Annotated in this window: 38 protein-coding genes, 1 tRNA gene and 1 pseudogene; 23 read left to right on the top strand and 17 right to left on the bottom strand. The window is 72.8% G+C overall.

Annotated elements, in window-relative coordinates; all coding sequences use genetic code 11:
* The first annotated feature begins 196 nt into the window (after positions 1–196).
* A tRNA-Thr gene (locus tag ABT160_RS34545) sits at positions 197–269 on the top strand.
* A 60-nt stretch (positions 270–329) separates the two neighbouring features.
* On the opposite strand, the gene ABT160_RS34540 is transcribed toward ABT160_RS34545, so the two are convergent.
* Complete coding sequence (locus tag ABT160_RS34540) at positions 330–2981, bottom strand: SpoIIE family protein phosphatase (protein ID WP_351651916.1); 2652 nt, start codon at positions 2979–2981, stop codon at positions 330–332.
* Positions 2982–3249: 268 nt separating this feature from the next.
* Here ABT160_RS34540 and ABT160_RS34535 point away from each other — a divergent pair, with 268 nt between their 5' ends.
* The 10 genes from ABT160_RS34535 to ABT160_RS34490 all read left to right on the top strand — a co-directional run bounded on the left by ABT160_RS34535 (position 3250) and on the right by ABT160_RS34490 (position 18795).
* Complete coding sequence (locus ABT160_RS34535; RefSeq protein ID WP_351651915.1) at positions 3250–8724, top strand: HAMP domain-containing protein; 5475 nt, start codon at positions 3250–3252, stop codon at positions 8722–8724.
* A 288-nt stretch (positions 8725–9012) separates the two neighbouring features.
* A complete protein-coding gene (locus ABT160_RS34530; protein ID WP_351651914.1) occupies positions 9013–9687 on the top strand; it encodes a response regulator in 675 nt (224 codons plus the stop codon).
* Positions 9688–9799: 112 nt separating this feature from the next.
* Positions 9800–12643, top strand: a complete 2844-nt coding sequence (locus ABT160_RS34525; RefSeq protein ID WP_351651913.1) for a DNA translocase FtsK — start codon at positions 9800–9802, stop codon at positions 12641–12643.
* A gap of 205 nt (positions 12644–12848) precedes the next feature.
* On the top strand, positions 12849–13658 hold the full coding sequence (locus ABT160_RS34520) for a RodZ domain-containing protein (protein ID WP_351651912.1): 810 nt from the start codon (positions 12849–12851) through the stop codon (positions 13656–13658).
* Between the two features lie 127 nt (positions 13659–13785).
* Positions 13786–15264: a 30S ribosomal protein S12 methylthiotransferase RimO gene (gene rimO / locus ABT160_RS34515; RefSeq protein ID WP_351651911.1), complete on the top strand. Its 1479-nt coding sequence runs from the start codon at positions 13786–13788 to the stop codon at positions 15262–15264.
* Positions 15261–16271, top strand: a complete 1011-nt coding sequence (pgsA, locus tag ABT160_RS34510) for a CDP-diacylglycerol--glycerol-3-phosphate 3-phosphatidyltransferase (protein WP_351651910.1) — start codon at positions 15261–15263, stop codon at positions 16269–16271. The genes rimO and pgsA overlap by 4 nt, the downstream gene beginning before the upstream one ends.
* Complete coding sequence (locus ABT160_RS34505; RefSeq protein WP_351651909.1) at positions 16268–16867, top strand: CinA family protein; 600 nt, start codon at positions 16268–16270, stop codon at positions 16865–16867. Before pgsA ends, ABT160_RS34505 begins: the two co-directional genes overlap by 4 nt.
* A 109-nt stretch (positions 16868–16976) precedes the next feature.
* Complete coding sequence (locus ABT160_RS34500; protein ID WP_351651908.1) at positions 16977–17369, top strand: helix-turn-helix domain-containing protein; 393 nt, start codon at positions 16977–16979, stop codon at positions 17367–17369.
* A gap of 292 nt (positions 17370–17661) precedes the next feature.
* A complete protein-coding gene (locus ABT160_RS34495) occupies positions 17662–18132 on the top strand; it encodes a Dps family protein (protein WP_351651907.1) in 471 nt (156 codons plus the stop codon).
* A gap of 426 nt (positions 18133–18558) precedes the next feature.
* Positions 18559–18795 carry a hypothetical protein gene (locus ABT160_RS34490; RefSeq protein ID WP_351651906.1) on the top strand — a complete coding sequence of 79 codons (237 nt, stop codon included), beginning with the start codon at positions 18559–18561 and terminating at the stop codon, positions 18793–18795.
* Here ABT160_RS34490 and ABT160_RS34485 read toward each other — a convergent pair.
* From ABT160_RS34485 to ABT160_RS34475, 3 genes are all read right to left on the bottom strand, one after another.
* Entirely contained in the window at positions 18743–19519 is a 777-nt protein-coding gene (locus ABT160_RS34485; protein ID WP_351651905.1) for an SDR family NAD(P)-dependent oxidoreductase, read from the bottom strand. The two genes, ABT160_RS34490 and ABT160_RS34485, sit on opposite strands and share 53 nt — an antisense overlap.
* 227 nt (positions 19520–19746) lie before the next feature.
* Positions 19747–20550 carry an Fpg/Nei family DNA glycosylase gene (locus ABT160_RS34480; protein ID WP_351651904.1) on the bottom strand — a complete coding sequence of 268 codons (804 nt, stop codon included), beginning with the start codon at positions 20548–20550 and terminating at the stop codon, positions 19747–19749.
* Positions 20551–20720: 170 nt separating this feature from the next.
* Entirely contained in the window at positions 20721–25343 is a 4623-nt protein-coding gene (locus ABT160_RS34475; RefSeq protein ID WP_351651903.1) for an ATP-dependent helicase, read from the bottom strand.
* 90 nt (positions 25344–25433) lie between these two features.
* On the opposite strand from ABT160_RS34475, the gene ABT160_RS34470 reads away from it, so the two are divergent.
* The 3 genes from ABT160_RS34470 (at position 25434) to ABT160_RS34460 (ending at position 27531) form a co-directional block, all read left to right on the top strand.
* Positions 25434–26282, top strand: coding sequence for a helix-turn-helix transcriptional regulator (locus ABT160_RS34470; protein WP_351651902.1), 849 nt, complete (start codon positions 25434–25436; stop codon positions 26280–26282).
* Between the two features lie 221 nt (positions 26283–26503).
* Complete coding sequence (locus ABT160_RS34465) at positions 26504–27229, top strand: AzlC family ABC transporter permease (RefSeq protein ID WP_351651919.1); 726 nt, start codon at positions 26504–26506, stop codon at positions 27227–27229.
* Positions 27226–27531 (top strand): AzlD domain-containing protein, encoded by a 306-nt coding sequence (locus ABT160_RS34460; protein WP_351651901.1) that lies wholly within the window; start codon positions 27226–27228, stop codon positions 27529–27531. The genes ABT160_RS34465 and ABT160_RS34460 overlap by 4 nt, the downstream gene beginning before the upstream one ends.
* A 24-nt stretch (positions 27532–27555) precedes the next feature.
* Here ABT160_RS34460 and ABT160_RS34455 read toward each other — a convergent pair whose 3' ends face one another.
* Positions 27556–28479 carry a hypothetical protein gene (locus tag ABT160_RS34455; RefSeq protein WP_351651900.1) on the bottom strand — a complete coding sequence of 308 codons (924 nt, stop codon included), beginning with the start codon at positions 28477–28479 and terminating at the stop codon, positions 27556–27558.
* 90 nt (positions 28480–28569) lie between these two features.
* On the opposite strand from ABT160_RS34455, the gene ABT160_RS34450 reads away from it, so the two are divergent.
* The gene (locus ABT160_RS34450) at positions 28570–28764 is read left to right on the top strand and encodes a DUF3046 domain-containing protein (protein WP_351651899.1); all 195 of its coding nucleotides are present in this window, start codon (positions 28570–28572) and stop codon (positions 28762–28764) included.
* 72 nt (positions 28765–28836) lie between these two features.
* On the top strand, positions 28837–30117 hold the full coding sequence (locus ABT160_RS34445; RefSeq protein WP_351651898.1) for an AI-2E family transporter: 1281 nt from the start codon (positions 28837–28839) through the stop codon (positions 30115–30117).
* Positions 30118–30152: 35 nt separating this feature from the next.
* On the opposite strand, the gene ABT160_RS34440 is transcribed toward ABT160_RS34445, so the two are convergent.
* From ABT160_RS34440 to ABT160_RS34430, 3 genes are all read right to left on the bottom strand, one after another.
* Positions 30153–31451 carry an MFS transporter gene (locus ABT160_RS34440; RefSeq protein WP_351651897.1) on the bottom strand — a complete coding sequence of 433 codons (1299 nt, stop codon included), beginning with the start codon at positions 31449–31451 and terminating at the stop codon, positions 30153–30155.
* The gene (locus tag ABT160_RS34435; RefSeq protein ID WP_351651896.1) at positions 31448–32056 is read right to left on the bottom strand and encodes an ArsR/SmtB family transcription factor; all 609 of its coding nucleotides are present in this window, start codon (positions 32054–32056) and stop codon (positions 31448–31450) included. Before ABT160_RS34435 ends, ABT160_RS34440 begins: the two co-directional genes overlap by 4 nt.
* Before the next feature lie 170 nt (positions 32057–32226).
* Positions 32227–33240: a GlxA family transcriptional regulator gene (locus ABT160_RS34430; protein ID WP_351651895.1), complete on the bottom strand. Its 1014-nt coding sequence runs from the start codon at positions 33238–33240 to the stop codon at positions 32227–32229.
* A 131-nt stretch (positions 33241–33371) separates the two neighbouring features.
* Between ABT160_RS34430 and ABT160_RS34425 the strand changes: the two genes are divergently transcribed.
* From ABT160_RS34425 to recX, 3 genes are all read left to right on the top strand, one after another.
* Positions 33372–34310, top strand: a complete 939-nt coding sequence (locus ABT160_RS34425; protein WP_351651918.1) for an NADP-dependent oxidoreductase — start codon at positions 33372–33374, stop codon at positions 34308–34310.
* Positions 34311–34664: 354 nt separating this feature from the next.
* A complete protein-coding gene (recA, locus tag ABT160_RS34420) occupies positions 34665–35795 on the top strand; it encodes a recombinase RecA (protein ID WP_351651894.1) in 1131 nt (376 codons plus the stop codon).
* Positions 35796–35801: 6 nt separating this feature from the next.
* The gene (gene recX / locus ABT160_RS34415; protein ID WP_351651893.1) at positions 35802–36368 is read left to right on the top strand and encodes a recombination regulator RecX; all 567 of its coding nucleotides are present in this window, start codon (positions 35802–35804) and stop codon (positions 36366–36368) included.
* A gap of 189 nt (positions 36369–36557) precedes the next feature.
* On the opposite strand, the gene ABT160_RS34410 is transcribed toward recX, so the two are convergent.
* The 8 genes from ABT160_RS34410 to ABT160_RS34375 form a co-directional block, all read right to left on the bottom strand.
* Positions 36558–36950: a rhodanese-like domain-containing protein gene (locus ABT160_RS34410; RefSeq protein WP_351651892.1), complete on the bottom strand. Its 393-nt coding sequence runs from the start codon at positions 36948–36950 to the stop codon at positions 36558–36560.
* Positions 36947–37483, bottom strand: coding sequence for a cupin domain-containing protein (locus tag ABT160_RS34405; protein ID WP_351651917.1), 537 nt, complete (start codon positions 37481–37483; stop codon positions 36947–36949). The genes ABT160_RS34410 and ABT160_RS34405 overlap by 4 nt, the downstream gene beginning before the upstream one ends.
* A 184-nt stretch (positions 37484–37667) precedes the next feature.
* Positions 37668–37754: a putative leader peptide gene (locus ABT160_RS34400; RefSeq protein WP_311605579.1), complete on the bottom strand. Its 87-nt coding sequence runs from the start codon at positions 37752–37754 to the stop codon at positions 37668–37670.
* A gap of 32 nt (positions 37755–37786) precedes the next feature.
* On the bottom strand, positions 37787–39394 hold the full coding sequence (locus tag ABT160_RS34395; protein WP_351651891.1) for an FAD-dependent monooxygenase: 1608 nt from the start codon (positions 39392–39394) through the stop codon (positions 37787–37789).
* A gap of 174 nt (positions 39395–39568) precedes the next feature.
* A complete protein-coding gene (locus ABT160_RS34390; protein ID WP_351651890.1) occupies positions 39569–40495 on the bottom strand; it encodes an amino acid ABC transporter permease in 927 nt (308 codons plus the stop codon).
* A complete protein-coding gene (locus tag ABT160_RS34385; RefSeq protein ID WP_351651889.1) occupies positions 40492–41139 on the bottom strand; it encodes an amino acid ABC transporter permease in 648 nt (215 codons plus the stop codon). Before ABT160_RS34385 ends, ABT160_RS34390 begins: the two co-directional genes overlap by 4 nt.
* Before the next feature lie 142 nt (positions 41140–41281).
* Entirely contained in the window at positions 41282–42202 is a 921-nt protein-coding gene (locus ABT160_RS34380; protein WP_351651888.1) for a glutamate ABC transporter substrate-binding protein, read from the bottom strand.
* A gap of 34 nt (positions 42203–42236) precedes the next feature.
* Positions 42237–43022: an amino acid ABC transporter ATP-binding protein gene (locus tag ABT160_RS34375; protein ID WP_351651887.1), complete on the bottom strand. Its 786-nt coding sequence runs from the start codon at positions 43020–43022 to the stop codon at positions 42237–42239.
* Positions 43023–43285: 263 nt separating this feature from the next.
* Between ABT160_RS34375 and ABT160_RS34370 the strand changes: the two genes are divergently transcribed.
* Both ABT160_RS34370 and ABT160_RS34365 read left to right on the top strand, forming a co-directional pair.
* The gene (locus ABT160_RS34370; RefSeq protein WP_351651886.1) at positions 43286–43990 is read left to right on the top strand and encodes a response regulator transcription factor; all 705 of its coding nucleotides are present in this window, start codon (positions 43286–43288) and stop codon (positions 43988–43990) included.
* A 9-nt stretch (positions 43991–43999) separates the two neighbouring features.
* A complete protein-coding gene (locus ABT160_RS34365; protein ID WP_351651885.1) occupies positions 44000–45394 on the top strand; it encodes a sensor histidine kinase in 1395 nt (464 codons plus the stop codon).
* A 19-nt stretch (positions 45395–45413) separates the two neighbouring features.
* Here the strand turns inward: ABT160_RS34365 and ABT160_RS34360 are convergent, their stop codons facing one another.
* On the bottom strand, positions 45414–46415 hold the full coding sequence (locus ABT160_RS34360) for a TAXI family TRAP transporter solute-binding subunit (protein ID WP_351651884.1): 1002 nt from the start codon (positions 46413–46415) through the stop codon (positions 45414–45416).
* Between the two features lie 109 nt (positions 46416–46524).
* Here ABT160_RS34360 and miaB point away from each other — a divergent pair, with 109 nt between their 5' ends.
* Both miaB and ABT160_RS34350 read left to right on the top strand, forming a co-directional pair.
* The gene (miaB, locus tag ABT160_RS34355; RefSeq protein ID WP_351651883.1) at positions 46525–48015 is read left to right on the top strand and encodes a tRNA (N6-isopentenyl adenosine(37)-C2)-methylthiotransferase MiaB; all 1491 of its coding nucleotides are present in this window, start codon (positions 46525–46527) and stop codon (positions 48013–48015) included.
* A gap of 212 nt (positions 48016–48227) precedes the next feature.
* Positions 48228–48911: pseudogene (locus ABT160_RS34350) on the top strand (class III extradiol dioxygenase subunit B-like domain-containing protein); the annotation flags it as partial.
* Positions 48912–49008 lie beyond the last annotated feature (97 nt).

The following is a 49008-nucleotide window of genomic DNA, read 5'->3' as shown; positions in this document are numbered from 1 at the left end:
CCCTGTGGGAGAGTAGGACGCCGCCGAACTTTTTTTAGCCTCAACCCCCGGACTATGTCCGGGGGTTGAGGCATTTTTGCGTTCACGACCCTTTTCAGGGACCGTCTCGCGTTGGCCTCGCGTGGATTCGGTGAATCGGCCCCTCGTGGGGTAGAGTTTCTCTTGTCGCCGAGGGGGAAACCCCGAGAACGACAAGGCCCCTATAGCTCAGTCGGTAGAGCGTCTCCATGGTAAGGAGAAGGTCTGCGGTTCGATTCCGCATGGGGGCTCGGTAACGAGAAGGCCCCCCGCCCAACGGCGGGGGGCCTTCTGCATGTCCGGGGGGTGGGTCAGGACTTCGGGAGCTGCGGGACGCGCATCGCCAGGATCGCCATGTCGTCCGAGGCCGGCTCCGCGGCGAAGCGCTCGACCGCCCGCAGGACGCGTGCGGCGACCGCCCCGGCCGTCAGGCCCGTACAGGTCGAGAGGACCTCCGTGAGGCCGTCGTCGCCCAGCATGCGGGTTCCCTCGCGGCGTTCGGTGACGCCGTCCGTGACGCACAGCAGGACGTCGCCCGGGTCCAGGGTGATGCTCTGCTCGTACAGCTCCAGGTCGTCCATCACGCCGAGCAGCGGCTGCGGTTCGGCGGCCGGCTCGACCGTGCCGTCCTGGCGCAGGCGCAGCGGCAGCGGGTGGCCCGCGCAGACGACCTTCAGGACGGCGCTGCCGTCCTCCTGCGGCCACAGCTCGCCGTACAGCAGCGTCAGGAAGCGGCTGCGGGCGCCCTCGTCGAGGATCGCGGCGTTGAGGCGCTCCAGGACGGCCGGGCCGCCGAAGCCCTCCCTGGCGAGCAGGCGCAGGGCGTGGCGGGCCAGGCCGGTGACCGCGGCGGCCTCCGGGCCCGTACCGCAGACGTCGCCGATGGCGAACCCGTACGCGCCGTCGCGGATGGGGAAGAGGTCGTAGAAGTCGCCGCCCACCTCGTTGCCCTCGCCGGCGGCGCGGTAGATGACCTCGACCTCGACGTTGGGCACCTGGGGCAGGCCGGGGGGCAGCAGGCTGCGCTGGAGGGACTGGCTGATGGCCATGCGCTCGGAGTACAGGCGGGCGTTGTCCAGGGCCAGGGCGGCCCGGCGGCTGAGGTCCTCGGCCAGTTCCAGGATCTCCTGGCGGAAGTGGTCGTCGGAGGGCTTGCCGAGCGTCAGCATGCCGATCACGCGGTTGCGGGCGACCAGCGGCAGGACGACGGTCTCGCCGCCCACGGCGGCCGCCGTGGCGAGCGTGGAGCCGATGCCGGAGGACAAGGGCGTGGAGCCGAGGCCCAGTTCGCGCATCGAGGTGCGCAGCGCGGCGTGGTGGGCGGCGTCGCCCGGCGCGGTCCAGACGCGCGCTCCGGGGGTGGGCACCGGGTCCGGCGGGTCGATCTTGGAGAGGAGGGCCTTGAGGCCGTCGATGCGCTCCTCGTCCTCGTGCAGGACGTAGGAGAGGTACGGCTCCGATGCCTGGTCGGCGATCGTGTAGACCGCGCACCAGGTGGCCAGGGTGGGGACCGTCATCTGAGCCATCAGGGCCAGCGTCTGGTCGCGGTCGAGGGTGCCTGCCAGCAGGTCGGAGGCCTCGACGAGGAAGGACAGGGAGCCGCGGCGCAGGCGCTCCAGCTCGCCGAGGCGGGCGGACTCGACGGCGAGCGCGATCCGGTCGGCGGCGAACTGCAGGCGCAGGGCCTCCTCGTTGGAGTAGCGGCCCGCGGCTTCGGCGGCGACGCCGAGGGAGCCGGTGAGGCGGCCCTCGACCTTGAGGGGGACGGTGACGACGGAGCGCATGCCGGTGCCGTTGAGGAGCGGTACGGCTCCGGGGACGGCGGCCAGGTCCTCGTGGACGGCGGGCATGCGGGCGGAGCCGTAGCGGCCGGTGCCGGCCTCGACGGGGACGCGGGCGAAGCGCTGGCGGGCGGAGGGCAGGCCCGTGGTGGCCCGTACCTCCAGTTCGGTCTCGTCGTCGGTGGCGAGCAGCAGGAAGGCGGAGTCGCCGTCGAGCATGTCGCGGGCGCGCTCCACGGTGCGCTGGAGCAGGCCGTCGAGGTCGTCGGGGGCGGGGGAGCCGATGAAGACCTCGAAGGGGTCGGTGGTGCGGCTCTCGATGCCGGCCTCGGGCGCCGGGGCACGCAGCGGGGTCTGCAGGACGGCGCGCTCGTAGTCCCGTACGAGCAGGCAGACGGTGGAGGGCTCGCCCTGGGTGTCGCGGATGCGCAGGTGGGAGGCGTAGACGGGGATCACGCGGCCGTCGGTGCCGCGGATCCCGTAACTGCCCTCCCAGCGGGAGAGCTGGAGGGCCTCGGCGAAGCCGGTGCCGATGCCGGGGGTGTGCGGCCAGGCGGCGAGGTCGCCGAGCGGCTTGCCGAGGACCTGTTCGGCCGGGTAGCCGAAGAGGTGTTCCGCGTCCTCGTTCCAGGCGGTGATCGCGCCGCCGCGGTCGATCTGGGCGACGGCGACGCGGACGCGCTCGTCGGTGACGGGCAGCAGTCCGGGCGGCAGGACCGGGCCGGCGGAGCGGGTGCCGACGGGGCGCTCGGGCAGGTCGAGCCGGAACCAGACCTGCTTCTGCGTGGAGGAGTACTCCACGCCCCAGCGGGTGGCGAGGGCGGCGCACAGGAGCAGGCCGCGGCCGTTCTCCCGGTCGGGGCTGCCGGGGGAGCGCCCGGTGCCCTGGACGGGGATCTCCCGCTCGGGGTAGCGGTCGGCGACCTCCACGCGTACGCCGTCGTCCATGCGCAGGCAGAGCACGTCGGCAGCGGTGCCGGCGTGGATGACCGCGTTGGTGACGAGTTCGCTGGTCAGGACGACGGCGTCGTCCACGACGTCGGTGTACCCCCAGCCCTGGAGGGTGTCCCTGACGAAGGCTCGGGCGGCCGCGACCGACCTGCCCAAGGGGTCGAAGCTGGCGGCCGCCCGCGCGGTGATCACAGAACTCCTCGTACGCGTCTCGACGCCCGGCTCTGCCATGGTCGGCCCTGCCCCTCCCGGTGCCTGGTGGTCCGGCGCGCCACTCCGCCCCCGCCGGGCGGACCGGGGCGGTTGGACAGCCGGATGCCAGGTTACTTACCTTCGCTGTCCGAGCGGATGCCGGTCGGCGCTGTTTCCGTCCCCCGAGGGCGGGGACGTTATGCGAAGCTGCCGAACTGTTATGGCCTGGTTCGGTCGCGGTGAAACACTGGGAAAGCTTGTTGGAGACAGCCCGAGCTGTTCGGTCGACCCCTGCGGGAGGGACACGGTGGAGTCTGGCGTCACGGCGCGGGGCACGAGCACGCGCGCGAAGGGCGGAGGACAGTCCCGGAGCGGTCGCGGCCGGGGCACCGTCGAGGTGGACGCGGCGGCGCTGGAGCGGTTGCTCGGCGCCCTCGTGTCGATGCGGGACGGGAACTTCCGCAGGCGGCTGACCGTCACCGGGGACGGGGTGATGGCCGAGATCTCCGCGGTGTTCAACGAGGTCGCGGACCGCAAGCTGCACCTGACGGGCGAGCTGGCGCGGGTGCGCCGGATGGTCGGCCGCGAGGGCAGGCTGTCGGAGCGCCTGGAGGTCGGCGCCAGCGAGGGCGACTGGGCGGAGGCGGTCCAGGCCGCGAACCAGCTGGTCGACGACATGACGCGGCCGGTCTCCGAGGTGGGCCGGGTGCTGTCGGCGGTGGCCGAGGGTGACCTGGAGCAGCGGATGGAGCTGCGCTCGGAGGGGCTGGACGGTACGGTCCGGCCGCTGCGCGGGGAGTTCCTCAAGGTCGCCCGTACGGTCAACAACCTGGTTGACCAGCTGTCCGCGTTCACGGACGAGGTCACGCGCGTGGCCCTCGAGGTGGGTACGGAGGGCAAGCTCGGCGGACAGGCGCAGGTGCGCGGGATGTCGGGTTCCTGGAAGGACCTCCAGGACTCCGTGAACACCATGGCGTACCGGCTGACCGCTCAGGTGCGGGACATCGCGCTGGTGACGACGGCGGTCGCCAAGGGCGATCTGTCGCGCAAGGTCACGGTGCACGTGGCCGGCGAGATGCTGCAGCTGAAGAACACCGTGAACACGATGGTGGACCAGCTGTCGTCGTTCTCCTCCGAGGTGACCCGCGTCGCGCGCGAGGTGGGTACGGAGGGCGAGCTGGGCGGCCAGGCGGAGGTGCCGGGCGTCGCGGGCGTGTGGAAGGACCTGACGGACTCCGTCAACACGATGGCGGGCAACCTGACCTCGCAGGTGCGCGGCATCGCCGAGGTGACCACGGCGGTGGCCAACGGTGACCTGTCGCAGAAGGTGACGGTCAGCGCGCGCGGTGAGGTGGCCCAGCTCGCGGACACCATCAACCAGATGACCGAGACGCTGCGCACGTTCGCGGACGAGGTCACGCGCGTGGCCAGCGAGGTGGGCGCGGAGGGCCTGCTGGGCGGTCAGGCACAGGTGCCGGGTGCGGCGGGCACCTGGAAGGACCTGACGGACTCGGTCAACACCGTCTTCCGCAACCTGACCACGCAGGTGCGCGACATCGCGACGGTCACGACGGCCGTCGCCAACGGTGACCTGTCGCAGAAGGTCACGGTCGACGTGGCCGGGGAGATGCTGGAGCTGAAGAACACCGTCAACACGATGGTGGACCAGCTGCAGTCGTTCGGTTCCGAGGTGACCCGGGTGGCGCGCGAGGTCGGCGTGGAGGGCCGGCTGGGCGGCCAGGCGGAGGTGCCGGGGGCCGCGGGGACGTGGAAGGACCTGACGGACTCGGTCAACACGGCCTTCCGCAACCTGACGGGCCAGGTCCGTGACATCGCGCAGGTGACGACGGCGGTGGCCAACGGCGATCTGTCGCAGAAGGTCACGGTGGACGTGGCCGGGGAGATGCTGGAGCTGAAGAACACCGTCAACACGATGGTGGCGCAGCTGTCGTCGTTCGCGGACCAGGTGACGCGGATGGCGCGGGACGTGGGTACGGAGGGCCGGCTGGGCGGCCAGGCGCGCGTGGACGGCGTCTCGGGCACCTGGAAGGAGCTGACGGACTCCGTCAACTTCATGGCGGGCAACCTGACGTCGCAGGTGCGTCAGATCGCCCAGGTGACGACGGCGGTGGCGCGGGGCGACCTGTCGCAGAAGATCGACGTGGACGCGCGCGGGGAGATCCTGGAGCTGAAGAACACCATCAACACGATGGTGGACCAGCTGTCGGCGTTCGCCGAGCAGGTGACCCGGGTGGCCCGCGAGGTGGGTACGGACGGGCGCCTGGGCGGCCAGGCGCAGGTGCCGGGCGTGGCCGGTGTGTGGCGTGACCTGACGGACTCGGTGAACGGCATGGCCGAGAACCTCACCGGACAGGTGCGCAACATCGCGCAGGTGGCCACGGCGGTGGCGCGCGGTGACCTGTCGCAGAAGATCACCGTGGACGCGCGCGGGGAGATCCTGGAGCTGAAGAACACCCTCAACACGATGGTGGACCAGCTGTCCTCGTTCGCCGAGCAGGTCACGCGGGTGGCCCGTGAGGTGGGTACGGAGGGCATCCTGGGCGGTCAGGCCGAGGTGCAGGGCGTGTCGGGCACCTGGAAGGACCTGACGCAGTCCGTGAACTTCATGGCGAACAACCTGACCTGGCAGGTGCGCAACATCGCCGAGGTGACCACGGCGGTGGCCAAGGGCGACCTGTCGAAGAAGATCACCGTCGACGCCAAGGGCGAGATCCTGGAGCTGGTGACGACCGTCAACACGATGGTCGACCAGCTGTCGAACTTCGCGGACGAGGTCACGCGCGTGGCGCGCGAGGTGGGTACCGAGGGCATCCTGGGCGGTCAGGCACGCGTGCGTGGCGTGACGGGCATCTGGAAGGACCTGAGCGACAACGTCAACGTGATGGCGTCCAACCTGACCGGACAGGTGCGCAACATCTCCCGGGTGTCGGCGGCGGTGGCCAACGGCGACCTGACGAAGAAGGTGACGGTGGAGGCGCGCGGCGAGGTGGCCGAGCTCGCCGACACGGTCAACACGATGGTGACGACTCTGTCGTCGTTCGCCGACCAGGTGACCCGGGTGGCCCGCGAGGTGGGTACGGACGGGCGCCTGGGCGGCCAGGCGCAGGTGCCGGGCGTGGCGGGCACCTGGAAGGACCTGACCGAGTCGGTGAACTCGATGGCGTCCAACCTGACGGGTCAGGTGCGCCAGATCGCCACGGTCACCACCGCCATCGCCAAGGGCGACCTGACCAAGAAGATCGACATCGACGCGCAGGGCGAGATCCTGGAGCTGAAGGACACCATCAACACGATGGTCGACCAGCTGTCCTCGTTCGCCGAGGAGGTAACGCGCGTGGCCCGCGAGGTGGGCACGGACGGCATGCTGGGCGGCCAGGCGCGGGTGCGCGACGTGGACGGCACCTGGCGGGACCTGACGGAGTCGGTGAACGAGATGGCCGGGAACCTGACCCGGCAGGTGCGCGCGATCGCGGCGGTGGCGACCGCGGTGACCCGCGGCGACCTGAACCTGAAGATCGACGTGGACGCCGCCGGCGAGATCCAGGTCCTGCAGGACAACATCAACACGATGATCGCGAACCTCCGGGACACCACCCTCGCCAACGAGGAGCAGGACTGGCTCAAGGGCAACCTGGCCCGCATCTCGGGCCTGATGCAGGGCCGGCGCGACCTGGACGACGTGGCCTCGCTGATCATGAGCGAGCTGACCCCGGTGGTCTCGGCCCAGCACGGCGCCTTCTACCTGGCGATGGCCACGGGCGGGGCGGGCGAGCCGGGGGCGGAGCCCGGGAGCGCGTACGAGCTGTGCATGCGGGGGAGTTACGGCTACTCGGCGGGGTCGATGCCCACGTCGTTCCGGCCGGGCGAGACGCTGATCGGCACGGCCGCCGAGGAGAAGCGCACGATCCAGCTGAACGTGCCGCCGGGCTACCTGAAGATCTCCTCCGGGCTCGGCGAGGCGTCGCCGGCCCATGTGATCGTGCTGCCGGTGCTGTTCGAGGCGCAGGTCCTGGGCGTGATCGAGCTGGCGTCGTTCCAGCCGTTCACGCAGATCCAGCGGGACTTCCTCAACCAGATCGCCGAGATGATCGCGACCAGCGTCAACACCATCAGCGTGAACACCAAGACCGAGGTCCTGCTCAAGCAGTCGCAGGAGCTGACCGAGCAGCTCCAGGAGCGCTCGGGGGAGCTGGAGAACCGGCAGAAGGCGCTGCAGGCCTCCAACGCCGAACTGGAGGAGAAGGCGGAGCTGCTGGCGCGCCAGAACCGCGACATCGAGGTGAAGAACACCGAGATCGAGGAGGCGCGGCAGGTCCTGGAGGAGCGGGCCGAGCAGCTGGCCGTCTCCATGCGCTACAAGTCCGAGTTCCTGGCGAACATGTCGCACGAGCTGCGTACGCCGCTCAACTCCCTGCTGATCCTGGCCAAGTTGCTGGCCGACAACGCGGACAGCAACCTCACGCCCAAGCAGGTGGAGTTCGCCGAGACGATCCACGGCGCGGGTTCGGACCTGCTCCAGCTGATCAACGACATCCTGGACCTGTCCAAGGTCGAAGCGGGCAAGATGGACGTCAGCCCGACCCGGATCGCGCTGGTGCAGCTGGTGGACTACGTGGAGGCCACGTTCCGCCCGCTGACGGCGGAGAAGGGCCTGGACTTCTCCGTACGGGTCTCGCCGGAGCTGCCCGCGACGTTGCACACCGACGAGCAGCGGCTGCTGCAGGTGCTGCGCAACCTGCTGTCCAACGCGGTGAAGTTCACCGACTCGGGCGCGGTGGAGCTGGTGATCCGGCCCGCGAACGCGGACGTGCCGCAGTCGATCCGGGAGCAGTTGCTGGAGGCGGGTTCGCTGCGCGACCCGGACGCGGACCTGATCGCGTTCTCGGTGACCGACACCGGCATCGGCATCGCGGCGAGCAAGATGCGGGTGATCTTCGAGGCGTTCAAGCAGGCGGACGGCACGACGAGCCGCAAGTACGGCGGCACGGGCCTGGGCCTGTCGATCAGCCGGGAGATCGCGCGGCTGCTCGGCGGCGAGATCCACGCGGCCAGCGAGCCGGGCCGCGGCTCCACCTTCACGCTGTACCTGCCGCTGCACCCGAGCGAACTGACGCCCCAGGGCTACCCGCAGCTCGAGCCGGGGGCGGACGGCGAGCCGCTGGCGGGCGGGGCCGGGGACGGCCTGGAGTCGGCGCGGGGGGTCGCGCAGCCGGCCGAGGTGCGCGCGGGCAAGGGCGCCCTGTTCCGCCACCGCCGCAAGGCGCCGGTGGCGCCGGAGGCCCCGAGGCCCGCGCTGCCCGGCCAGCCGGCCGGTGCGGCCGCGCCGCAGGAGCGGTGGCCCGCGGTGGCGCAGGAGGAGCCGGAGCCGCGCCGGGTCTTCGAGTTCGGCGGCGAGAAGGTGCTGATCGTCGACGACGACATCCGCAACGTCTTCGCGCTCACCAGCGTGCTGGAGCAGCACGGCCTCTCGGTGCTGTACGCGGAGAACGGGCGCGAGGGCATCGAGGTGCTGGAGCAGCACGACGACGTCACGGTCGTCCTGATGGACATCATGATGCCCGAGATGGACGGGTACGCGACGACGACGGCGATCCGCAGGATGCCCCAGTTCGCGGGTCTGCCGATCATCGCGCTGACCGCGAAGGCGATGAAGGGCGACCGGGAGAAGGCGATCGAGTCGGGCGCCTCCGACTACGTCACCAAGCCCGTCGACCCGGACCACCTGCTGTCGGTGATGGAGCAGTGGATGCGCGGCGAGTGAGCGGTGTCGGGCCCGTGGAGGCGGTGCGCACGGGCCCGCGTTGCTGACTGACTGTGCCCGGCGGCGTGTGAGACAACGGTATTCGGGGAACCTTCTGGTCTCCCACCGCGTTTCTGCTACGTGCACAGTGACATCGCGGTGACAGGGTGTGGCGACAGGCGGGGTGCGGCTACCATGACCGGCACAAGGACGGACGGCGCAAGGGAGTCGTCCCCTGGGGCGGCGCCCGGTGCTTCCCCGAGCTCTCAGAGCAGGGGAGGCCCCGTGCCCGGGCGAGGAGGGCGGGCCATGGTGCAGAAGGCCAAGATCCTCCTGGTCGATGACCGGCCGGAGAATCTGCTGGCGCTGGAGGCGATCCTCTCCGCGCTCGATCAGACGCTGGTGCGGGCATCGTCAGGGGAGGAAGCGCTCAAGGCGCTGCTGACGGACGATTTCGCGGTCATTCTGCTGGACGTCCAGATGCCGGGAATGGACGGCTTCGAGACGGCGGCGCACATCAAGCGGCGCGAGCGGACGCGGGACATCCCGATCATCTTCCTCACGGCCATCAACCACGGCCCGCACCACACCTTCCGCGGTTACGCGGCGGGCGCGGTGGACTACATCTCCAAGCCGTTCGACCCGTGGGTGCTGCGCGCCAAGGTGTCGGTCTTCGTCGAGCTGTACATGAAGAACTGTCAGCTGCGCGAGCAGGCGGCCCTGCTGCGGCTCCAGCTGGAGGGCGGCCAGGGCGGCCCGGCCAAGGAGTCCGTCGGGCTGCTCGCCGAGCTGTCGGCGCGCCTGGCGGCGGTCGAGGAGCAGGCCGAGGCGCTGTCCAAGCAGCTGGACGACGAGTCGGCGGACGCGGCGGCCGTGGCCACCGCCGCCCACCTGGAGCGCAAGCTCACCGGGCTGCGGCGGGCGCTGGACGCCCTGGAGCCCGGGACCGGCGGCGGCCCGGCGGCGGTGCCGTCCCAGGGCTGACCGTTCGTCACACTGATCCGTCGTCAGTTTCCGGCCGCCGCAAGGGCGACACGAACGGGTGAAGCCCCGGGCAGGCGTGTCCACCGGCGTGCACACCGGTAACCTCACCATCATGGCCTCACGTACGTCCGGCAAGGGTTCCCAGGGCACGGCGGGCACTGCGAAGCCGCGCGCCGGCCGTACGACGGGCGCGGCGAAGAAAGCGGCACCCGGCAAGCCCCCCGCCAAGAAGACAGCCGCGAAGAAGGCGCCCGCCAAGAAGGCGGCCGCCCCCCGCAGGGCACCCGCGAAGAAGGCGCCGCCGCGGCCCGCACCGTCCCCCACCGGGGGCGTCTACCGGCTCGCCCGCGGTGCCTGGCTCGGTGCCGCGCACGGCGTCGGCGCGATGTTCCGCGGGATAGGGCGTGGCGCCAAGGGGCTGGACCCCGCGCACCGCAAGGACGGCCTCGCCCTGCTGCTGCTCGGCCTGGCGCTGATCGTCGCGGCCGGTACCTGGTCCAACCTGCGCGGCCCGGTCGGCGACCTGGTCGAGATGCTCGTCACCGGTGCCTTCGGGCGCCTGGACCTGCTCGTGCCGATACTGCTGGGCGCCATCGCGATCCGGCTGATCCTCTATCCGGAGAAGCCCGAGGCGAACGGGCGGATCGTCATCGGCCTGTCCGCGCTCGTCGTGGGCGTGCTCGGCCAGGTCCACATCGCCTGCGGCTCTCCCGGCCGCGGCGACGGCACCGCCGCCATGCAGGACGCGGGCGGCCTGATCGGCTGGGCCGCGTCCAAGCCGCTGGTCTTCATGATGGGCGAGGTCCTCGCCGTACCGCTGCTCGTGCTGCTGACCGTCTTCGGCCTGCTCGTGGTGACGGCCACCCCGGTCAACGCCATCCCGCAGCGGCTGCGGCTGCTCGGCGCGAAGCTCGGCATCGTCGAGCTCGACCCCGAGGAGTACGAGGAACCGCAGGCGGCGCAGGCGTACGAGGACGACTGGCGCGAGGAGCAGCGGCCCGCGCCGCGGCCCCGCCGCCGGGGCCCGGCCTCCGGCGGTCCCGCCGAGCCCTACGACCACGACCAGGCCGAGGAGGAGGCGCTCGGCCGCCGCCGGCCGCGCCGTGCCGCGGTGCGGCCGGACTTCGACCGGCCGATGGACGCCGTGGACGTGGCCGCCGCCGCGGCCGCCGCGCTGGACGGCGCCGTGCTCAACGGCATGCCGCCCTCGCCGGTCGTCGCCGACCTCACCCGCGACGTCACCGCCGACCGCGAGCGGGCCAGGGCCATGGCCGCCGAGGCCGCGGCGGCGAAGCAGGACCAGGACGAGGAGCGGGAGGCGCCCGAGGAGGGCGGGGCCGCCGCGCCCGTACCCCCGTCGCGGGCGGCGGACCGGCCGCCGGCCGGGGTGCGGGACCTGACCAAGAGCGCGGTGCCCGACCTGACCAAGTCCGCGCCCGAGGGCGGCGAGGGTCTTCCGGCGCGCGCCGAGCAGCTGCAGCTGTCCGGCGACATCACCTACGCGCTGCCCTCGCTGGACCTGCTGGAGCGGGGCGGCCCGGGCAAGACCCGCAGCGCCGCCAACGACGCGGTCGTGGACTCCCTCAACAACGTCTTCGGCGAGTTCAAGGTCGACGCGGCCGTCACCGGCTTCACCCGCGGCCCGACGGTCACCCGCTACGAGGTCGAGCTGGGCCCGGCGGTGAAGGTCGAGAAGATCACCGCGCTGACCAAGAACATCGCGTACGCCGTGGCCTCGCCCGACGTGCGGATCATCTCGCCGATCCCGGGGAAGTCGGCCGTCGGCATCGAGATCCCGAACTCCGACCGCGAGATGGTCAACCTCGGAGACGTGCTGCGCCTCGCCGAGGACGACGACCCGATGATGGTCGCCTTCGGCAAGGACGTCGAGGGCGGGTACGTGATGCACAGCCTGGCGAAGATGCCGCACATGCTGGTCGCGGGCGCCACCGGCTCCGGCAAGTCGTCCTGCATCAACTGCCTGATCACCTCGGTGATGGTGCGGGCCACCCCGGAGGACGTCCGGATGGTCCTGGTCGACCCCAAGCGGGTGGAGCTCACCGCCTACGAGGGCATCCCGCACCTGATCACGCCGATCATCACCAACCCCAAGCGGGCCGCCGAGGCACTGCAGTGGGTCGTGCGCGAGATGGACCTGCGCTACGACGACCTGGCCGCCTTCGGCTACCGCCACATCGACGACTTCAACAAGGCGATCCGCGAGGGCAAGGTCAAGCTGCCCGAGGGCAGCGAGCGCGACCTGCAGCCCTACCCGTACCTCCTGGTCATCGTCGACGAGCTGGCCGACCTGATGATGGTCGCGCCGCGCGACGTCGAGGACGCGATCGTCCGCATCACCCAGTTGGCCCGCGCCGCCGGCATCCACCTGGTGCTCGCCACCCAGCGGCCCTCGGTCGACGTCGTCACCGGCCTGATCAAGGCGAACGTGCCGTCCCGGCTCGCCTTCGCCACCTCCTCGCTCGCCGACAGCCGGGTCATCCTGGACCAGCCCGGCGCCGAGAAGCTCATCGGAAAGGGTGACGGACTGTTCCTCCCGATGGGTGCGAACAAGCCCACCCGCATGCAGGGCGCCTTCGTCACCGAGGAGGAGGTCGCGGCCGTCGTCCAGCACTGCAAGGACCAGATGGCCCCGGTCTTCCGCGAGGACGTCACCGTCGGCACCAAGCAGAAGAAGGAGATCGACGAGGACATCGGCGACGACCTGGACCTGCTGTGCCAGGCGGCCGAGCTGGTCGTCTCCACCCAGTTCGGCTCCACGTCGATGCTCCAGCGCAAGCTGCGCGTCGGGTTCGCCAAGGCGGGGCGCCTGATGGACCTGATGGAGTCGCGCAACATCGTCGGCCCGAGCGAGGGCTCCAAGGCGCGCGACGTGCTCGTGAAGCCCGACGAACTGGATGGAGTGCTCGCCATCATCCGGGGGGAGGCTCACTCGTAAGGGGTCCTCGGACAACCGTTTCCCCGGGCCGTGCGTCAAGTTGGAGGGAGGGAGAGCGAGATGCGTCGCTCCCGCCTTGATCCACTCAGACGCCCTCCGGCCATTCCGATGGCGTACAAACAGCATCCGCCCGGTTGCCCCACCCTTTCGTACCACCCATAGACTGAGCATCCAGCAGGTGGCTACACGCTCGAAAGGCGCCCCCGTGTCCATCGGCAACTCCCCCGAAGACGACCGGCCTTCGATCGGTCGAGCCCTCCAGCAGGCACGCATCGCCGCGGGCCTGACCGTGGACGAGGTCAGCACCTCCACCCGCGTGCGCATCCCGATCGTGCACGCGATCGAGCAGGACGACTTCTCCCGCTGCGGCGGGGACGTCTACGCCCGGGGCCACATCCGCACGCTCGCGCGTGCCGTCGGCCTCGACCCCGCCCCGCTGGTCAGCCAGTACGACGGGGAGCACGGCGGACGTCCCTCACCCACTCCCGCCGCGCCGCTCTTCGAGGCGGAACGCATCCGCCCCGAGCCCCGGCGCCCCAACTGGACCGCCGCCATGGTCGCGGCCATCGTCGCCGTCATCGGCTTCGTCGGCTTCACCGTCTTCAGCGGCAACGACAGCGGCGACCAGGCCAAGGGCCACGTCGCCGAGGGCCCCGCCCCCGAGCAGAAGCCCACGCCGAAGGCGACCCCGTCCAAGGCCGCCCCCAAGCCCAAGCCGCTGCCCTCGGACAGCGCCATCGCGGCCGTCCCCAAGGACAAGGTGACGGTGCGCATGACCGCCGTCTCCGACAAGAGCTGGATCTCCGCCAAGTCGCACAACGGCAAGCTGCTCTTCGACGGGCTGCTCCTCAAGGGCGAGTCCAAGACCTTCCAGGACGACGAGCGCCTCGACCTGATCCTCGGCAACGCCGGGGCGACCGAGCTGTTCGTCAACGGCAAGAAGGTCTCCGACGAATTCGAGGACGGCCAGGTCGAGCGCCTCAGCTACACCCAGGGCGACCCCGAGGTCGGCTGAGCCACCGGCGTCCCACCGCTCCCGGGCGGGCGGGGCGCCGCGGCACGAAGGCGGTACGGCAGGCGGGTGAACGCCCGATCAACCCTCGGGGCGGGGGTGCGGGCCGGAACGAAGTAGTCTTGAGTCCATGCCCGAACGCCGTACCGTCGCCCTTGTCACTCTTGGCTGCGCCCGTAACGAGGTGGACTCGGAGGAGCTCGCAGGCCGCTTGGCAGCGGACGGCTGGGAGCTCGTCGAGGACGCCGCGGACGCGGACGTCGCAGTCGTCAACACCTGTGGATTCGTCGAGGCCGCCAAGAAGGACTCCGTCGACGCCCTCCTCGAAGCCAACGACCTGAAGGACCACGGCCGCACCCAGGCCGTCGTCGCCGTCGGCTGCATGGCCGAGCGGTACGGCAAGGAGCTGGCCGACGCCCTGCCCGAGGCCGACGGCGTGCTCGGCTTCGACGACTACACCGACATCTCCAGCCGGCTCCAGACCATCCTCAACGGCGGCAGCGTCGAGGCGCACGCCCCCCGCGACCGCCGCGCCCTGCTGCCGCTCTCCCCGGTCGAGCGCCAGGACGCCGCCTCCGCCGTGGCCCTGCCCGGCCACGCCCAGGCCGTCGAGAGCGCCCCCGAGGACCTGCCCGAGGGCCTGGCGCCCGCCTCAGGCCCGCGCGCCCCGCTCCGCCGCCGCCTGGACACCAGTCCCGTCGCCTCCGTGAAGCTGGCCTCCGGCTGCGACCGGCGCTGCTCCTTCTGCGCCATCCCCTCCTTCCGCGGCTCCTTCGTCTCGCGCCGCCCCAGCGACGTGCTCGGCGAGACCCGCTGGCTGGCCGAGCAGGGCGTCAAGGAGGTCATGCTCGTCTCCGAGAACAACACCTCGTACGGCAAGGACCTCGGCGACATCCGCCTGCTGGAGACCCTGCTGCCCGAGCTCGCGGCGGTCGACGGGATCGAGCGGGTGCGCGTCAGCTACCTGCAGCCCGCCGAGATGCGGCCCGGCCTGATCGACGTCCTGACCTCGACCGAGAAGGTCGCGCCCTACTTCGACCTCTCCTTCCAGCACAGCGCGCCCGGCGTGCTGCGCTCGATGCGGCGCTTCGGTGACACCGAGCGCTTCCTGGAGCTGCTGGACACCATCCGTTCCAAGGCCCCCACGGCCGGCGTCCGGTCCAACTTCATCGTCGGCTTCCCCGGTGAGTCGGAGGCGGACTTCGCCGAACTCGAGCGCTTCCTGACGCACGCGCGCCTGGATGCCATCGGCGTCTTCGGGTACTCCGACGAGGACGGCACGGAAGCGGCGACGTACGAGGGCAAGCTCGACCAGGAGACCGTCGACCAGCGCCTGGCGCACCTGTCCCGGCTCGCCGAGGAGCTGACCGCCCAGCGCGCCGAGGAGCGCCTGGGCGAGACGCTGCACGTCCTGGTGGAGTCCGTGGACGACGAGGACGGCGCGGTGGGCCGCGCGGCCCACCAGGCGCCGGAGACGGACGGCCAGGTGGTCTTCACCGCACGCGAGGGCCTGGTGCCCGGTCGTATGGTCATGGCCAAGGTGGTCGGCACGGAAGGCGTCGACCTGGTGGCGGAGTGTCTCGACGACCCTGAGGAGGCGGCCAGATGACCGGAGTCCCGGCATCCGCGGCGGGCGGTACCGGAAGGCCGGCGCCCGGCGGAAAGCTGGGCGCTGCGGCCGTCAACCAGGCCAGCCTCTGGAACATCGCCAACATCCTCACGATGATCCGGCTCGTGCTCGTGCCGGGCTTCGTGCTGCTGCTCCTCCAGGACGGCGGCTACGACCCGGCCTGGCGCGCCTGGGCGTGGGCGGCCTTCGCGGTCGCCATGATCACGGACGTCTTCGACGGGCACCTGGCCCGGACGTACAACCTGGTCACGGACTTCGGGAAGATCGCCGACCCGATCGCCGACAAGGCGATCATGGCGGCCGGGCTGATCTGCCTGTCCTGGCTCGGCGACCTGCCCTGGTGGGTCACGGGCGTGATCCTCTTCCGCGAGCTGGGCATCACCCTGATGCGCTTCTGGGTGATCCGGCACGGGGTGATCCCGGCCAGCCGCGGCGGCAAGCTCAAGACACTGGCCCAGGGCACGGCGGTGGGGATGTACGTCCTCGCGCTGACCGGGCCGCTGGCCACGCTGCGGTGGTGGGTGATGGCCCTCGCCGTGGTCCTCACCGTGGTGACCGGGCTGGACTACGTGCGCGAGGCCGTGGTGCTGCGACGGCGCGGGCTCGCGGCGGAGAAGGCGGCGCTGCTCGCCGTGGCCGGTGAGGTCGCGGGCGGTGCCGGTGCGGCCGGCGGTGTCGGGTCCGGCGGCGCGACGGAGGTCGTGGTTCCGGTGGCCGGCGGCGTGGAGGCCGCGGTTCCCGTGGCCGAGGTGGCGGAGCCCGTGGTTCCGGCCCCCGGTGCCCTGGAGGCTGCCGCTTCGGCCGAGTCTCCCGTGAGCGCGACTGGTGGGACGCTCGAGCCCGGTGCGGCCCCGGTGGGCGGTACCGCTGGTGCCCCGGTGGCCGGAGGGGCTCCCTCCGTCGCGGACGGGCCCGCCGCGGAGGACGCCGGTGCCGACTCCGCGACCGGTTCGGCGACCGGCTCCGCCTCCGGTTCGACGCGATGAACCCCGCCGCCCGGGTGCTCTCGGTGCTCGCGGAGCGTGGTCAGACGCTCTCGGTCGCGGAGTCCCTCACGGGCGGTCTGGTGGCCGCGGAGCTCACCTCGGTGCCGGGGGCCTCCCGCGTCTTCCGGGGGAGCGTCACGGCGTACGCGACGCCCCTGAAGGCGGAACTGCTCGACGTCGACGCCACCCTCCTGGCGGAGCGCGGCGCGGTCGATCCCGAGGTCGCGCTGCAGATGGCACGGGGTGTGCGGGACCGGCTCGGGGCCGACTGGGGCATCGCCACCACGGGGGTGGCCGGCCCCGACCCGCAGGACGGGCAGCCCGTCGGGACGGTGTACGTGGCCGTCGCGGGACCCGCCGGAAGCGGCGCCGGCACGGGGAAATCCGGGAAAGTCGTCTCCCTGCGGTTGAACGGCGCCCGGGCGGAAATTCGTACAGAGAGTGTACGGAGCGTGCTGGACCTGCTCGCCGAGACGCTCTCCGGAACCCCGGGGGCGGACCCGGCCGAGGCCTCCGTCCGGCCTGCTCGGAGCCCTGCGGAGGAACGCCCGGCGAATGCGCGGGCACAGGATACGGAACAGAACGGGGGGAATTGATGTTTGCAGCCCTGAGTGAACACGACATCGCTCCCCGCACGGCCGCGGCGCGAGGCGGTACGGTGGGGCGTGAAGGATGCGGCTACGCGGTCCGAGGAGGGAGCCACCGATGATTCTGCTCCGTCGCCTGCTGGGTGACGTGCTGCGTCGGCAGCGCCAGCGCCAGGGCCGTACTCTGCGCGAAGTCTCCTCGTCCGCCCGAGTATCGCTCGGCTATCTCTCCGAGGTGGAGCGGGGGCAAAAGGAGGCTTCCTCCGAGCTGCTCTCCGCGATCTGCGACGCGCTTGACGTACGGATGTCCGAGCTCATGCGTGAAGTGAGCGACGAGCTGTCGCTGGCCGAGCTGGCCGAGTCGGCAGCGGCCAGCGAGCCGGTGCCTGCGCCAGTACGCCCGATGCTCAATTCCATCTCCGTGACGTCGGTCTCCGGTGTGACCGGTGTGCCGACCGAACGGGTGACGATCAAGGCGCCCGCGGAGGCGGTGGACGTCGTCGCCGCGTGAGGCGGATGACGCGGTCGGCCGCCGGGTGATCGTCCGGTGATTTTTTCGGGGTGAAGCCCCGGTGTGGTGCCCCTGTGGGGCCCGTGCCGGGGCTTCGTCGCGTGTGGGGTGGGTGATTTGTATGTGGCTGGGGATGGCTGGGATGACTGGGGACAGCTGGGTGGTTCTGGGTGATTCTGAGTACTTCATGAGGGGTTGGGTCCGGTAACCCTTTTATGTGGCGTATGTCATGGTGGAGGCGGAGGGGATCCGGGGTAGGCGGGGGAGTGAAGCACTGTGAATGGAGGACTGGATGTCTGTCGTGAAGAGCCCCCTGTCCGATGCCGACATGAAGACCGTCGGTGAGGCCCTGCAGGGCGCGCTCGTCGACCTCGTGGACCTGTCGCTGGTGGCCAAGCAGGTGCACTGGAACGTCGTCGGTCCGCGCTTCCGGTCCGTCCACCTCCAGCTCGACGAGGTCGTCGACACGGCCCGTCTGCACTCCGACACCGTGGCCGAGCGCGCCTCGGCCATCGGCGTCTCGCCCGACGGCCGTGCGTCGACCGTCGCGTCCGGGAGCGCCGTGGGCGTGGTGCCGGACGGCTGGATCAAGGACGTGGACGCGGTACGGATCCTGGTGGACGCCCTCGGCGCGGTCGTCTCGCGCATGCGTGAGCGGATCGAGGCGACCGGGGACGCGGACCCGATCAGCCAGGACATCCTGATCGGCCTGACGGGCGACCTGGAGAAGCACGCGTGGATGTTCCAGGCGGAGACGGCTTGAGGTCCTGAGGCCTGGGGCTTGAGTCTGGGGCCTTGAGGTCCTGGGGTCCGGGGCTTGAGGTCCGGGGCTTGAGGTTTTCTGGGTCCTGGAGTGGGCTGAGGTCCCAGGAGGTCCCAGGAGTGGCCTCTGGAGGCCGTGTGAAGGGTTTGCGGGCGGGGTGCCCGGGGTTTTTCCCCGGGCACCCCGCTTTCGCTCGTCCAGGGGGTGCGGGGGCTCCTGCCCGGGGGTCCGTGCGGGTCGGGGAGCCCGTGGGGTCCGGGTGGGTGGCGAGCCGGGTGCGGGGGCCGGGTCGCGCTGGGGTGCGGGGTGCGCGGGGGCGGGGGAGACTGACGGCGCGGCGGGGATGCGGCGCGCGCCGGGTTTGCTTCCGGTGCGCCCTCCCGCCGGGTGATCGGCCCGGTCTAGCGTCGACCGGAGGAGGCGGCCATGGTACGGCGATGGGGCCCGTGGCCCGCGCTGGCGCTCACCGTGCTCGCGCTGGTGCTCGGTGGGCTGTGGTGGTGGGCCGTGTTGCGCCTCGCCCTGGTGCCGGAGCGGGCCGGGGTCGTCGAGGGCGCGGTGGCGGCCGGCGGATGGGGGCTGAGCCTGCTGCCGGTGCACGCGGTGGCGTTCACCAAGGCATCGCGACGCCGCCGTTCGGGCGGAGGATCTGACCGGTCGTGAAGGCCGAGGCGTCCGAGAGCAGGTGCAGGACCGCGTGCGCGATGTCATCGGGCTCGCCGACGCGCCCCAGCGGGGAGAGGCGCACCATCATGGCCTCCACCCGGTCCTGCTGCGCCGACTCGTGGCGCGCGGTCATCGGGGTGCGGATCCAGCCCGGGGCGACCGCGTTGACGCGGATGCCGTGCCGCCCGACCTCGGTGGCCAGGGTCTTGGTGAGCTGGACGACCGCCGCCTTGGCGACGCTGTAGCAGAGCAGGCCCGCCTGGGCGGAGTCCATGGCCCCGGACGCCATGGTGACGAGCGATCCCCGGGTGCCCGACTCGATCATGGAGCGGGCGGCGGCCTGGCAGGCGTACAGGACGCCCTTGAAGTTCACGTCCAGGATCCGGTCGAGGTCCTCGTCGGCGGTCTCCAGGACGCTGCTGGTGTGCATGATCCCGGCGATCGCGGCCATGGCGTGCAGCGGGCCGGTGGCCGACGTGGCCGCGTCCACGGCCGCCGTCACGGCGGCCCGGTCGGAGACGTCGAGCGGGTGGGTGTGGGCCGTGGCCCCGCTGTCGGCGATCAGCCGCCGGGTCTCGTCCAGGCCCTTCTCGTCGCGGTCCGCGCAGTGCACGACCGCGCCCGCCTCGGCGAGCAGCAGGGCGCTGGAGCGGCCTATGCCGCTCGCGGCGCCGGTGACGAACGCGGTGCGGCCGGTGAGGTCGTACGCCTTGATGGGCATGCCGGGACGGTACGACCGGATCTGACGGGGCGTCAACTGTGTGGGGCGGGGCGGTTGGTGGGGGTGCTTGGGGTTTGGGTTGGCGTACGTGGGTGGGGGCTCGGGGTCGTTGGGCGGTGTACGTGGGTGGGGGCTCGGGGTTGTTGGGTGGCGTACGGGGGTGGGGTGGACGTGTCCGGGGTGCCGGCGGGCGTACGGGGGTTACGGGGGCGGGTGCCCCGTGGCGTTTACGGTGTCGGGCCCTTCTGGCAGCCCGGGCACCAGTACGTGACGCGGTCCCGGTCGCCCTCGGGGGCCGTCCTGCGCACCGCCGTGCCACACCGCAGACAGGGGCGGCCCTCGCGTCCGTACACGTGCAGGCGCAGGCCCGGGCCGCGGCCCGTGGTGGTCGTGCGCCGGTCGGGACGGTCCTTGTTCGCCTCCAGCAGGCGGTGCGCGGTGGCGACCAGGCGGGCCGGGACGCCGGACGGCAGGTCGCCGAACGGCAGCCAGGGGCTCGTACCCGCCAGGAAGCACAGTTCGGCCTTGTACACGTTGCCGATGCCGGCCAGGTTGCGCTGGTCCAGGAGCGCCTCGCCGAGCGGGCGCGCGGGCTCGGCCGAGAGGCGGCGCACGGCCTCCTCCGGGTCCCAGTCCGGGCCGAGCAGATCGGGGCCGAGGTGGCCGACGACGGAGGGTTCGTCGGCGGTGCGGATGAGTTCGAGGACGGGGAGCCGGTAGCCGACGGCGCTCCACTCGTCCGTGGCCAGCACCGCGCGGATCTGGTGTGGGGGGCCGCCGCTCCACCGCCGGCCCGGCGCGAACACCCGCCAGGCGCCCTCCATGCGCAGGTGCGAGTGGAGGGTGAGGCCGCCCTCGAAGCGGGTCAGCAGGTGCTTGCCGCGAGGGGTGACGTCCAGGACCGTGCTGCCGGTGAGGTCGGCGGTGGCGAAGCGGGGGACGCGCAGGTCGAAGGTGGTGAGCGGGCGGTCCGTGGCCAGGGCCGCGTGGAGGCGACGGGCGGCTTGCCAGACGGTGTCTCCTTCGGGCATGGGTCCATGATGCCTCCGGGAGGCGCCCTTGGGGCCGGTGGCGGGGTGGGTGCCGTGTCCGTGTGTGTCCTGGGTGCCCTGGGCGCTGTGGCTCGGGTGGGTGCCGTGTCCGTGTGTCCTGGGCGCTGTGGCTCGGGAGGGTGGGCGCCGCGGTCCGCGGGAGGGGGTCCCTACGGGCGCAGGCGCAGCCCCCTCGGGGTGGCGTGGAAGCCCGCCGACTCCAGGGTGGGCGACAGGGGTGAGGTCAGCGACGCCGTACCGTTCAGCCGCTCCACCGTGACCGTGCCGAGGGCTCCCTCCTTCGCCGCGCCCGCCAGCGCCTCCACCGCCGCCCGCAGGGCCGGGGCGTCCGGCTCGGTCTGCCAGGACAGCAACGACTTGCCGCCCCGCTCCACGTACAGCGTCAGCTCGCCATCCACCAGGACCACCAGGGCGCCCGCCTTGCGGCCCGGCTTGTGCCCCGCGCCGGCCGGTGGTTCGGGCCAGGACAGCGCGGCACCGTAGGCGTTGGCCGGGTCGGCCGCCGCGAGGACCACCGCGAGCGGTGCGGCCGACCCGGCGTCGGCGCGCTCGCGCGCGGTGGCGGCCGCGCGGAGCCGGTCCACCGCGCCGTCCATCGCGAACTGCGCCGCCCCCAGGCCCTCCACCACGTAACCCCTGCGGGCCTGACCGCTGTCCTCGAAGGCGGACAGGACGCGGTACGTCGCCGAGAAGCCGCCCTCCACGCCCTCGGCCGCCACCGCGCCCCGGGTCACCACGCCGTGCCGGTCGAGCAGCGTGCGGGCCAGCGCGTGGGCGCGGTGCGTCGGGTCGGGCTCGGCGGCCGGGAGCAGGGACCAGCGGCCGCTGACGGTCGGCGGGCCGGAGCGGGAGGCCGGGCGGGCGGCGGCGCCCAGTGAGCCGTACCGCCCGCGCGGGACGGTGCGGCGGGCCCGGTGCGCGGTGGCTCCGGCGGTGCGGCCGGAGCCGAGGAGGGCGCGCAGGGGCGCCAGCGTGTCGTTGGTCAGCCGGCCCGACCAGGCCAGGTCCCAGAGGGCGTCGGCCAGTTGGGGATCGGTGGCGTCGGGGTGGGTGGTGGCGCGCACCTGGTCGGCGATCTGGCGGAAGAACAGCCCGTACCCGCCGGACAGCGCGGTGAGGACCGACTCGTGCAGCGCGGTGAGCTCCAGGGGGTGCGGCGGGGGCAGCAGCAGGGGCGCCGCGTCGGCCAGGTAGAGCGACACCCAGCCGTCCTTGCCGGGCAGCGAGCCCGCGCCGGCCCAGACGACCTCGCCCATGGTGGTCAGTTCGTCCAGGAGCGCGGGGGAGTAGTCCCTGACCCGGGACGGCAGGACCAGCTTCTCCAGGGCGGAGGCGGGCACCGGGGCGCCCTGCAACTGCTCGACCGCGCGCGCCAGTCCGTCGATGCCCCGCAGGCTGTTGCCGCCCAGGTGCTGCCACTGCGGCAGGAAGGTCGCCAGCGCCGCCGGGGGCACCGGCTCCAGCTCGTGGCGCAGGGCCGCGAGGGAGCGCCGGCGCAGCCGCCGCAGCACGGCCGCGTCGCACCACTCCTGGCCCACGCCGGAGGGGTGGAACTCGCCCTGGACGACCCGGCCCGCACCGGCCAGGCGCTGCAGCGCGCCGTCCGTGACGGCCGTGCCCAGGCCGAAGCGGGCCGCCGCGCGCGCGGACGTGAACGGCCCGTGCGTACGGGCGTAACGGGCGAGGAGATCGCCGAGCGGGTCCTTCACCGGCTCCGTGAACGCCTCGGGGACGCCCACCGGCAGCGCCGTGCCGAGCGCGTCGCGCAGGCGCCCCGCGTCCTCGATCGCCGCCCAGTGCTCGGCGCCCGCGACACGCACCCGGATGGCTCGGCGCGCGGCGGCCAGGTCCGCCGCCCAGCCCGGCTCGGCGCCCCGCTCGGCCAGTTCGGCGTCGGTCAGCGGGCCCAGCACCCGCAGCAGGTCGGCCACGCCCTCCGCGTCCTTGACGCGCCGGTCCTCGGCCAGCCACTGCAGCTCGCCCTCCAGCTCGGCCAGCACGTCCGCGTCGAGCAGTTCGCGCAGTTCGGCCTGGCCCAGCAACTCGGCCAGCAGGCGCGAGTCCAGGGACAGGGCGGCGGCGCGCCGCTCGGCGAGCGGCGAGTCGCCCTCGTACAGGAACTGCGCCACGTAACCGAACAGCAGCGAGCGGGCGAAGGGTGACGGCTCCGGGGTGGTCACCTCCACCAGCCGGACCCGGCGGGCCTCGATGTCGCCCATCAGCTCGGTCAGGCCCGGCACGTCGAAGACGTCCTGGAGGCACTCCCGCACGGCCTCCAGGACGATCGGGAAGGAGCCGAACTCGCTCGCCACCTGGAGCAGCTGGGCCGCGCGCTGGCGCTGCTGCCACAGCGGGGTGCGCTTGCCGGGGCTGCGCCGGGGCAGCAGCAACGCGCGCGCCGCGCACTCGCGGAAGCGGGAGGCGAACAGCGCCGAACCGCCCACCTGGTCGGTGACGATCTGGCCGACCTCGCCCTTGTCGAAGACGGCGTCGGCCGCGCCGACCGGCGCCTGCTCCCCGTCGAACTCCGCGCCCGGCGCGACCGGGTCCTGGTCCAGCAGGTCCAGGCCCATCAGATCGGCGTCGGGCAGCCGCAGCACGATGCCGTCGTCCGCGTGCATCACCTGCGCGTCCATGCCGTACCGCTCGGACAGCCGGGCGCCCAGCGCCAGCGCCCAGGGAGCGTGCACCTGTGCGCCGAACGGCGAGTGGATCACCACCCGCCAGTCGCCCAGCTCGTCGCGGAACCGCTCCACGAGGACCGTCCGGTCGTCCGGCACGTGCCCGCAGGCGCGGCGCTGCTCGTCCAGGTACCCCAGGACGTTGTCCGCGGCCCACGCGTCCAGCCCCGCCGCCAGCAGCCGCAGCCGGGCGTCCTGCGGGGACAGCGCGCCGACCTCCCGCAGGAACGCGCCCACCGCGCGGCCCAGTTCGAGCGGGCGGCCCAGCTGGTCGCCCTTCCAGAACGGCAGCCGGCCCGGCACCCCCGGCGCGGGCGAGACCAGCACGCGGTCGCGGGTGATGTCCTCGATCCGCCAGGAGCTGGTGCCCAGGGTGAACACGTCGCCCACCCGCGACTCGTACACCATCTCCTCGTCCAGCTCGCCGACCCGGCCGCCGCCCTTCTTGGGGTCGGCGCCCGCCAGGAACACCCCGAACAGGCCCCGGTCCGGGATCGTGCCGCCGGAGGTCACCGCGAGGCGCTGGGCCCCCGGCCGCCCGGTGACCGTGCCCGCCACCCGGTCCCACACCACGCGCGGGCGCAGCTCGGCGAAGGCGTCGGAGGGATAGCGCCCGGCCAGCATGTCGAGGACGGCCGTGAACGCGGAGTCCGGCAGCGAGGCGAAGGGCGCGGCGCGCCGGACCACCGCCAGCAGGTCGTCGGCCTGCCAGCTGTCCAGCGCCACCATCGCCACCAGCTGCTGGGCCAGCACGTCCAGCGGGTTGGCCGGGACGCGCAGCGACTCGATGGAGCCGGTCCGCATCCGCTCGGTGACCACGGCCGCCTGCACCAGGTCACCGCGGTACTTGGGGAAGACGACGCCCGTGGACACCGCGCCGACCTGGTGGCCCGCGCGCCCCACCCGCTGCAGGCCCGAGGCGACCGAGGGCGGCGACTCCACCTGCACCACCAGGTCGACCGCGCCCATGTCGATGCCCAGCTCCAGGCTGGAGGTGGCCACCACCGCGGGCAGCCGACCCGCCTTGAGGTCCTCCTCGACCTGGGCGCGCTGCTCCTTGGAGACCGAACCGTGGTGCGCGCGGGCGAGCAGCGGGGGCGCGCCCTGGGCGGCCCCGGACTGGGCCATGACCTCGGCGGGCGGCGCGCCCTCGGGCAGCGGCTCGCCCGTCGCGCGCTCGTAGGCGATCTCGTTGAGCCGGTTGCACAGGCGCTCGGCCAGGCGGCGGGAGTTGGCGAACACGATCGTCGAGCGGTGCGCCTGCACCAGGTCGGCGATCCGCTCCTCCACGTGCGGCCAGATCGAGGGCCGCTCCGCCTCGTCCGAGTCGCTCGCCGGGGAGCCGCCCAGCTCGCCCAGGTCCTCCACCGGTACGACCACCGACAGGTCGAACTCCTTGCCGGAGGGCGGCTGCACGATCTCCACCCGGCGCCGGGGCGAGAGGTAGCGCGCGACCTCGTCCACCGGCCGCACGGTCGCGGACAGGCCGATCCGGCGGGCGGGGCGCGGCAGCAGCTCGTCCAGGCGCTCCAGCGAGACGGCCAGGTGGGCGCCGCGCTTGGTGCCCGCCACCGCGTGCACCTCGTCCAGGATGACCGTCTCGACGCCCGCGAGCGCGTCGCGGGTGGCGGAGGTGAGCATCAGGAACAGCGACTCGGGGGTGGTGATCAGGATGTCCGGCGGCTTGGTGCCCAGGGCGCGCCGCTCGGCGGCCGGGGTGTCCCCGGAGCGGATCCCGACCCGCACGTCCGGCTCGGCCAGGCCCAGGCGCACCGACTCCTGGCGGATGCCGGTCAGCGGGCTGCGCAGATTGCGCTCGACGTCGACCGCGAGGGCCTTCAGGGGCGACACGTACAGCACCCGGCAGCGCTTCCTGGCCTCCGCGGGCGGCGGAGCCGAGGCCAGGTCGTCCAGCGCGGCCAGGAACGCGGCGAGGGTCTTGCCGGAGCCGGTGGGTGCCACGACCAGGACGTCCGAGCCCTCCTGGATGGCACGCCAGGCGCCCTCCTGGGCTGCGGTGGGCGCGCTGAACGCCCCCGTGAACCAGCCCCTGGTCGCGGGGGAGAAGGAGTCGAGCGCGGTCCTGGCCATGTGCTCCATCGTGCACCCCGCCACTGACAACGACCGTCCAGGAGCTGGACGCCCAGGTCAGGGGCGTGGCCGCGGGCGCAGAATGGGGCCATGGCAGCAGCGGCGGAGACGGACCGCGAGGGGGAGTGGGCCCGGCACTGGCAGTACCCCGGGGTGCCCGGCCTCGACCTGCTGCGCGCCCGGTACGTCAGCCACTCCTTCACCCGCCACGCCCACGAGGGCTTCGTGCTGGGCGCCGTGCGCTTCGGGATCGAGGACGTCGTCCTGCCGGAGGGCACCGTCCGGGCCCACCGCGGCACCGTCGTCATGATCAACCCGGAGGTGCCGCACTCCGCGCACGCCGGGGTGCCCGAGGGCTGGTCGTACGCCACGCTCTACCCGTCGCTCGGCCTGGTCTCCGCGATAGCGGCCGAGCACACCAGCCTGCGTGGCACGGTCTCCTTCGGCGAGACCATCGTCGAGGACGAGGAGACCGCCCGGCTGGTGCGCGCGGTGCACCGGGCGGCCGAGGAGGGCAACGCCTTGGCCGCCGACAGCCTGCTGCGCCTCGGGGTGGCCCGGCTCCTGGACCGGCACGGCCGGGCCCTGCCCGTGCGCCCGCCGGTCACCGCGGGCGCGCGCACCGCCGCCCGGGCGCGGGAGGTCCTGCTGGCGAGGATGCCCGACCCGCCGTCCCTGGAGGAGCTGGCCCGGGAGCTGGGCACCCGCCCCTTCTCGCTGCTGCGCGCCTTCAAGGCGGCGTACGGGATGCCGCCGCACACCTGGCTCACCAACGCGCGCGTGCGGGCGGCCCGGCGCCTGCTGGACGCGGGCACGGCGCCCGCGCGGGTGGCGGCCGAGGTCGGCTTCACCGACCAGCCGCACCTCAACCGGCACTTCGCCCGCATCGTCGGCGTCCCTCCGGGCGCCTACCAGCGCGAGCGCGCCGCGGGACGCTGAGAACGGCCGCGGACCGCCGCACGGCCGGACGCGGGAGCGCGTGACGGCGTGGGCGTGCGTGCAGGCGAGGCGCGCGGGCGCGTGGGTGGGCGCCGGCGGGACGGTGCGCGGGAGTGCAAGAACGTACAAGACCCGCCGTCGCCCGCGCCCGTACCGTCCACCGCGTGGCAGATACGACAGCACAGCGGGCCGCGGCCGCCGACGGCCCGGCACCGACAGAGATACCCGGGGCAGCCGGGACCCCAGGACCGTCCCCGGTGAAGTCCGACGGGGCGGTCGTCCGCGACGCGCTCGGCGTCGGCGTGGCCGTGGGACTCTCCGGCTTCGCCTTCGGCGTGACCTCGGCCGGGGCGGGACTGACCCTGCTCCAGAGCTGCGCCCTCAGCCTCCTGGTCTTCACCGGCGCCTCCCAGTTCGCGCTGGTCGGGGCGCTCGCGGCGGGCGGCAACCCGTTCACCGCGGCCGCGGGCGCGTTCTTCCTCGGCACCCGCAACGCCTTCTACGGCCTGCGCCTGTCCCAGCTCCTGGCCCTCCCGCGCGCGGTGCGCCCGCTCGCCGCGCACTGGGTCATCGACGAGACCACCGCCGTGGCCCTGGCCCAGCCGCACCGGCGCGGCGTACGGCTCGGCTTCACCGTCACCGGGCTCACCCTGTACGTCCTGTGGAACCTGACCACGCTCCTGGGGGCCCTGGGTGCCGAGGCGATCGGCGACACCGACGCCTGGGGCCTGGACGCGGCCGGGCCCGCGGTCTTCCTCGCCCTGCTCGCCCCCATGCTGCGCTCGGCGACCGAGCGGGCCGTCGCGGGCCTCGCCGTCGTCCTGGGCCTCGGGCTGCTGCCGGTGCTGCCCGCGGGCGTACCCGTCCTGGTCGCGGCCCTCGCCGCGCCCGCCGTGCTGTACGTGAGAGGGCGCCGCGCGGGCGCCCGTGAGGAGAGTGCCCGGTGAACGTCTGGATCGCGATCGCGCTGACGGCGGCCGGCTGCTACCTGGTCAAGCTCGTCGGGCTGCTCGTCCCCGCCGGAGCCCTGGAGCGCCCGCTGGTGCAGCGGCTCGCCGCCCTGCTGCCGGTGGCCCTGCTCGCGGCGCTCACCGCGCAGCAGACCTTCGCCTCGGGCGCCACCCTGGTCCTGGACGCGCGCGTGGCGGGCGTCGGCGCCGCCGCCGTGGCGCTGGTGCTGCGCGCCCCGTTCCTGGTCGTGGTCGCCGCCGCGGTGCTCGTGACGGCGGGGGTACGGGCCCTGGCGTGACGGCGCCGTCCGGGGCCCGCGCGCTCACCCGACGGCGCGGCCGTGGGCCCGCAGGGTGCGCAGGGCCTCGATCGTGACGACCGGGCGCGACTCCAGGGCGGTACCCGGCGCCCACGCGCGCCAGTTGATCGGCCAGCCGCCGTCCTCCTGCTGCGCGGCGGCCAGGTGGTCCAGGGCGCTTTCCATCTCCTCCTCCGTGAACCACCGCCGGGCCAGCGAGTCGGGCACGCGCGCGTAGTCGTACGCGAAGTGGTGCTCGGTCGGCGCGTAGCCGTCCGCCACGGGGTACTGGTCCAGGCGGTCCGGCTCCAGCGCCACCAGCCGTTGGTCGCGCACCATCCGGCCCAGCCGGTCCGCCGCCGCCTCCGCGCGCGGGCGGTCGGGCACGCCGTCGAGGAAGGCGACCGCCGCCTCGATCTCGTACGGGTGCGACGCGTCCAGCGCGTCGATGGCGGCCCAGCAGAAGTCGGTGGCCCGGAACAGCCATGCGTGCCACACCTGGTTGCGGTGGAGCAGGCCCACCACCGGGCCGGTCGCCAGCAACTCCCCGGGCGGGTCGTCGGACAGTGGCATGAACGGCGCGTACGGATAGCCGCGCAGCGAGGGGTGCAGGGCGGGCAGCGCGCCCTCGCGGGTGGAGACCCCGGTCAGGTAGCGGCAGGCGCGCTCCACGCGCGGTCCGCCGCAGCGGCCGATGGAGTCCAGCACGCGCAGCGCCTGTGCGGTGTGCAGCGGCTGGCTGACCGGGCCGCGCATATCGGGTTCCAGGGCGTGGCCGTAGCCGCCGTCCGCGTTGAGGTAGGAGGCGAGCGCCGTCTCGACGGCCTCGGCGTCGCCGCCCAGGAAGTGGTAGGCGAACCGGTGCTGTTCCAGCACGCGGGCCGTCAGCCAGACGAAGTGCTCGGCGCGCGCGAGGGGCGTTCCGGACGACAGGGGTTTTCCAGCCATGTTCCGACGGTAGGGCGGAAAGGGCTTGCGGCAATGGTTCCGGGCCGGGCTGCACTCTCAGGAGCGTTCTACGGGCGGGATACTGGACACATGCGGTTGACGATTTTCTGGGAGCGCATGGCGGACCACTTCGGTGCGTCCTATGCCGAGTCCTTCGCGCGGGACCACGTGATGTCGGAGCTGGGCGGCCGGACGGTGCACGAGGCACTGGACGCCGGCTGGGAGACGAAGGACGTGTGGCGGGCGGTGTGCGCGGCCGTGGACGTGCCGTCCGACAAGCGCTGAGGACGATCTCCGACAAGAGGTGACATGCGGGGGTGGGGCCCGTTGTCCTACGGGTACGCCAGACTTGATCCCGTGGCAGCCACCGAGAACGAACCAGCGACCCAGACCGCGGCGACGGACGGGGGCGCGGCCGCGCGGACAACCGGCGCACCGTCCGGCGGCGCGGGGGGCGGGACCGGCGACGCGCCGCCCTCGCCCGGCCCCGCGCGGATGCCCCGCTGGCTGCCCCGCGCGATGGTGCTCGCCCTCGCGCTGTACGCGGTCTTCCAGCTGGGCTCGTGGGCGTTCCTCCAGCTCATGGGCCTGCTGATCAACATCCTGATCGCGTTCTTCATCGCGCTCGCCATCGAACCCGCCGTCGGGCGGATGGCCGCGCGCGGGATGCGGCGCGGACTCGCCACGTTCCTGGTGTTCTTCGGGCTGCTGGTGGTCGGCGTCGGCTTCACGGTGCTGCTGGGCTCGATGCTCGCGGGCCAGATCGCCGACATGGTCGACGACTTCCCCGACTACCTCGACAAGGTCATCAACTGGATCAACCACACGTTCCACACGGAACTGTCGCGGGTGGAACTGCAGGACAACATCCTGCGCTCGGACTGGCTGCGCAAGTACGTGCAGAACAGTGCCACGGGGGTGCTCGACGTCTCCGCCACCGTCATGGGCGGACTGTTCCGGCTGCTGACGATCTTCCTGTTCGCGTTCTACTTCGCCGCCGACGGACCCCGGCTGCGCCGCGCCCTGTGCTCCGTACTGCCGCCCGCGCGCCAGGCCGAGGTACTGCGCGCCTGGGAGATCGCGGTCGACAAGACCGGCGGCTACCTCTACTCGCGCGGCCTGATGGCCCTGATCTCCGGCATCGCCCACTACATCCTGCTCGAAGCCCTCGGCGTGTCCTACGCGCCCGCGCTCGCCGTGTGGGTCGGCCTGGTCTCACAGTTCATCCCCACCATCGGCACCTATCTGGCGGGTGCCCTGCCGATGCTCATCGCCTTCACCGAGGACCCCTGGTACGCGGTGTGGGTGCTGGTCTTCGTCGTGGTGTACCAGCAGTTCGAGAACTACGTGCTCCAGCCCAAGCTGACCGCCAAGACCGTCGACATCCACCCCGCGGTGGCCTTCGGCTCGGTCATCGCGGGCACCGCCCTGCTCGGCGCGGTGGGCGCCCTGATCGCGATCCCCGCGGTGGCCACCCTCCAGGCGTTCCTCGGCGCCTACGTCAAGCGGTACGACGTGACGGAGGACCCGCGCGTGCACGGGCACCGCAGGCAGGGCGAGGCGGTCCTCGCGCGCGTGCAGCGCGCCCTGCGCCACCGGTCCGACGACACGCCGCCGCCGGACCGCGACGACGCCTGAGCGGCCCGCCGCGCGAGGAGGCGGCGCCCCGCCGGTCAGGCCGGGCGCGCGGGCTCCCGGCGGGCTCCCGGAGAGCCGCCCCCGGGCGTCGCGGACCCCAGGGCGGCCGGGGGCTCCGTCGGCAGGTCGCGGCAGCGTCCGATCGGGGACAAGGCCAGCACCAGGCCGGCCAGCGGCACCCCCGCCGTGGTGATCCACATCGCCGTACGGACGCCGAGCGCGTCCCCCAGCGCCCCGCCGAGCAGCGCCCCGAGCGGGATGGTCCCGTACGACACGAACGCCGCGCTCGCGGTCAGCCGGCCGAGCAGCTCCGGCGGGCAGTAGCGCTGGGTGAAGCCGGACTTGAGGACGTTGCCCGCCACCACCCCGGCCGTCACGCAGACGCTCCCGGCCACGAAGAGCAGCGCGGACGCCCCGCCGCCCGCCAGCGGCATCAGCAGCGCACCGGTCACCAGGCCCAGCTCGAAGACGAGCGTCGCGCGGGCCGTGCCGATCCGGCCGGCCACCCGCCGTACGACCAGTGCCCCCGCGACCCCTCCGGCCGCCCCGGCGGCGACCAGCGCACCCACCGTGCCGGGGGCCAGGCCCGCGCGGACCAGGAAGACCACCTGGATCGACTGGTACCCCATCAGGGCGAGGTTCGAGACGCCGCCGAACAGCGTGAACGCGCGCAGCCAGGGGTCGTGCGCGATCAGCCGCAGTCCTTCGCCGACCTCCCGGAGCAGTCCCGTGCGGTGCTCGGGGCGGGCCGGGCGCGGCTCGCGGTGGCGGACGCCCGCCAGGCACACCAGGGAGACCAGGAAGGTGGCCGCGTTGACGAGCATCCCGTTGACCGCCCCGGCGAGCTGGGCGATCAGGCCCCCGGAGCCGAGTCCGGCGATCTGCGCGGCCGACGCGCTGCCGTGCAGCTTGGCATTGCCCTCCGGCTGGTCGGCGGCGGAGAGCAGGGACGGCAGGTAGGCGGTGTAGGCGGTCTGGAAGAAGACGGCGGCCGTGCCCGCGAGGAGTGCGACGGCGAGCAGCAGACCCGTCGTCAGGTGGCCCGTCGCGGACGCCACGGGCACCGCGGCGAACAGCACGAGCGAGACGGCCGCCGCCACGAGCATCACGGGGCGGCGCCGCACCCGGTCCACCCAGGCGCCCGCGGGCAGCCCCACGGCCAGCCAGGGCAGCCAGGACGCGGCTGTCAGGACCCCGACCTGGAACGGGCCCGCCCCCAGCGTGGACACCGCCACCAGCGGCATGGCCACGCTCGTCACCGACGCCCCGAACTTCCCCGCCGTCTCCCCGCACCACAGCAGCCGGAAGTCGCGGTGGCGGCGCAGCAGGCTCACGCGTCGTCCCCGGTCGCGGTGGGGTCCCGGCGCGGGAACGACTGGAGCTGCACGACGACCGGCAGCGCGTCGGGGGCGGGCGCGTCGTCCGCCACGCGCGCGTACCGGGCCACGACGGCCGTCAGTTCCTCGTTGAGGGCCATGAGCTGGGCCGGTGTCAGGCGCAGGTCGCGCCAGTCGGCGATGGTGCCCGCCGCGCGCCAGGTGGCGTCCCAGTCCTCGCCCACGTACGTCATGACGCGGCTGAACAACTGCCGCACCAGCTCGCTCAGGTAGACCGACAGGGCGCCGTGTGCGTCGGGGTCGTCGCGGAAATCGGATATGCGCAGTTCATGGCGCTCGGCCGTGCGGCGCCACCAGCGCTCGCGCTTGGTGCCGCGGCCCGTCTCCTCCTCGATGAAGCCGTGCTCTGCCAGGTGGCGCAGGTGCCAGCTGACGGTGCCGGTGTTCTCGCCGAGCCGTGCGGAGAGCCGGGACGCGGTGGCAGGACCGTCCAGGCTGAGCAGTTCCAGGATGCGCATCCGCAGCGGGTGCGCGAGCCCGCGCAGGCTGCGGGCGTCCATGCGCCGGGTGGGCGCGGGGTGCGGGGCGGGTGCGTCGGACATGCCGGGGAGCGTAGGGGTGCAGAGGGTTCTCTGCATAGGGATTTTCCCGGAATCGGCGCCGTGTGCGCAGCGACCCGGCCGGTCAACTCGTGAACCGTGCGGACGAGTTGGCCAACCGTACCGGTGGGCACGCGGGCCGGACCCGGAGAGGGCAGGGGAGGGTCCGGGGACTACGCGCGCGCGAGCGCGCGGAAGGTGTGGCGGTACGCCGTCGGGGACACCCCGACCACCGACGCCAGGTGCTGCCGCATCGACACGGCGGTGCCGAACCCCGACTCGGCCGCCACCCGGTCCACCGACAGGTCCGTCGTCTCCAGCAGCCGCAGCGCGTGCTTGACCCGCTGCTGCACCAGCCACTGGCCCGGCGGCACCCCCACCTCGTCGCGGAAGCGGCGGCAGAAGGTGCGCACGCTCATGCGCGCGTGCGCGGCCAGTTCGGCGAGCGGCAGCGGCCGGTCGAGGCGCTCCAGCGCCCACGCGCGCGTGGCCGCCGTCGTGGTGTCCGTCGGCTCCGGCACCGGACGCTCGATGTACTGCGCCTGTCCGCCCTCGCGCCACGGCGGTACGACGCAGAGCCGGGCCACCCGGTTGGCGACCTCGCTGCCGTGGTCCCGCCGCAGCAGGTGCAGGCACAGGTCCACGCCGGCGGCGACGCCCGCGGCGGTCAGCACCCGGCCGTCGTCGATGAACAGCACGTTCGCGTCGACCTTCACCCGGGGGAAGGTCCGCTGGAAGTCGTCCGCCTCGTTCCAGTGCGTGGTCGCCGGGCGGCCGTCCAGCAGGCCCGCGGCCGCGAGGACGTACGACGCCGAGCAGATGGAGACGATCCTGGCGTCCGGCGGCAGCAGGGCGAGCGCGTCCGCCAGTTCGTCGGACAGCCACTCCTCCCGGCCGTCCGGGCCGCAGGTGAACGGCGGGACCACCAGGGTGCCGGCCGTGGCCACCGCCTCCCTGCCGTGCTCCAGGGAGATCGAGAAGTCCGAGCTCGTACGGACCGGACCGCTGTCGAGCCCGCAGGTCACCACCTCGTACAACGGCCGTCCCTCCCGGTCCTCGGCCGTGCCGAAGATCCGGAACGGGATGCTCATCTCGAAGGGGTAGACGCCGTCGAGGGCGAGCACGACGACGCGGTGCGGTGCGGCGGCGGGAGGCTCCGAGGGGGACGAGGGGGTGCTGTCCGGCATTGGCACGATCCTTTCCGGTCATGGCAATCCTGCCACTCGTCGCGTGGGATCCGGCGCGGGAGTCTTGGTCCCGCCGGGGGCCCGCCAGGGGAGCCGCCCGGAGAGCGAACGGGAGAACCCAGGACATGAAGATGCGCGCGGTCGGACAGGACGCCCTCGGCGGACCCGAGACCCTCCGGATCGTCGAGGTGGAGCGCCCCGAGCCGGGACCGGCCGAGGTGCTCGTCCGGGTCCGCGCCGCCGGGGTCAACCCGACCGACTCCTGGCACCGGGCCACCGGGGGCCTCGCGGGCGGCGACGCGCCCGTCCCGCTCGGCTGGGACGTGTCCGGCGTGGTCGAGGCGGTCGGCACCGGCGTCACGCTGTTCGCCCCGGGCGACGAGGTGTTCGGCATGCCGCGCCACCCGGTCCCCGCCGGTACGTACGCCGAGTACGTCACCTCCCCGGCCCGCCACCTGGCGCGCAAGCCCGAGGGGCTGTCCCACGTGGAGGCGGCCGCGCTGCCGCTGGCCGGACTGACCGCCCGGCAGGCGCTCGTGGACGTCGCGGACGTGCGGCCCGGGCAGCGGGTGCTGGTCCACGCGGCGGCCGGCGGCGTCGGGCACCTCGCCGTGCAGATCGCCAAGGCGTCCGGCGCGCACGTGATCGGCACCGCCCGCGCGGCCAACCACGCCTTCCTGCGCGAACTCGGCGCGGACGAGGTGGTCGACCACACGGCGACCGACTTCGAGGCGGTGGTACGGGACGTGGACGCGGTGGTCGACGCCGTCGGGGGCGCCTACGGCCCGCGCTCCCTGAAGACCCTGCGCCCCGGTGGCATCGTGGTGTCGCTGGCCTCCCCGGCGGAGGCCCGGCTCGCGCGGGAGGCCGCGCCGCTCGGGCTGCGGGCCGCCTTCATGGTCGTGGAGGCCGACCACGCCGGGATGCGGGCGCTCGCCGACCTCGCCGGGCGGGGGCTGCTGCGGCCGCGCGTCGCCGCGGTGTTCCCGCTGGAGCGGGTCGCCGAGGCGCACGAGCGGGGCGACGGCCGCCGGACGGCAGGGAAGATCGTGCTGACCGTGGGGGAGTGAGGGGCGCGGGGAATGGGGGCGGAGCCGCCGCGGGCCGCTTTCCCGGGACGCCGGGAACACTCGTTCGGGTGGTGCGGGACGCGCCGTCGCCCGGGCCGGGACCGGCCGGGGCTACCGTGACGGAGTCCGGTGTGGTGCGCTTGACACCAAAATCGAACATCCATTCTGATGGGACTTCCGGCTCGTGGAAGGAGCCTTGGAATCCCGGGGTTTCCGGGGGGTCGGCCACGAGCCGGCCACCGGGTCGGGAGCCGGGTTATCCACAGGTCGGAGGGACGTCGGGGCCCATTGTCAGTGGCAGGGGTTAGCGTCTTTGACGTGAAGCGATCGACTCAAGCAAATCGGGTGGAACCCATGGCAGGAACCGACCGCGAGAAGGCGCTCGACGCCGCGCTCGCACAAATTGAACGGCAATTCGGCAAGGGCGCGGTCATGCGCATGGGCGACCGGTCCCGGGAGCCCATCGAGGTCATCCCGACCGGCTCGACCGCGCTCGACGTCGCGCTCGGCGTCGGCGGCCTGCCGCGCGGCCGTGTGGTCGAGGTCTACGGCCCGGAGTCCTCCGGCAAGACGACCCTGACCCTGCACGCCGTGGCCAACGCGCAGAAGGCGGGCGGCCAGGTCGCCTTCGTCGACGCGGAGCACGCCCTCGACCCCGAGTACGCGAAGAAGCTCGGCGTCGACATCGACAACCTGATCCTGTCCCAGCCGGACAACGGCGAGCAGGCGCTGGAGATCGTGGACATGCTGGTCCGCTCCGGCGCGCTCGACCTGATCGTCATCGACTCCGTGGCGGCGCTCGTGCCGCGTGCGGAGATCGAGGGCGAGATGGGCGACTCGCACGTCGGCCTCCAGGCCCGTCTGATGAGCCAGGCCCTCCGCAAGATCACCAGTGCGCTCAACCAGTCCAAGACCACCGCGATCTTCATCAACCAGCTCCGCGAGAAGATCGGCGTGATGTTCGGCTCGCCGGAGACCACGACCGGTGGCCGCGCGCTCAAGTTCTACGCCTCGGTGCGCCTGGACATCCGCCGCATCGAGACCCTCAAGGACGGCACCGACGCGGTCGGCAACCGCACCCGCGTCAAGGTCGTCAAGAACAAGGTTGCGCCGCCCTTCAAGCAGGCCGAGTTCGACATCCTCTACGGCCAGGGCATCAGCCGCGAGGGCGGCCTGATCGACATGGGCGTGGAGCACGGCTTCGTCCGCAAGGCCGGTGCCTGGTACACGTACGAGGGCGACCAGCTCGGCCAGGGCAAGGAGAACGCCCGCAACTTCCTGAAGGACAACCCCGACCTCGCCAACGAGATCGAGAGGAAGATCAAGGAGAAGCTGGGCGTCGGCGTCCGTCCGGCGGAGCCGGAGGAGGCGGCCGCGGACGGTGCCGCCCCGGCGGCCGCGACCGACGGCGAGACGGCGACGTCCGTCCCGGCCCCGGCGGCCAAGGCCACCAAGGCGACCAAGGCCGCGGCGGCCAAGAGCTGATCCGCCGTGACCCGCCGCACCGAATGGCCGGGTGACAGCGCCGACTCGTCGAGGGCCGAGAAGGAGCTGTCACCCCAGGATCCGGCTGAGCGGGCGCGGGCGATCTGCCTGCGCCTGCTCACCGGGACCCCGCGTACGCGCAAGCAGCTCGCGGACGCGCTGCGCAAGCGCGAGATCCCGGACGACGTCGCCGAGGAGGTCCTGTCCCGCTTCGAGGACGTGGGCCTCATCGACGACGCGGCCTTCGCCGGGGCGTGGGTGGAGTCCCGGCACCACGGCCGGGGGCTGGCGCGGCGCGCCCTGGCCCGCGAACTGCGGACCAAGGGCGTGGAGTCCTCCTTGATCGACGACGCCGTCGGGCGGCTCGACTCCGAGCAGGAGGAGGAGACCGCGCGCGAGCTCGTGGCCCGCAAGCTCAGGGCCACCCGCGGTCTGGAGCGCGACCGCCGGCTGCGCCGCCTCGCGGGCATGCTCGCCCGCAAGGGCTATCCGGAGGGAATGGCCCTGCGGGTGGTGCGCCAGGCCCTGGAGCAAGAGGGCGACGAGCTGGAGGACTGGCCGGAGCCGGAGTAGCCGGACCGGCCGACGCGGAGGAGGGCGCCCACGGGGGTGGCGCCCACCACCGCGCCCCGGACCAGCTCCTCCGCCCACACCGACACCGACAGCCCCGTCAGCGCAGCTCCTCCGCCGACGGCTCTTCCGCCCGCGCCTCCTCCACCGACAGCTCCGTCACCCCGACTCCTCCGCCTACGCCCCCTCCGCCTACGCCCCCTCCACCGACAGGCCCTCCGCCTTCCAGGCCTGGAAGCCGCCGATCAGGTCCGTCGCGCGGTGCAGGCCCAGTTGCCGCAGGGAGGCGGCCGCGAGGGACGAGGCGTAGCCCTCGTTGCAGATCACCACCACCCGCAGGTCGTGGTCCACCGCCTCCGGAAGCCGGTGGCTGCCCTGGGGGTCGAGGCGCCACTCCAGCTCGTTGCGCTCCACCACCACGGCGCCCGGGATCAGCCCGTCCCGGTCCCGCAGCGCGGCGTAGCGGATGTCGACGAGCAGGGCGTCCCCGTTCTCGTACGCGGTGAGCGCCTCGCGCGGTCCGATGCGGTCCAGGTCCTCGCGGACGCGTTCCAGAAGCGTGTCGATCGACGTGTGCTCGCTCAATTCCAGTCCTCCGGACGCTCGACGTGTTCCAGGCGCAGCACCGACCCGTTGCGGCTGAAACGCCGCAGCAGGGGAAGCGGCGGGTAGTACGCGTGCACGGACACCGCGTGCTCGGTGGGCGACTCGTTGCGCACGTCGTGCACGTGGTAGCGGCCGAAGGCGCGCCCCTCGCCCGCGCCCAGCTCCCGTTCCCTGTCGATGTCGCCGTCCAGCTCCAGGGTCCGCCAGCCGCCCGAGGGGAGGCGCGCGGCCAGCGAGTCCTCGCGCAGCGAGCCGGCCGCGGTGGCGAAGGCGCCGACCGACTCGGCGTGGTCGTGCCAGCCGGTGCCCGTGCCGGGCGGCCAGCCGATCAGCCAGGCCTCGCTGCCGCCGGGCCCTTCCAGCCGTACCCAGGTGCGCCCCTCGGGGTCGAGCGGGAGCGAGGCGATCAGCGCGGTGTCGGTGGCGGTGCGGCGGACGAAGTCGAGCAGTTCCGCGCTCGTCGGGCCGGAGGCGCGGGCCGGGGAGCCGTCGGCGGGCGCGTGGTCCGGCACGGGGGCGGCGAGGGAGGAGGGTGCGGCGGAAGAAGGTGACACGGAGGACCGTCCTGGAGTTCGCGAAAGGTCGCGTGCCGCCACGGGGCCGCCGGAGGACGGGCCGCACGGGGAGCGGAGCCGTACGCGGGCCACGGGAGCAGGGCTCACCGGGGCGGGACGGCACGCGGAAGGAAGGGCGAATTCAGCAGGACGGGCGACACACGCAGCCCGCGTAGCGGACGAGGTCCATATGGACCCTCCGCCACAGGCGCACATCGGTGTCGGTCATGAATCGGAGTACACCACGGCGCCGCGCGGCGGTCAATTGACGTCCGCGGTGGGAGCGTTCTCCTTCCGCTCGTCCGTCGGGGCGGGTGCGCCCCCGCGCGCCGCGTCGGCCGCCTCGTGCAGTTCGTCGGGGAGCACCCCGTTGAACGCGGCGACCAGGTGCCCGTCGGGCCGTACCAGCAGCACGGTGTGCGCCGCCGCGTCCGGGTACGCCTCGGTCACCAGCAGCTCCGCGCGGACCGGCAGCGCTTCCACGGCCGCCGCGAGGCGCGGCATCACTCCGGCGGACATCCAGTGCCGCCGGTCCCAGACTCCGGTGCCGGGAGCGACCAGTACCACCAGGAGCCGCCCGCCGCCCAGCCGGTCCCTGAGCATGACCGTGGTCCCGTCGGGCGCGGTCACCCGTACGTCCTCGACCGGGGCGCCGGTGGCCGTACCGACCGTGGTGTGGCCCCGCGCCGGGGCCGGGGCGAGCGGTGAGTGCGGGTAGGCGGGCGGCGCGCCCAGCGGGCCGAGCCCCAGGTGCCCGTCGGTCAGCAGGGCGTCGTGGCCGCGCGTGCTGCCCGGCAGGTAGGCGCGCAGGCCCCCGCCGCCGCGCAGCGCGGGCAGCGACTGGTCGGCGGCGCGCAGCCGCGCGGCGACGGCGGAGCGCCGCTCGGTCTGGTAGCTGTCGAGCAGGGTCTCGGCGGGGCCGTGGTGCCAGGCGTGCGCCAGCTTCCAGGCCAGGTTGTCGGCGTCGCGCAGCCCCTCGTCGAGCCCCTGGGTGCCCAGGGCGCCCAGCAGGTGGGCGGCGTCGCCCGCCAGGAACGCCCGGCCGACCCGCCAGCGCCGGGCCAGCCGGTGGTGGAGGGTGTAGACGCCGGTGTCGAGCAGTTCGTACGGCGGGGTCTCGCCGCACCAGCCGCCGAGGGTCTCGCGCACCCGGGTCACCAGCGCGTCGGGCGTCACCAGGTCGCCGCGCGGCGGCAGCAGCCAGTCCAGCCGCCAGACGCCGTCGGGCAGCGGACGGGCGGTGACCTCCTCGGATCCCCGCCACGGAGGCTGACGGTGCAACAGGGCCTCGTCGGGCCAGGGGAGTTCGACGCGCAGGGCGGCGACGGCGTGCCGCTCCACGGCGGTGCGGCCGGGGAAGCGCACGCCGAGCAGTTTGCGTACGGTCGAGCGGGCGCCGTCGCAGCCGACCAGGTAACTGCCGCGCCACCACGTGGAGTCGGGCCCCCGGGTGTGCGCGGTGATGCCGGAGGCGTCCTGCTCGATCGAGTCCAGGCGACCGTGCGTGACGACCTGGATCAGCTCCTGGCCCGCGACGGCGTCGCGCAGCCCGCGGGTCAGGGCGTGCTGGGGGAGGTGCAGCGGGGGCGTGACGCCCTCGTCGCCGCCGAGCGGGAGGTGGCGCACTTCCTGCTTGCGCCGGCGGGAGCGCCAGCCGACCCAGCGGCATCCTTCGTCACGCACCGTGGCGCAGCCGAGCCGTTCCACCAGGCCTGCGGTGTCGGACCGGAGCACGACGGTGCGGGCGGGGCGCGGTTCGTCCTTGCCGGGGCCCTCGTCGAGGACGACCGAGGGGACCTTCTGGGCGGCGAGGGCGAGGGCGAGCGCGAGGCCGACGGGCCCCCCGCCCACGATGATCACCGGGTCCACGGGGTGGCTCCGGGCACCAGGACGGACAGGCGGACATCACGAAGTGGAGCGGCTGGAGCCGGGTGCGCGATCACAGAACGTATGCAACCTACTGCGGGTGCTTGCGTCAAGTGACGGGGGCAGTGGCGCGACCGCCACTGCCCCCCTGAGCCACTCGGATGATGTCACGACCCGTCAGTTCTGGCCGCTCGCACCGCCGTCGGGGACCTTGGCGATCAGTGCGCCGGAGTTGAGGGCCTCGCCGCTGCCGACCGCCTGCATCGTCGAGGGCTCGGCCGCCTTCGCGATGCCGACGCTGGTCTTGGAGCGGCGTCCGCGCTTCTCGATCCAGGTGGCCAGCGCGGACAGCGCCAGGCACAGGGCGACGTAGATGGTGCCGAAGACCACGATCGTGGAGACGTACGGGTACTGCCCGTTGACCAGCGTGTTGGAGGCGATGAGCCGGGCCGAGTACAGCAGCTCGGGGTACAGGATGATGTAGCCGAGCGAGGTGTCCTTCAGGGTGACCACGAGCTGGCTGATGATGGTCGGCAGCATCGCGCGGACCGCCTGCGGCATCAGGACGCTGATCATCACCTGCGTCTTGCTCATGCCGAGCGCGTACGCCGCCTCGCGCTGGCCGCGCGGTACGGAGTTGACGCCGGCGCGCAGCACCTCGGCCTGGACGCAGCCGTTGTAGACCGACAGGCCGATCGCCAGTGCCCACATGGAGGCGTCGGGCAGGAAGCCGATCCAGATCGCGAAGATCGTGATCAGCAGCGGGATCGAGCGGAAGATCTCGATGAAGGCGGTGGCCACCCAGCGCACGACCCGGTGCTCGGAGAGCCGGCCGACGGCCAGCAGCACACCGATGACCAGCGAGCCGACGGCCGCGAGGGCGAAGACCTTGAGGGTGGCGACGAGAGCGTCCGCGACGTTCTGCCGGATGCCCGAGTAGTTGAAGATGTCCCACATCTCGGGGGCGAGGTGGCCCTTGTCGGCGAGGCGCTTGACGCTGATCGCGATCAGGGCGGCGATCGCGAGGGTGCCGACGACCGCGTAGATCCGGTTGCGCAGACGGGCCTTGGGGCCGGGGGCGTCGTAGAGAACGCTGGCACTCATCGGGCGACCTCCAGTCGGCGCTCAAGGAGACGGAAGACGGCGCTGTAGGCGAAGGTGATGATCAGATAGCCGACGGCGACCCAGAAGAAGACGGGCAGGATCGCGTAACCCTGCTCGCTGACCGCCTTCTGCCAGCCGAACAGCTCGGTGACGCTGAAGGCGCCGGCGATCGCGGTGTTCTTGGTGAGCGCGATCAGGATGCTGCTCAGCGGGGGCAGTACGGTCCTGGTGGCCTGCGGCAGCACGATCAGCCGCAGCGTCTGGGAGAAGGTCATGCCCAGCGAGCGGGCGGCCTCGGCCTGGCCCAGCGGCACGGTGTTGATGCCGGAGCGCACGGCCTCGCAGACGAAGGCCGAGGTGTAGAAGCCCACGGCGAGCGAGCCGAGCACGAAGGAGCTCATGCCGGGGAAGAGGATCTCGGGGATGACGAAGGCCGACACCAGGAACAGCAGGGTCAGCGGGGTGTTGCGCAGCAGGGTCACCCAGGCCGTGCCGAAGTAGCGCAGCGGCGGGACGGGCGACACCCGGAATCCGGCGATGACGATTCCGAGGACCAGGGCGATCGCCGTACTGACGAGCGTGATCGACAGGGTTCCTATGAAGCCGTCGCGGAAGTCGTGGAAGTTGTCGAACAGTACGTTCATGAGGTCTCCGCGTCGGCGGTCAGCGGCTGGCGGGGCTGCGTACGGACAAGGGACTGCGTACGGACAAGGGGAGCCGCGCCCCGTACGGTCGTACGGGGCGCGTCGGATGACGGAACGTCAGTCGTGCGCGACCGGCGGAGCGTCAGTAGCGGACGATGGCCGGGGGCTCGGTGTACGTCGAGCCGGACAGGCCGAGGGTGGCGTCGTAGATCTTCTTGTACGTGCCGTCCTTCTCGTGCTTCTCCAGCGCGTCGTTGATGAAGTCGCGCAGGGCCTTGTCGTCCTTGTTCATGCCGATGCCGTAGGGCTCCTCGGTGAACGGCTTGCCGACCACCTTCAGCTTGCCCGAGTTGGCGGCGGCGTAGCCCTTGAGGATCGCGTCGTCGGTGGTGACGGCGTCGACCTGCGAGGTCAGCAGCTGCTGGACGCAGTCCGAGTACTTGGCGAGCTCGGTGGTCTGCGCGCCGTACTGCGGCTTCTTGATCTCCGCGAGCGGGGTGGAGCCCTTGATCGAGCAGACCTTCTTGCCCTTGACCGACTCCGGGCCGGTGATGCCGCTCTCGTCCTTGCGGACCAGGAGGTCGGCGCCCGCCTTGTAGTACGGACCGGCGAAGCCGACCTGCAGCTTGCGCTTGTCGTTGATCGTGTACGTACCGACGTAGTAGTCGACCTGGCCGGTGGAGATCGCGGACTCGCGGGAGGCGGAGTCGACCGTCTTCCACTCGATCTGGTCCTTGGAGAAGCCCAGGTCGGCGGCGATCATCCGGGCGATCTCGATGTCGAAGCCCGAGCGCTCCTTGGTCGACTGGTCCTCGAAGCCCAGGAACGGCTGGTCGGCCTTGGAGCCGATGACCAGCTTGCCGCGCTCCTTGGCCTTCTTGAAGGTGGCGGAGGCGTCGAGCTTCACGTCCTTGGCGACCGCGTACTCGGGAGCCTTGGGGGCGTTGGAGCCGGCCGGGTTGCTCGGCTTGTCACCGGCGGAGCCCTCCTTGCCGCCGCAGGCGGTGGCGGTCAGCGCGAGCACGGCGAGAGCCGCGACGGCGGCGGACTTGCGGAGCTTCATGGTGAACATCCCTTGTGTCGTGGGTCGTTGGTCGTCAGTGGTGAAGGATCTTCGACAGGAAGTCCTTGGCCCGGTCGCTGCGCGGGTTGCTGAAGAACTGATCGGGCGTGGCCTCTTCGACGATCTTCCCGTCGGCCATGAAGACGACACGGTTGGCCGCCGAGCGGGCGAAGCCCATCTCGTGCGTGACGACGACCATCGTCATGCCGTCCCTGGCCAGCTGCTGCATGACGTCCAGGACCTCGTTGATCATCTCCGGGTCGAGCGCCGAGGTGGGCTCGTCGAAGAGCATGACCTTGGGGTTCATCGCCAACGCCCTCGCGATCGCGACGCGTTGCTGCTGGCCGCCGGAGAGCTGGGCGGGGTACTTGTCGGCCTGGGTGCCCACGCCGACGCGGTCGAGGAGGGCGCGAGCCTTCTCCTCCGCCGCCTTCTTGTCCGTCCTGCGGACCTTGACCTGGCCCAGCATCACGTTCTCGAGGACGGTCTTGTGGGCGAAGAGGTTGAACGACTGGAACACCATGCCGACGTCGGCGCGCAGCCGGGCCAGCTCCTTGCCCTCCTGGGGGAGCGGCCTGCCGTCGATGGCGATCGCGCCGGAGTCGATGGTCTCCAGCCGGTTGATCGTGCGGCACAGCGTGGACTTGCCGGACCCGGAGGGTCCGATGACGACGACGACCTCGCCCCGGCCGATCGTCAGATCGATGTCCTGGAGCACGTGCAGTGCGCCGAAGTGCTTGTTGACGTTGCTCAGCACCACCAGGTCGTCCGCGGCCGGTACGGCGCCCTCCGCGTCCTTGGTCACTGACACTCCGCTCATCGGCAACTTGCTCCGTCCTCCTCGGTTGGGAGGACCCTAATCACGCAGTGCGACGAGCGTCATTACATCTGAGCGGAAATTGAGCATAACGATCCGGCTGCAACCGGACACTATGCGTGAACAGGGCGGGGCGCGGAGTACCGGGTGCATAACAGAAACCCCCACGTAACGGGAAGGCGCTTGACTACCGTGGGGGACATCGGCGTTCATGCCCTGGTAACGCAGTACGACCAGGGCGCCACGACCAGGGAGAGGAGGGGCCGGTGAGACTGCTGCTCGTCGAGGACGACGACCACGTCGCCGCGGCCCTGTCCGCGATCCTGGCCAAGCACGGGTTCGACGTCACGCACGCCCGCAGCGGCGAGGAGGCCCTCCAGGCCGTGCTGCCCGCGGCCAACGAGGGCAAGGCGCCGTTCGGCGTCGTCCTGCTCGACCTCGGCCTGCCCGACCAGGACGGCTACCAGGTCTGCGGGAAGCTGCGCAAGCTCACCAGCACGCCGGTGATCATGGTGACCGCGCGCGCCGACGTGCGCTCGCGCATCCACGGCCTCAACCTGGGCGCCGACGACTACGTCGTCAAGCCGTACGACACCGGGGAGTTGCTGGCCCGCATCCACGCGGTCAGCCGGCGCCACGGCCACGGCGACGACCCCGCCACCGGCGCCGACGACGACGCGCTGCGCCTCGGGCCGGTCCTCATCGAGCTGCCCAACCGCCGGGTGAGCGTGGACGGCGACGCCGTGGCGCTGACCCGCAAGGAGTTCGACCTGCTCGCGCTGCTCGCCCAGCGGCCCGGCGTGGTCTTCCGCCGCGAGCAGATCATCAGCGAGGTGTGGCGCACCAGTTGGGAGGGGACCGGGCGCACCCTGGAGGTGCACGTCGCGTCCCTGCGCTCCAAGCTGCGCATGCCCGCCCTGATCGAGACGGTCCGCGGGGTCGGTTACCGCCTGGTCGCCCCCGCCGCGTAACACTCTTCCGTGCGCACTCGTCTCCTTCCCCTGCTCATCGTCCTCATGGCGGGCGTCCTGCTGGCGCTCGGCTTCCCGCTCGCCATCAGCCTGGCCGCGTCCCAGCAGCAGGCCGTCGTCATCGACCGCATCGACGACATGGCGCGCTTCTCGGCGCTCGCCCAGTTCGTCACCGAGAGCGACCCGGGCGGCGACGAACGCCAGGAGACCCTCGCCGAGGAGCTGGGCCGCTACCACGACACGTACGACATCAACGCGGGCGTCTTCCTGCGCAACGACGCGGCCATGGCCCGCGCCCCGCAGGACTGGGACATCCCCGAGGAGGGCGAGGGACGGCGCGCCTACCAGGAGGCACTGTCCGCGCGCCGCAGCCACGACCCTCCGCAGGTGTGGCCGTGGGACGCCGACGCCCGCCTGGTGGTCGCCTCGCCGGTGGTGCGCGACGGGGACGTCGTCGCCGTGGTGCTCACCGACTCGCCCACCGGACAGCTGCGCGGGCGCATCCTGCAGGGCTGGCTGCTGATCGCGGCGGGCGAGGCCGCCGCCATGCTGCTCGCCGTCGGCGCCGCCTTCCGGCTCACCGGCTGGGTGCTGCGCCCGGTACGGGTCCTGGACACCGCCACCCACGACATCGCGACCGGGCGCCTGAACTCGCGGGTGGCGCCCGCCGGAGGGCCGCCCGAACTGCGGCGCCTTGCCGAGTCGTTCAACGAGATGGCCGACAACGTCGAGGCCGTGCTCGAACAGCAGCGGGCCTTCGTGGCCGACGCCTCCCACCAGCTGCGCAACCCGTTGGCCGCGCTGCTGCTGCGCATCGAGCTGCTGGCGCTGGAACTGCCCGAGGGCAACGAGGAGATCGCGTCCGTACGCACCGAGGGCAAGCGGCTCGCCCAGGTGCTCGACGACCTCCTCGACCTGGCGCTGGCCGAGCACGCGGCGGCCGACCTGCAGCTGACCGACATCGGGGCGCTGGCCGCCGAGCGGGTCGCCTCCTGGCGCCCGGTCGCCGACGACAAGGGCGTACGGCTGGTGGACGCCACCTCGCCCGTCACGGCGTGGGCTGACCCGGTGGCCCTCTCCAGCGCGCTGGACGCGGTGATCGACAACGCGCTGAAGTTCACGCCCGAGGGCGAGGAGGTCACCGTGCGGGTCGCCTCCAACGGCACCACCTCCACGGTGGTCGTCACCGACTGCGGGCCGGGCCTGACCGAGGAGGAGCTGACCCGGGTGGGCGACCGCTTCTGGCGCAGCAACCGCCACCAGAACGTCAAGGGCTCCGGCCTCGGCCTGTCGATCACGCGCGCGCTGCTGGCGGCGGGCGGCGGCTCCATCTCCTACGACCGCCACGAGCCGCGCGGCCTGCGGGTCACGGTGACCCTGCCGCGTACGGCCCCGACGCCCTGAAGCCGTCCGGCGACGGGCCCTACGGCTTGACCGACCGGTAATAGCGGCGCGCGCCCTCGTGCAGGGGGAGCGGGTCCGTGTAGATCGCCGTGCGCAGGTCCACCAGCTGGGCCGGGTGCACCCGGTGGCCCACCGCGTCCCGGCTGTCGATCACCGTGCGCGTGAAGCCCTCGGTGAGGTCGGGGTCGGCGCGGTCCGTGGTCACCAGCAGGTTGGCCACCGCGACCGTCTTCACCGGCAGCCGGTCCTGCGCCAGCTCGTAGGCGTCCGCGGGCACCACCGCCGAGCGGTAGTAGCGGGTGGCCTCCTCGCCCTCCTGGTGCAGCCGGTCCACCAGCTCGTCCTCCAGCGGCACCAGGCGTATCGGGAACCGCTCGGACAGCCGTTGCACCGCGTTGGTGGGCAGGCCGCCGGACCAGAAGAAGGCGTCCAGCTCGCCGCGCTGCAGCAGGCCCGGCATGGTGTCGATCCCGGCCGACACGGGTTTCACGTCGTCCTGCGGGTCGAGCCCGGCGGCCGACAGCACCCGCTCGGCTATCAGGCGCACGCCCGAGCCCTGCTGGCCCACGCCCACCCGCATCCCGCGCAGGTCGCTCGCGGAGCGCACCCGGGAGCCCTTGGGGACCACCAGCTGTACGTAGTCGTCGTAGAGCCGGGCGCAGCCGCGCAGCCGGTCCGCGCCGGGCTTGCCGTCCCGCCGGTACTTGGCGACGGCGTCGGCGGTCGCCACGGTGAAGTCCGCCTCCCCCGAGACCACGCGGTCCAGGTTCTGCTGCGACCCCTCGCTGTTGCGCAGGGTGATGGAGACGTCCGGGAGGTCCCGGGCGAGGGCCTTCTCCAGCATCTCCCCGTACAGCTGGTAGACGCCCGAGGGCACCCCCGTACTGAACGTGATCCTGCCCCGGGGCGAGGACTCCCCGGCCGACAGCAGCCACCACACGAGCAGCGCGAACGCCACCAGGGCCGCGGCGGCCCCCTGGAAGGCGCGGCGTCGGCTGAGGCGCGGCGGGAGCAGGAGCATGCCGAGATCCTGCCAGCTCACTCCCTGTAATGGCCAGGCCCTGGCTGCCACCCGCCAGCCTCCCGGCGGCGACACGCCACTGGGACGACCCCGTACCCTGGGGGACGCGATGACTGCGAAAACTTACGAGGTGCGCACCTACGGGTGCCAGATGAACGTCCACGACTCCGAGCGCCTGTCGGGCCTGCTGGAGGATGCCGGCTACGTGCGCGCGCCCGAGGGCGCGGCTGAGGGCGAGGCCGACGTCATCGTCTTCAACACCTGCGCGGTGCGCGAGAACGCCGACAACCGCCTGTACGGCAACCTCGGCCGGCTCGCCCCGATGAAGGCCGAGCGTCCGGGCCTGCAGATCGCCGTCGGCGGCTGTCTGGCCCAGAAGGACCGCGACACCATCGTCAAGAAGGCCCCGTGGGTCGACGTCGTCTTCGGCACGCACAACATCGGCAAGCTCCCGGTCCTCCTGGAGCGCGCCCGCGTGCAGGAGGAGGCCCAGGTCGAGATCGCGGAGTCGCTGGAGGCGTTCCCCTCCACGCTGCCGACCCGGCGCGAGTCCGCCTACGCGGCCTGGGTGTCGATCTCCGTGGGCTGCAACAACACCTGCACGTTCTGCATCGTCCCGGCGCTGCGCGGCAAGGAGAAGGACCGCCGCCCCGGCGACATCCTCGCCGAGATCGAGGCCCTGGTGGACGAGGGCGTCTCGGAGATCACGCTGCTCGGCCAGAACGTCAACGCGTACGGCTCCGACATCGGTGACCGCGAGGCGTTCTCCAAGCTCCTGCGCGCCTGCGGCCGCATCGAGGGCCTGGAGCGGGTCCGCTTCACCTCGCCGCACCCGCGCGACTTCACCGACGACGTGATCGCCGCCATGGCCGAGACGCCGAACGTGATGCCGCAGCTGCACATGCCGCTGCAGTCCGGCTCGGACACCGTCCTGAAGGCGATGCGCCGCTCGTACCGCCAGGAGCGCTTCCTCGGGATCATCGAGAAGGTCCGCGCGGCCATCCCGCACGCGGCCATCTCCACCGACATCATCGTGGGCTTCCCCGGCGAGACCGAGGAGGACTTCGAGCAGACCATGCACGCGGTCCGCGAGGCCCGCTTCGCCAATGCCTTCACCTTCCAGTACTCCAAGCGCCCGGGCACCCCGGCCGCCGAGATGGACGGGCAGATCCCCAAGGAGGTCGTCCAGGAGCGCTACATGCGCCTGGTCGCCCTCCAGGAGGAGATCTCCTGGGAGGAGAACAAGAAGCAGGTCGGCCGCACCCTCGACGTGATGGTCGCCGAGGGCGAGGGCCGCAAGGACGGTGCCACGCACCGCCTCTCCGGCCGCGCCCCCGACAACCGCCTGGTCCACTTCACCAAGCCCGACGAGGAGGTGCGCCCGGGCGACGTGGTGACCGTCGAGATCACCTACGCGGCCCCGCACCACCTGCTCGCGGAGGGCGCCACGCTGGGCGTGCGCCGCACGCGCGCGGGCGACGCCTGGGAGAAGCGCACCACCGGGGCGCTGGCCAAGCCCGCGGGCGTGCTGCTGGGCCTGCCCAAGATCGGCGTTCCCGAGCCGCTCCCGGCCGCCACCGGCGGCTGCGCGGTGAACTGACGCGCACCGGCCGGCCGGAGTGCCGGTCGCAGTCCTCCGTGTGAGCCCCGTCCGGGATCCGGGCGGGGCTCACGCGCGCGTGGGCGGATCGTCGCGTACGGGCTCGCCGCGCCGGTTCCTCCGCGCGTGGGTGAGTCCGGGCCGCTCCTGAGGGCGTGGGCGGGTCCGGGCCGGTCATCCGCGCGCGTGGGCGGCGAAGTAGGCTCCTGATCATGCTTGTCGCCGCCGCCGCAGCCCCCTGCCCGCCACTGATCGTCCCCGAGGTCGCGTCCGGGGCCGCCCCCGAGCTCGACGCCCTGCGGGACGCCTGCGACGCGGCCGTGCGGACCGTGCTGGCCGCCGGTCCCGACCTGGTCGCCGTGGTCGGTGCGGGGCCCGGCGACGCGGTGCACGAGCCGGGCGCGGCGGGATCCTTCCGGCCGTACGGAGTGCCCGTGGACGTGACGCTCGGCGGCGGCCCCGCGGACGCCTCCCTGGCGCCGCTGCCGCCCTCGCTGACCGTGGGCGCCTGGCTGCTGGCTCGCGCGGGCTGGCAGGGGCCGGTACGCGGCCTGGAGGTGCGCGAGGACGGCGACGCCGCGCGCAACGGCGAGCTCGGCGCGCGGGTGGCCGACTGGGCCGGGCGCGTGGGGCTGCTGGTCCTGGGCGACGGCAGCGCGCGGCGCACCCTGAAGGCCCCGGGCTACCTGGACGAGCGCGCCGAGGGGCTGGACGCCCGGATCGGTGCGGCGCTGCGCGAGGGCGGCGCGGACGGCTTCCTGGCGGAGCTCGACGCGGACCTGGCGCGGGACCTGATGGTCTCCGGGCGCTCGCCCTGGCAGGTGATGGCGGGCGCCGCGCATGGGCCGATGAAGGGCGCCGTGCTGTACGAGGACGCCCCGTACGGAGTGGGCTACTACGACACACGGCGTGCGGCGATGTCCAGTGGGCGGCGGTCTGCGGTGGGACGAGGGCGTAGTACCAATGGTCATAGGTTCGGATCACCGGGCCGAG

This window comes from Streptomyces sp. NPDC001941, assembly GCF_040296945.1.
In the GTDB taxonomy this organism is placed as follows: Bacteria; Actinomycetota; Actinomycetes; order Streptomycetales; family Streptomycetaceae; genus Streptomyces.
This window is presented reverse-complemented; position numbering and strand designations above follow the sequence as displayed.

Bases quoted from the DNA above. Each gene is read 5' to 3' on its own strand.
- ABT160_RS34540 (WP_351651916.1), bottom strand. From the start codon at position 2,981: ATGGCAGAGCCGGGCGTCGAGACGCGTACGAGGAGTTCTGTGATCACC.
- ABT160_RS34530 (WP_351651914.1), top strand. From the start codon at position 9,013: ATGGTGCAGAAGGCCAAGATCCTCCTGGTCGATGACCGGCCGGAGAAT.
- ABT160_RS34525 (WP_351651913.1), top strand. From the start codon at position 9,800: ATGGCCTCACGTACGTCCGGCAAGGGTTCCCAGGGCACGGCGGGCACT.
- rimO (WP_351651911.1), top strand. From the start codon at position 13,786: ATGCCCGAACGCCGTACCGTCGCCCTTGTCACTCTTGGCTGCGCCCGT.
- pgsA (WP_351651910.1), top strand. From the start codon at position 15,261: ATGACCGGAGTCCCGGCATCCGCGGCGGGCGGTACCGGAAGGCCGGCG.
- ABT160_RS34505 (WP_351651909.1), top strand. From the start codon at position 16,268: ATGAACCCCGCCGCCCGGGTGCTCTCGGTGCTCGCGGAGCGTGGTCAG.
- ABT160_RS34500 (WP_351651908.1), top strand. From the start codon at position 16,977: ATGATTCTGCTCCGTCGCCTGCTGGGTGACGTGCTGCGTCGGCAGCGC.
- ABT160_RS34495 (WP_351651907.1), top strand. From the start codon at position 17,662: ATGTCTGTCGTGAAGAGCCCCCTGTCCGATGCCGACATGAAGACCGTC.
- ABT160_RS34490 (WP_351651906.1), top strand. From the start codon at position 18,559: ATGGTACGGCGATGGGGCCCGTGGCCCGCGCTGGCGCTCACCGTGCTC.
- ABT160_RS34485 (WP_351651905.1), bottom strand. From the start codon at position 19,519: ATGCCCATCAAGGCGTACGACCTCACCGGCCGCACCGCGTTCGTCACC.
- ABT160_RS34480 (WP_351651904.1), bottom strand. From the start codon at position 20,550: ATGCCCGAAGGAGACACCGTCTGGCAAGCCGCCCGTCGCCTCCACGCG.
- ABT160_RS34475 (WP_351651903.1), bottom strand. From the start codon at position 25,343: ATGGCCAGGACCGCGCTCGACTCCTTCTCCCCCGCGACCAGGGGCTGG.
- ABT160_RS34470 (WP_351651902.1), top strand. From the start codon at position 25,434: ATGGCAGCAGCGGCGGAGACGGACCGCGAGGGGGAGTGGGCCCGGCAC.
- ABT160_RS34455 (WP_351651900.1), bottom strand. From the start codon at position 28,479: ATGGCTGGAAAACCCCTGTCGTCCGGAACGCCCCTCGCGCGCGCCGAG.
- ABT160_RS34450 (WP_351651899.1), top strand. From the start codon at position 28,570: ATGCGGTTGACGATTTTCTGGGAGCGCATGGCGGACCACTTCGGTGCG.
- ABT160_RS34435 (WP_351651896.1), bottom strand. From the start codon at position 32,056: ATGTCCGACGCACCCGCCCCGCACCCCGCGCCCACCCGGCGCATGGAC.
- ABT160_RS34430 (WP_351651895.1), bottom strand. From the start codon at position 33,240: ATGCCGGACAGCACCCCCTCGTCCCCCTCGGAGCCTCCCGCCGCCGCA.
- ABT160_RS34425 (WP_351651918.1), top strand. From the start codon at position 33,372: ATGCGCGCGGTCGGACAGGACGCCCTCGGCGGACCCGAGACCCTCCGG.
- recA (WP_351651894.1), top strand. From the start codon at position 34,665: ATGGCAGGAACCGACCGCGAGAAGGCGCTCGACGCCGCGCTCGCACAA.
- ABT160_RS34400 (WP_311605579.1), bottom strand. From the start codon at position 37,754: ATGACCGACACCGATGTGCGCCTGTGGCGGAGGGTCCATATGGACCTC.
- ABT160_RS34390 (WP_351651890.1), bottom strand. From the start codon at position 40,495: ATGAGTGCCAGCGTTCTCTACGACGCCCCCGGCCCCAAGGCCCGTCTG.
- ABT160_RS34385 (WP_351651889.1), bottom strand. From the start codon at position 41,139: ATGAACGTACTGTTCGACAACTTCCACGACTTCCGCGACGGCTTCATA.
- ABT160_RS34380 (WP_351651888.1), bottom strand. From the start codon at position 42,202: ATGAAGCTCCGCAAGTCCGCCGCCGTCGCGGCTCTCGCCGTGCTCGCG.
- ABT160_RS34375 (WP_351651887.1), bottom strand. From the start codon at position 43,022: ATGAGCGGAGTGTCAGTGACCAAGGACGCGGAGGGCGCCGTACCGGCC.
- ABT160_RS34360 (WP_351651884.1), bottom strand. From the start codon at position 46,415: ATGCTCCTGCTCCCGCCGCGCCTCAGCCGACGCCGCGCCTTCCAGGGG.
- miaB (WP_351651883.1), top strand. From the start codon at position 46,525: ATGACTGCGAAAACTTACGAGGTGCGCACCTACGGGTGCCAGATGAAC.